Source organism: Cupriavidus gilardii, assembly GCF_013314895.1.
GTDB classification, from domain to species: Bacteria; Pseudomonadota; Gammaproteobacteria; order Burkholderiales; family Burkholderiaceae; genus Cupriavidus; species Cupriavidus gilardii_C.
Genome location: NZ_JABTYE010000024.1, coordinates 1 through 57671, shown reverse-complemented (window position 1 = coordinate 57671; position 57671 = coordinate 1). Strand labels below are relative to the sequence as shown.

At 68.7% G+C, this 57671-nt stretch carries 48 protein-coding genes (1 of these 48 running past the window's edge); 25 read left to right on the top strand and 23 right to left on the bottom strand.

Annotated features, from left to right (window positions below):
* Both xseA and HTY53_RS20480 read left to right on the top strand, forming a co-directional pair.
* A protein-coding gene (gene xseA / locus HTY53_RS20485; protein WP_174108398.1) for an exodeoxyribonuclease VII large subunit crosses the window boundary here: on the top strand, positions 1-94 show its final stretch. 1292 nt of this gene lie to the left of the window's left edge; only the last 94 of its 1386 coding nucleotides appear in the window; its start codon lies off the left edge, out of view; the stop codon is at positions 92-94.
* Between the two features lie 217 nt (positions 95-311).
* Positions 312-893, top strand: coding sequence for a superoxide dismutase (locus HTY53_RS20480; protein ID WP_174108397.1), 582 nt, complete (start codon positions 312-314; stop codon positions 891-893).
* 131 nt (positions 894-1024) lie between these two features.
* Here the strand turns inward: HTY53_RS20480 and HTY53_RS20475 are convergent, their stop codons facing one another.
* Both HTY53_RS20475 and HTY53_RS20470 read right to left on the bottom strand, forming a co-directional pair.
* Entirely contained in the window at positions 1025-2065 is a 1041-nt protein-coding gene (locus HTY53_RS20475; protein WP_174108396.1) for a tripartite tricarboxylate transporter substrate binding protein, read from the bottom strand.
* A gap of 137 nt (positions 2066-2202) precedes the next feature.
* Positions 2203-3117 (bottom strand): LysR family transcriptional regulator, encoded by a 915-nt coding sequence (locus HTY53_RS20470; RefSeq protein ID WP_174108395.1) that lies wholly within the window; start codon positions 3115-3117, stop codon positions 2203-2205.
* A gap of 292 nt (positions 3118-3409) precedes the next feature.
* Between HTY53_RS20470 and HTY53_RS20465 the strand changes: the two genes are divergently transcribed.
* On the top strand, positions 3410-5434 hold the full coding sequence (locus HTY53_RS20465) for an aconitase family protein (RefSeq protein ID WP_174108394.1): 2025 nt from the start codon (positions 3410-3412) through the stop codon (positions 5432-5434).
* Between the two features lie 27 nt (positions 5435-5461).
* Here HTY53_RS20465 and HTY53_RS20460 read toward each other — a convergent pair whose 3' ends face one another.
* On the bottom strand, positions 5462-9085 hold the full coding sequence (locus HTY53_RS20460) for an indolepyruvate ferredoxin oxidoreductase family protein (RefSeq protein ID WP_174108393.1): 3624 nt from the start codon (positions 9083-9085) through the stop codon (positions 5462-5464).
* Positions 9086-9312: 227 nt separating this feature from the next.
* On the opposite strand from HTY53_RS20460, the gene HTY53_RS20455 reads away from it, so the two are divergent.
* Positions 9313-10221 (top strand): LysR family transcriptional regulator, encoded by a 909-nt coding sequence (locus HTY53_RS20455; protein WP_174108419.1) that lies wholly within the window; start codon positions 9313-9315, stop codon positions 10219-10221.
* Positions 10222-10346: 125 nt separating this feature from the next.
* Positions 10347-11264, top strand: coding sequence for a polyphosphate kinase 2 (gene ppk2 / locus HTY53_RS20450; RefSeq protein ID WP_174108392.1), 918 nt, complete (start codon positions 10347-10349; stop codon positions 11262-11264).
* Here ppk2 and HTY53_RS20445 read toward each other — a convergent pair.
* The gene (locus tag HTY53_RS20445; RefSeq protein ID WP_174108391.1) at positions 11258-12370 is read right to left on the bottom strand and encodes a substrate-binding domain-containing protein; all 1113 of its coding nucleotides are present in this window, start codon (positions 12368-12370) and stop codon (positions 11258-11260) included. The genes ppk2 and HTY53_RS20445 overlap by 7 nt on opposite strands.
* Before the next feature lie 120 nt (positions 12371-12490).
* Here HTY53_RS20445 and HTY53_RS20440 point away from each other — a divergent pair, with 120 nt between their 5' ends.
* From HTY53_RS20440 to HTY53_RS20420, 5 genes are all read left to right on the top strand, one after another.
* On the top strand, positions 12491-13081 hold the full coding sequence (locus HTY53_RS20440) for a formate dehydrogenase subunit gamma (RefSeq protein ID WP_174108390.1): 591 nt from the start codon (positions 12491-12493) through the stop codon (positions 13079-13081).
* A complete protein-coding gene (locus HTY53_RS20435; RefSeq protein WP_438820978.1) occupies positions 13078-14673 on the top strand; it encodes a formate dehydrogenase beta subunit in 1596 nt (531 codons plus the stop codon). Before HTY53_RS20440 ends, HTY53_RS20435 begins: the two co-directional genes overlap by 4 nt.
* Before the next feature lie 46 nt (positions 14674-14719).
* Positions 14720-17602 carry a formate dehydrogenase subunit alpha gene (gene fdhF, locus HTY53_RS20430; RefSeq protein ID WP_174108389.1) on the top strand — a complete coding sequence of 961 codons (2883 nt, stop codon included), beginning with the start codon at positions 14720-14722 and terminating at the stop codon, positions 17600-17602.
* A 103-nt stretch (positions 17603-17705) separates the two neighbouring features.
* The gene (gene fdhD, locus HTY53_RS20425) at positions 17706-18512 is read left to right on the top strand and encodes a formate dehydrogenase accessory sulfurtransferase FdhD (protein ID WP_174108417.1); all 807 of its coding nucleotides are present in this window, start codon (positions 17706-17708) and stop codon (positions 18510-18512) included.
* Positions 18513-18514: 2 nt separating this feature from the next.
* Positions 18515-18736, top strand: coding sequence for a formate dehydrogenase subunit delta (locus HTY53_RS20420; protein ID WP_174108388.1), 222 nt, complete (start codon positions 18515-18517; stop codon positions 18734-18736).
* Between the two features lie 56 nt (positions 18737-18792).
* Here HTY53_RS20420 and HTY53_RS20415 read toward each other — a convergent pair whose 3' ends face one another.
* The 4 genes from HTY53_RS20415 to HTY53_RS20400 form a co-directional block, all read right to left on the bottom strand.
* Positions 18793-19107 carry a HigA family addiction module antitoxin gene (locus HTY53_RS20415; protein WP_174108387.1) on the bottom strand — a complete coding sequence of 105 codons (315 nt, stop codon included), beginning with the start codon at positions 19105-19107 and terminating at the stop codon, positions 18793-18795.
* 72 nt (positions 19108-19179) lie between these two features.
* Positions 19180-19647, bottom strand: a complete 468-nt coding sequence (locus tag HTY53_RS20410) for an MgtC/SapB family protein (protein WP_174108386.1) — start codon at positions 19645-19647, stop codon at positions 19180-19182.
* 162 nt (positions 19648-19809) lie between these two features.
* The gene (locus tag HTY53_RS20405) at positions 19810-20505 is read right to left on the bottom strand and encodes a transglycosylase domain-containing protein (RefSeq protein ID WP_174108385.1); all 696 of its coding nucleotides are present in this window, start codon (positions 20503-20505) and stop codon (positions 19810-19812) included.
* A gap of 205 nt (positions 20506-20710) precedes the next feature.
* Positions 20711-21847, bottom strand: coding sequence for an HPP family protein (locus HTY53_RS20400; protein WP_174108384.1), 1137 nt, complete (start codon positions 21845-21847; stop codon positions 20711-20713).
* A gap of 153 nt (positions 21848-22000) precedes the next feature.
* Here HTY53_RS20400 and HTY53_RS20395 point away from each other — a divergent pair, with 153 nt between their 5' ends.
* Positions 22001-22819, top strand: coding sequence for a TOBE domain-containing protein (locus HTY53_RS20395; RefSeq protein WP_174108383.1), 819 nt, complete (start codon positions 22001-22003; stop codon positions 22817-22819).
* Positions 22820-23021: 202 nt separating this feature from the next.
* Here HTY53_RS20395 and HTY53_RS20390 read toward each other — a convergent pair whose 3' ends face one another.
* From HTY53_RS20390 to HTY53_RS20370, 5 genes are all read right to left on the bottom strand, one after another.
* Positions 23022-23696, bottom strand: coding sequence for a sulfate/molybdate ABC transporter ATP-binding protein (locus tag HTY53_RS20390; RefSeq protein WP_174108382.1), 675 nt, complete (start codon positions 23694-23696; stop codon positions 23022-23024).
* Positions 23697-23721: 25 nt separating this feature from the next.
* Positions 23722-24393, bottom strand: a complete 672-nt coding sequence (gene modB, locus HTY53_RS20385; protein WP_174108381.1) for a molybdate ABC transporter permease subunit — start codon at positions 24391-24393, stop codon at positions 23722-23724.
* Between the two features lie 32 nt (positions 24394-24425).
* Positions 24426-25148: a molybdate ABC transporter substrate-binding protein gene (gene modA / locus HTY53_RS20380; RefSeq protein WP_238512659.1), complete on the bottom strand. Its 723-nt coding sequence runs from the start codon at positions 25146-25148 to the stop codon at positions 24426-24428.
* A gap of 269 nt (positions 25149-25417) precedes the next feature.
* Complete coding sequence (locus HTY53_RS20375; RefSeq protein ID WP_174108379.1) at positions 25418-25918, bottom strand: helix-turn-helix transcriptional regulator; 501 nt, start codon at positions 25916-25918, stop codon at positions 25418-25420.
* A 111-nt stretch (positions 25919-26029) separates the two neighbouring features.
* Positions 26030-26971, bottom strand: coding sequence for a 2-hydroxyacid dehydrogenase (locus HTY53_RS20370; RefSeq protein WP_174108378.1), 942 nt, complete (start codon positions 26969-26971; stop codon positions 26030-26032).
* 154 nt (positions 26972-27125) lie between these two features.
* Between HTY53_RS20370 and HTY53_RS20365 the strand changes: the two genes are divergently transcribed.
* Positions 27126-27638: a nucleoside 2-deoxyribosyltransferase gene (locus tag HTY53_RS20365; RefSeq protein WP_174108377.1), complete on the top strand. Its 513-nt coding sequence runs from the start codon at positions 27126-27128 to the stop codon at positions 27636-27638.
* A 42-nt stretch (positions 27639-27680) separates the two neighbouring features.
* Here HTY53_RS20365 and HTY53_RS20360 read toward each other — a convergent pair whose 3' ends face one another.
* The 5 genes from HTY53_RS20360 to HTY53_RS20340 form a co-directional block, all read right to left on the bottom strand.
* Positions 27681-28388 (bottom strand): PqiC family protein, encoded by a 708-nt coding sequence (locus tag HTY53_RS20360; RefSeq protein WP_438820977.1) that lies wholly within the window; start codon positions 28386-28388, stop codon positions 27681-27683.
* Positions 28385-30034 (bottom strand): intermembrane transport protein PqiB, encoded by a 1650-nt coding sequence (locus HTY53_RS20355; protein WP_174108376.1) that lies wholly within the window; start codon positions 30032-30034, stop codon positions 28385-28387. Before HTY53_RS20355 ends, HTY53_RS20360 begins: the two co-directional genes overlap by 4 nt.
* A gap of 66 nt (positions 30035-30100) precedes the next feature.
* Positions 30101-30880 carry a paraquat-inducible protein A gene (locus HTY53_RS20350; RefSeq protein WP_174108375.1) on the bottom strand — a complete coding sequence of 260 codons (780 nt, stop codon included), beginning with the start codon at positions 30878-30880 and terminating at the stop codon, positions 30101-30103.
* The gene (locus HTY53_RS20345) at positions 30877-31566 is read right to left on the bottom strand and encodes a paraquat-inducible protein A (RefSeq protein WP_371558467.1); all 690 of its coding nucleotides are present in this window, start codon (positions 31564-31566) and stop codon (positions 30877-30879) included. The genes HTY53_RS20350 and HTY53_RS20345 overlap by 4 nt, the downstream gene beginning before the upstream one ends.
* A 296-nt stretch (positions 31567-31862) precedes the next feature.
* Entirely contained in the window at positions 31863-32285 is a 423-nt protein-coding gene (locus HTY53_RS20340; RefSeq protein WP_174108374.1) for an Lrp/AsnC family transcriptional regulator, read from the bottom strand.
* Between the two features lie 184 nt (positions 32286-32469).
* Between HTY53_RS20340 and HTY53_RS20335 the strand changes: the two genes are divergently transcribed.
* On the top strand, positions 32470-33414 hold the full coding sequence (locus HTY53_RS20335; RefSeq protein ID WP_174108373.1) for a dimethylarginine dimethylaminohydrolase family protein: 945 nt from the start codon (positions 32470-32472) through the stop codon (positions 33412-33414).
* Positions 33415-33457: 43 nt separating this feature from the next.
* Entirely contained in the window at positions 33458-34534 is a 1077-nt protein-coding gene (locus HTY53_RS20330) for an ornithine cyclodeaminase (RefSeq protein ID WP_174108372.1), read from the top strand.
* Here the strand turns inward: HTY53_RS20330 and HTY53_RS20325 are convergent.
* The 4 genes from HTY53_RS20325 to HTY53_RS20310 all read right to left on the bottom strand — a co-directional run bounded on the left by HTY53_RS20325 (position 34531) and on the right by HTY53_RS20310 (position 39855).
* Positions 34531-34902: a hypothetical protein gene (locus tag HTY53_RS20325; protein ID WP_174108371.1), complete on the bottom strand. Its 372-nt coding sequence runs from the start codon at positions 34900-34902 to the stop codon at positions 34531-34533. The genes HTY53_RS20330 and HTY53_RS20325 overlap by 4 nt on opposite strands.
* A gap of 161 nt (positions 34903-35063) precedes the next feature.
* A complete protein-coding gene (locus HTY53_RS20320) occupies positions 35064-36392 on the bottom strand; it encodes a sigma-54-dependent transcriptional regulator (RefSeq protein WP_174108370.1) in 1329 nt (442 codons plus the stop codon).
* A complete protein-coding gene (locus HTY53_RS20315; RefSeq protein WP_254600045.1) occupies positions 36373-38340 on the bottom strand; it encodes a sensor histidine kinase in 1968 nt (655 codons plus the stop codon). Before HTY53_RS20315 ends, HTY53_RS20320 begins: the two co-directional genes overlap by 20 nt.
* 204 nt (positions 38341-38544) lie before the next feature.
* Positions 38545-39855 (bottom strand): dicarboxylate/amino acid:cation symporter, encoded by a 1311-nt coding sequence (locus tag HTY53_RS20310; protein WP_174108369.1) that lies wholly within the window; start codon positions 39853-39855, stop codon positions 38545-38547.
* 731 nt (positions 39856-40586) lie between these two features.
* Here HTY53_RS20310 and HTY53_RS20305 point away from each other — a divergent pair.
* Complete coding sequence (locus tag HTY53_RS20305) at positions 40587-42317, top strand: hypothetical protein (protein WP_174108368.1); 1731 nt, start codon at positions 40587-40589, stop codon at positions 42315-42317.
* 1 nt (position 42318) lies between these two features.
* On the opposite strand, the gene HTY53_RS20300 is transcribed toward HTY53_RS20305, so the two are convergent.
* Positions 42319-45753, bottom strand: a complete 3435-nt coding sequence (locus tag HTY53_RS20300; RefSeq protein ID WP_174108367.1) for a diguanylate cyclase — start codon at positions 45751-45753, stop codon at positions 42319-42321.
* A gap of 420 nt (positions 45754-46173) precedes the next feature.
* Here HTY53_RS20300 and HTY53_RS20295 point away from each other — a divergent pair, with 420 nt between their 5' ends.
* From HTY53_RS20295 to groL, 10 genes are all read left to right on the top strand, one after another.
* On the top strand, positions 46174-46584 hold the full coding sequence (locus tag HTY53_RS20295) for a hypothetical protein (RefSeq protein ID WP_174108366.1): 411 nt from the start codon (positions 46174-46176) through the stop codon (positions 46582-46584).
* Between the two features lie 325 nt (positions 46585-46909).
* Positions 46910-47368: a (2Fe-2S)-binding protein gene (locus tag HTY53_RS20290; protein WP_174108365.1), complete on the top strand. Its 459-nt coding sequence runs from the start codon at positions 46910-46912 to the stop codon at positions 47366-47368.
* A gap of 19 nt (positions 47369-47387) precedes the next feature.
* A complete protein-coding gene (locus HTY53_RS20285; protein ID WP_438820976.1) occupies positions 47388-49682 on the top strand; it encodes a molybdopterin cofactor-binding domain-containing protein in 2295 nt (764 codons plus the stop codon).
* Positions 49683-49813: 131 nt separating this feature from the next.
* Positions 49814-50104 carry an ArsR family transcriptional regulator gene (locus HTY53_RS20280; RefSeq protein ID WP_174108364.1) on the top strand — a complete coding sequence of 97 codons (291 nt, stop codon included), beginning with the start codon at positions 49814-49816 and terminating at the stop codon, positions 50102-50104.
* Positions 50105-50347: 243 nt separating this feature from the next.
* Complete coding sequence (locus HTY53_RS20275) at positions 50348-51958, top strand: alpha-amylase family glycosyl hydrolase (RefSeq protein WP_174108363.1); 1611 nt, start codon at positions 50348-50350, stop codon at positions 51956-51958.
* Positions 51959-52099: 141 nt separating this feature from the next.
* Entirely contained in the window at positions 52100-53725 is a 1626-nt protein-coding gene (locus HTY53_RS20270; RefSeq protein ID WP_174108362.1) for an alpha-amylase family protein, read from the top strand.
* A 22-nt stretch (positions 53726-53747) separates the two neighbouring features.
* On the top strand, positions 53748-54134 hold the full coding sequence (locus HTY53_RS20265; protein ID WP_174108361.1) for a sensory rhodopsin transducer: 387 nt from the start codon (positions 53748-53750) through the stop codon (positions 54132-54134).
* A gap of 43 nt (positions 54135-54177) precedes the next feature.
* Positions 54178-55155, top strand: a complete 978-nt coding sequence (locus tag HTY53_RS20260) for a TIGR03885 family FMN-dependent LLM class oxidoreductase (protein WP_174108360.1) — start codon at positions 54178-54180, stop codon at positions 55153-55155.
* Between the two features lie 302 nt (positions 55156-55457).
* Positions 55458-55748, top strand: a complete 291-nt coding sequence (gene groES, locus HTY53_RS20255) for a co-chaperone GroES (RefSeq protein WP_149316897.1) — start codon at positions 55458-55460, stop codon at positions 55746-55748.
* Positions 55749-55856: 108 nt separating this feature from the next.
* Positions 55857-57500 carry a chaperonin GroEL gene (gene groL, locus HTY53_RS20250; protein ID WP_174108359.1) on the top strand — a complete coding sequence of 548 codons (1644 nt, stop codon included), beginning with the start codon at positions 55857-55859 and terminating at the stop codon, positions 57498-57500.
* The last annotated feature ends 171 nt before the right edge of the window (positions 57501-57671 follow it).

Here is a 57671-nt window from a genome sequence, read left to right as displayed (position 1 = left end):
GCTTCGTGCCGGCGGCCGGGTCGAGGTCCATCTGGCCGAGGGCGTGGCCGATATCGGCATCGCCAGCGTGCAGGCCAAACTGCTCGATCTATAGGGACGTCACGGGCACCGGCATGGACCCCTCGATGGGCCGCGCATCGTCACGGCATCGCCCGCAAAACCCGGCCGTAAATCCGGCCGCACGGCCCGCGCGGCGAAGCCCACGGCCGCATACTGCCGCGCCGTGAAGGGGCATTGCCGCTCGTTTGCGCCACTATGGCAAGTCACCTACAATCGGTGTCTCCCGTCCCACAACCCACAGAGACAGAACAATGGAACATACTCTCCCCCCGCTGCCGTACCCTCATGATGCGCTGGCCCCGCATATGTCCAAGGAGACCTTGGAGTTCCATCACGACAAGCATCATCAGACGTACGTCACCAATCTGAACAATCTGATCAAGGGTACGGAATTCGAGAACGCGACCCTCGAAGAGATCGTCAAGAAGTCCTCCGGCGGCATCTTCAACAACGCCGCCCAGGTGTGGAACCACACCTTCTTCTGGAACTGCCTGAAGCCGCAAGGCGGCGGTCAACCGACCGGCGCGCTGGCCGATGCCATCAACGCCAAGTGGGGCTCGTTCGACAAGTTCAAGGAAGAGTTCACCAAGACCGCCGTGACCACCTTCGGTTCGGGCTGGGCCTGGCTGGTCAAGAAGGCCGACGGTTCGCTGGACCTGGTGTCGACCTCGAACGCCGCCACCCCGCTGACCACCGACGCCAAGCCGCTGCTGACCTGCGACGTGTGGGAGCACGCCTACTACATCGACTACCGCAACGCCCGCCCGAAGTTCGTCGAGGCGTTCTGGAACGTCGTGAACTGGGACTTCGTCAGCAAGAACTTCGCTGGCTGATCATTCCCGGCGCAAGCAGCAAAGCCCTCCATGCGAGGGCTTTGTTTTTTTGGGGTTGTCCTCCGGCAGTCGCGGAGGCCGTGTACCTGCCGAAGTGCGCGTAGCCGCCGGTGCGCCGACGCGTGCACCGCTCAATTCAGCGTTGCTCCGGCCTGCTTGACGATGCGCGCATGCTTTTCCAGCTCGCTCTGGAAGAACGGTGCCGCCTGCTCCGGCGTGCTGCCGACGATCACCAGGCCCTGTGCGGCAAGATTCTGCTGCACCGGTTTTTCATCGAGCGCGGCCTTGATCCTTGCCTGCAGGTCGGCCGCCTTGTCCTTCGCCAGGCCGGCCGGGCCGACGATCGCCAGCCAGGCGTCGAAGCTGTAGCGCGGCAGGCCGGCTTCGGCCAGCGACGGCACGTCGGGCAGCATCGGAATGCGCTTCGGCGTGGAGACCGCGATGGCCTTGAGCTTGCCGGCCTTCAGTTGCGGCAGCACGGCCGGCACCGTCAGGAAGCCCATCTGCACCTGGCCGCTGAGCAGATCGGTGGTGTAGTTGCCGGCGCCCTTGTACGGCACGTGACGGACCTCGACCTTGGCCTCGCTGGCGAACAGCTCGGCGGCCAGGTGCAGCACGGTGCCGTTGCCGGACGAGCCGTAGTTCAGTTGGTCGGGCTTGCTCTTGAGCAGCGCAACCAGTTCCTGCACGTTGTTGGCCGGCACCGAGGGATTGACGACCAGCACCAGCGGCAGCGTGCCGATCACCGTGATCGGCGTGATGTCGCGCAGCGAGTCGAACGGCATCGAGCGGTAGATCGCGGGATTGATCACGTGGTTCGACGACACCAGGCCCAGCGTCAGCCCGTCCTTGGGCGCACGCACGATCTGCTGCGTGCCGGGGATGCCGCCGGCCCCGGCGATGTTTTCGATGACGATCGGATGGCCAAGATGGCGGCCCATCGATTCGCCGAGGGCCCGCGCCACGGCGTCGGCCTGCGAGCCTGGCTGGGTCGGCACGATCAGCCGCAGCGGCTTGCCGTCGGGGGATTGCGCGTGGGCCACCGGCGCGGCCGTCAATGCAGCGGCAACCGTCAGCGCGAGGGTCGGGCGAGCGGCGTGGCGAATGGCGTGGCGAGCGGCGTGTCGAATGGCGTGGCGCAGGCGGCCGACGGTGCGAAGGAAGGGGGGCATGCTGTCTCCGTTGTCGCGAGGCGGGAACCTGTGGACGGTTCCTCTGCGCGCCAGTCTAGAGCGGCGAGCCTGCCGGCAAGAAATGCTGTTGCGACGGACGGGGTATCGCGTTCCGCGATAGCCGCCAGGTCATCCGCTCACACGGCGTCGGAGCACGCCGTTGGTCCTTCGTCCCGCAATGCCGCGATCAGCGCATCCACCGCGCGCAGCCGCGGCGATTTGCGCGGCGCATAGACGCGCAGTTCGCGCTGCCGCCATGGCTCGTCCAGCGGCACCCGCACGAAGCGCCGCGTGCCCGCATAGGCAGTCGTCGCACTGTGGGGTATCACGGCCAGGCCCAATCCCGCCTCGACCATCCGGCAAGCGGCCTCGAAGCTCGATACCGCTACGCTCTGCCGCATCGGCAGGCCCGCTTCGGCCGCGCGATCGCGCAGCTCGGTATCGAGCGCTCCGCCTTGCTGCACCACGACCAGCGGATATTGGAGGACATCGGCGTAGCGCAGCGCCGCCCGCGCCGACAGCGCATGGCTGGCCGGCAGCAGCACCATCAACGGGTCCTGCGCGAAGTGCCACGACTCCAGCCCGCGCGCGCCGTCGATCGCCACGCCGACACCGACGTCCGCATGATCGTCGAGGCAGGCGCGCAGCGTCTCGCTGGTGGAGCGTTCGTGCAGCGCGATATCGACGTGCGGATGGCCGGCCCGAAACGCATGCAGCCGTTCGGGCAGAAAGCCGACGATCGAAGAGGGGCTCGCCGACAGCCGCACGGTGCCGGCCACCTGATCGCCGAGGTCCTGGACCTCGCGGGCAAAGGCGGCGATGTCCTCGTTCAGCTTGCGGCCCAGTTCCAGTGCGCGCACGCCCGCTTCGGTCAGCGTCACGCCGGACGGCGAGCGCACCAGCAGCGCCACGCCCAGGCTGCGCTCAAGATCGGCGATCCGGCGGCTCAGCGCCGATTGCGCAATGTGTTCGGCCTCGGCGGCGCGCTTGATGGAGCCTTCCCGCGCGGCGGCGAGAAAGAGCTGGATGCTGACGGGATCGATGCGGTGCATGGGCGGTGCAGGAGCGGTGCATGGGCGGTGCATTGGGAATCGGACTTCAGCCCGGACGGTCATCGGGCGGACCCACGGCGCTCGTCCTGGCGGCGCAAGTGTCCCGCAAAACGGTGGCACGGAACAAGGGTGCCTTGCCCGCCGCCATCGTCCTCCGTGGATCGCCCGCGGGCGGGACTGCAGGTTTACCCGGATATGTCTGCCGAAGATAGCCCCGATGCCGCATCGGCGCTTGGCTGCTGCGCGGCGGCGCGCGTAGATTCGGTGATTTTCGGGACTGGAGAAGACCGCGATGGACCGTCTGCAGATCGATGGCCGCATTCTGTTTCTTGCCGATTGCCCGCAGACGATCGAACGGCAGCTGGGCGGCGAGGCGCTGACGCTGGAGCAGGCCGGCGCGCTGCGCGACGATGTCTCGACCGACGAGATCACGCCGGTACCGATCCTGACCCATTTCGACGACAAGCTCGGGCGCTATCCCTATACCGGCCTGCGGGCGGGCGGTGCCCAGCCGATCGCCGTGGATGCGATCCGGCAGGGCGGCTTTGCCGTGACCGTCGCCGGCAACCGCTACGGCAAGGGCTCGTCGCGCGAGCACAGCCCCGCGGCCGAGAAGCTCGCCGGCATCCGCTTGGTGATCGCCCGCAGTTTCGAGCGGATCTATCGGCAGAATGCCGACAACATCGGACTGCTGACCTCGACCGACTTCGGCCTGATTCCGCGCTTGCTGGCCGGCGAGGCGATTGCGCTCGACGAATTGCTGGCCGGCCGCGATGCGCTGGCCGCGCAGATCCTGCGCGAGGGCGGGCTGCTGCGCTTCGGTCAACGGCATCTGCGAGGTCTCGACAAGGATCCTGCGCCGCAGCGGCGAGCCGCGCGGCAACCCCTGGATCGTCCGCGTACGCTGTTCGAGAAGATCGTGGCCCGCCATGCGATCGCCACCGCCGTCACCCCGGCCGATCCTGCACCGGGCGACGGCATCTTCGTGCGCGCCGACTGGCGCTTCATCCACGAGTACTACACCGGCATGGCGGCCCATATGCTGCACGCCGCGCTGGGCCGCCCGCTCGCGCTGCACGAGCCGGAGCGCGTCGTCGTGTTCGAGGACCACACCTCGTATGTCGAGCAAAGCCCGGCCCATCTGCGCGGCGGCCTGGTGCAGAACGTCGTGCAGATGCGCGACGCCCAGCGGCGTTTCGTCGCGGATTACGCGCTGCGGGTCCACCGGACGCTGACCGAGGACGAGGCCCTGCGCGACGACGGCAGCAATATTGCCGGCATCTCGCACGCGATGATGGCCGAGCATTACGCGCTGCCGGGCCAGCTGGTGGTCGGCACCGACTCGCACACGCCGCACAGCGGCGCGCTTGGCTGCGTGGCGTTCGGCGTGGGAACCACCGACATGGCCAATGCCTTCGTCACCGGGGCGGTGCGCATGACCTTGCCCGCGTCATTGCGTATCGTGCTGGACGGCGCGCTGCCGGAGGGGGTGACCGCCAAGGACGTGGTGCTGCATCTGCTCGCGTTGCCCGCGATTCGCGGCGGCGCGGGCGTCGGCAAGGTGTTCGAGTTCACCGGTCCGGTGGTGTCGTCTCTGTCGACCGACGAACGCGCGACCCTGACCAATATGTGCGCCGAGCTGGGAGGCTTTACCGGCATCGTTGCACCGGACGAGGAAACGGTGCGCTTCCTGAAGGCCAGGCGCGGCGTCGATTTCACGATCGAGCCGTGGATGCGCAGCGACGACGGCGCTGACTATGCGGCGACGATCCACGTCGATTGCAGCGGCCTTGCGCCGATGGTGGCGCGGCCAGGCGATCCCGGCAACGGCCTGGCGCTGTCCGATCTGAACGAGCCGGTACGGATCGACATCGCCTACGGCGGCTCGTGTACGGCCGGCAAACGCGAGGATTTCGACCACTATCACGCGGTGCTGCGCTGGGCCGCTGATCGCGGATTGCGCGTGCCGGCCGGCGTCACGCTGTATCTCCAATTCGGGACGACGGCGGTGCGCGACTACTGCATTGCCCAGGGCTATCTCGATGCGTTCGACGCGGTCGGCGCGACGATCCTGCAGCCTTCCTGCGGCGCCTGCGCGAACTGCGGGCCGGGCTCGTCGACGGCGGCCGAGCAGGTCACGGTCAGCTCGATCAATCGCAATTTCCCCGGCCGCTCGGGGCCGGGACAGGTGTGGCTGGCAAGCCCGCCGACGGTCGCCGCCAGCGCGATTGCGGGGCGGCTGCTGTCGTTCGACGATCTGCGGGCGCAATGGGAACGCGGCGATTCACCGCGTGCCGCGGCGCCGGCTATGCCGTAAGGCGGTAGCCGGCCCGCGTGCGCGGCATCAAGCCGCGGCGCGCTCGCTGTCCGCGGCCACGCCGCCGCGATAACGCGCCATCAGCTCGGCGCGCCGCTGCGCCGCCTTGCGCATGCTCGCTTCCTTCACCGGCCCGAAGCCGCGGATATCGTCCGGAAGCGCCGCCAGTGCCAGCGCCGTGTCGATCCGCCGTGCATCCAGACCGCGCGCGAACTCGTCGACCATCGCCAGATACTCGTCCACCAGCCGCCGTTCCTCGCGGCGCTCCGCGGTGCGGCCGAAGGGGTCGAACGGCGTGCCGCGCAGCCCCTTGAGCCTGGCCAGCAGCCTGAACAGCGTCATCGTCCGCGGACCGAAGCGGCGCTTGACCGGACGGCCATTGCGCGACTCGCCGGACAGCAGCGGCGGTGCCAGCCAGAAGTTCAGCTGATAGTCGCGGCCGGGCTCGCCGTCGAACTGCGCGCGCAGCTTGTCGAGGAAGGCCGGATCGGCGTACAGCCGCGCGACCTCGTATTCGTCCTTGTAGGACATCAGCTTGGCCAGATTGCGCGCAACGGCCTCGGTCAGCGGCAGCTTGCGGTCGGCGCCGAGCGCCAGCTCCGCCTGACGTACCTTGTCGACCGCGGCCAGATAGCGCGCGGCGTAGCCGTCGTTCTGGTAGGCGCGCAGCAGCGCGGCGCGGTCCTGGATCAAGCGGTCCAGCGTCTGGGGCAGCGGGACCACGTGCGTCGATGCGGCGCTTGCGCGGCCAGGGACCTCACCGGCGCCGTCCAGACTCGCCCGTACGGTCGTCTCGCCACCATGGGCCAGCGCGCGACCCCAGGCAAACGCCAGCAGGTTCTTCTGCACGGCGACGCCATTGAGCGTGATCGCGCGCGTCAGGCTGGCCAGCGACAGCGGCACCCAGCCGCGCTGCCACGCGAAGCCCAGCAGCAGCGGATTGGCGAAGATCGCATCGCCCAGCAGCCTGACGGCCCACGCATTGGCGTCGATAAAGGCGCAGGCCTCGCCGATGCTGTCGCGCAGATCCTGCTCCGCCGACGCGCCGGGGAAGCGCCATTTCGGGTTGGCGATCAGATCCGCGGTCGGCGTGCGGGCGCTGTTGATGGCCGCGGCGGTGATATCGCGCCGGACCTTCGACAGCACCTCCGCCGACGCCGACACGATCGCATCGCAGCCGATCACCAGCCGCGCTTCGCCGGTGGCGACGCGCGTGGCGTGCAGCCCCTGCGGCGTGGCGGCGATCTGCACGTGGCTGAGCACCGCGCCGCCCTTCTGCGCGAGCCCCGCCATGTCGAGCACGGTGACGCCCTTGCCTTCGAGATGCGCGGCCATGCCGAGGATGCCGCCGATCGTCACCACGCCGGTGCCGCCGACGCCGGTCACGACGATGCCGTGGGCCCGCTCCAGCGGCGGCAGCGTCGGCGAGGGCAGGGCGTCGAGGTCGATCGCGCCTGCCTTCGTTCCTGTCTGCGTTCCCGCGGCCGATGGCTTGCGCACCTGCGCGCCCTCGGCCGTCACGAAGCTCGGACAGAAGCCGTTCAGGCAGGAGAAGTCCTTGTTGCACGACGACTGGTTGATCGCGCGCTTGGTGCCGAGCGGAGTCTCCAGCGGTTCCACCGACAGGCAGTTCGACTGCACCGAGCAGTCGCCGCAGCCCTCGCAGACCGCGTCGTTGATGAAGGCGCGCCGCGCCGGATCGGGATAGTCGCCGCGCTTGCGCCGGCGGCGCTTCTCGGTCGCGCAGGTCTGGTCGTAGATCAGTACGGTGACGCCGGGCGTCTCGCGCAGGCGCCGCTGCACGTCGTCGAGCTGGTCGCGGTGATGCACGGCGACGCCGGTCGGCAGCCCGCCGCCGCCGGCGTATTTTTCAGGTTCGTCGGTCACGACGACGATCTCGCGTGCACCCTCGGCCAGCACCTGATGCGCGATGCGCGGCACGGTCAGCACGCCGTCGACCGGCTGACCGCCGGTCATCGCCACCGCATCGTTGAACAGCACCTTGTAGGTGATATTGGCCTTGGCCGCGATCGCCGCGCGGATCGCCAGCAGTCCCGAATGGAAGTAGGTGCCATCGCCCAGATTGACGAACACGTGCTTCTCGTCGGTGAAATGCATCTGGCCGGTCCACGCCACGCCTTCGCCGCCCATCTGGCTGAAGGTGTCGGTATTGCGGTCCATCCACATCGCCATGTAGTGGCAGCCGATGCCGGCCAGCGCGCGGGAGCCCTCGGGCACGCGCGTCGACGTGTTGTGCGGGCAGCCCGAGCAGAACCAGGGCTTGCGTTCGACCGACAGCCGCGGCCTGGACGCCTCGCGCTCCTTCGCTTCGATCAGCGCCACGCGCGCGGCGATGCGCGCGCGCACGTCGCCGGGCAGGTCGGCCTTGTCCAGGCGCCGCGCGATCGCCTTGGCGATGATCGCCGGCGACAGCTCGTAGTGCGCGGGCAGCAGCCAGCTGCCGCGCGGCACCGACCATTCGCCGCCTTCGTTGTCGCGCTCGTCGAACTTGCCGAACACGCGCGGGCGGACATCGTCGCGCCAGTTGTACAGTTCTTCCTTCAGCGCGTATTCGAGGATCTGGCGCTTTTCCTCGACCACCAGGATCTCGTCGAGACCGGTGGCGAACTCGCGCGCGTCCTGCGCGTCGAGCGGCCACACGCAGCCGATTTTCATCACGCGGATGCCGATGCGCGCGCAGGTGTCGTCATCCAGCCCAAGGTCGGTCAGCGCCTGCCGGACATCGAGATAGGCCTTGCCCGCGGTCATGATGCCGAAGCGCGCCCGCGGCGAATCGACGACCACGCGGTTCAGCTTGTTGGCGCGCACATAGGCCAGCGCCGCGTACCACTTGTGGTCCAGCAGCCGTGCTTCCTGCGCCAGCGGCGGGTCGGGCCAGCGGATATTGAGTCCGCCTTCCGGCATCGCGAAGTCCTGCGGCAGCACGACCTGTACGCGGTCCGGATCGATCTCGACCGACGCGCTCGATTCGACCACGTCGGTGACGCACTTCATCGCCACCCACAGGCCCGAATAGCGGCTCATCGCCCAGCCGTGCAGCCCATAGTCGAGGTATTCCTGCACGGTGGACGGGTAGAGCACCGGAATGCCCGCGGCGATCAGCACGTGCTCGGACTGGTGCGCGACCGACGAGGACTTGGCGGCATGATCGTCGCCGGCCAGCAGCAGCACGCCGCCATGGGGCGCGGAGCCGGCGGAGTTGGCGTGCTTGAGCACATCGATCGAGCGGTCGACGCCCGGGCCTTTGCCGTACCACATCGAGAACACGCCGTCGCGCTTCGCGCCGGGGAACAGATTGACCTGCTGCGTGCCCCACACCGCCGTGGCCGCCAGATCCTCGTTCAGCCCGGGCTGGAACACCACGTCGCTGCCGGCCAGATGCGTCTTTGCCTGCCACAGCGCCTGGTCGAGCCCGCCGAGCGGCGAGCCGCGATAGCCGGAGACATAGCCGGCGGTATTGAGCCCCGCGGCACGGTCGCGCGCCTTCTGCAGCATCGGCAGGCGCACCAGCGCCTGGGTGCCGCTCAGATAGACGCGGCCTTTCTCTACGGTGTACTTGTCGTCGAGGCTGACGTTGGCCAGCGCGTCGGCCAGGGCCTGTTGCTGCGCGGGGGAAAGCGGGCTGTTCATGGGGGGTGTCTCCGGCTTGTTGCGATCGCTGGCGATCCGCGGACCTATCGTTATCGTTTGCCGGACGAGTGTAGGAAAGCGCTTCGCTATCGTAAAATCACAAAATCGGAGCGCTGATATTTGGAAATCGCATGGCTGCACGTCCCCCTTCCCGCGTAGGTTCCCCGTCCCTTTCAGCCGGTATCGCGGGCTCGCCGACCGGCGATGCCAAGACGCGCCCGGCGCCGCTGGCGCGCGACATCACGCTGCGGCAGCTGCGCTATTTCCAGGCCGCCGCCGAAACCGGCCAGTTCTCGATGGCCGCCACGCGCGAGCACGTGTCGCAGTCGGCCATCACCAATGCGGTGCTGGCGCTGGAGCAGCGGCTGGCCGTGCGGCTGTTCGACCGGCTGCCGCACGGCGTCGCGCTGACCGCCGAGGGGCACAGGCTGCTGCAGCGGGTCGCGGGCATTCTCGATTCGGTCGAGGACATGCTGCGCGAGCCGTCGCTGCAGGGCCCTGGCCAGCAAGGCACGGTGGCCTTCGCGGCCTCGTACACGGTGCTCGGCTATCTGCTGCCGGCCTTGCTGGCGCGCTTTCGTGCGCACTACCCCGACATCGTCTTCGACCTGCGCGACCTCGACCGCGTCCAGATCGAGGAGGCGGTGCTGTCAGGCGAGATCGAGCTGGGCGTGGTGCTGCTGTCGAACGTCGCGCGCCCGCAGCGCTTCGCGCACCGTACCCTGATCCGCTCGCGCCGGCAGCTGTGGGCGCCGCCGGGCCATCCGCTGATGCAGGGCGGCGCGCCCACGCTCAAGGACGTGGCGGGCTATCCGTACATCCTGCTGACCGTCGACGAAGGCGAGACCTCGACGCTGCGCTACTGGAAGAGCAAGCGGCTGTCCCCCGATATCGCGTTTCGCACCACCTCGATGGAAGCGCTGCGCGGACTGGTCGCGCACGGCTTCGGCGTCACGGTGCTGTCCGACATGGTGTTCCGTCCGTGGTCGCTCGAGGGCAAGGAAATCGAGGTGCGGCCGCTGGCCGACGTGGTGCCCGACATGGAAGTCGGGCTGATCTGGCGGCGCGACGTGCCGCTGAGCGAGCCGGCGCAGCTGCTGCGGGACTTTCTGGTCTACGCTTGTGGAGCGCCGTGATGTCGCCTCGGCCCGCGCGTTCACGGCTTTGACATACCGGTGCGCTACGCTGGCGAGCCGCCCGGCCACGGGCGAGGGCCGGCCGGCGTGTTGGCGTAGCGTGATGAAGCGTGAAGGAGCGTGAGATGACCCCGAGCGAAGAAGAACTGGTGCGCCGCATCCATCGCGAGGTGGCGGACCACTACGATGAGGAATTCGAGCTCGCGCTCGAGGACGGCGACGCGCAGGCGTTGCTGAACTCCGAGTCGCTGCCCGGCGGCGCCGTCGACCGCGAATCGCGCCGGCACTATTTCAGCGAGCTGTTCCGCCTGCAGGGCGAACTCGTCAAGCTGCAGAGCTGGGTGGTCGCCACCGGCCAGAAGATCGTGATCGTGTTCGAAGGGCGCGATGCCGCCGGCAAGGGCGGCGTGATCAAGCGCATCACGCAGCGGCTCAATCCGCGCGTCTGCCGCGTCGCGGCACTGCCCGCGCCGAACGACCGCGAACGGACCCAGTGGTATTTCCAGCGCTATGTGTCGCACCTGCCGGCGGCCGGCGAGATCGTGCTGTTCGATCGCAGCTGGTACAACCGCGCCGGCGTCGAGCGTGTGATGGGCTTCTGCACCGACGACCAGTACGAGGAGTTCTTCCGCTCGGTGCCCGAATTCGAGAAGATGCTGGTGCGCTCGGGCATCCGGCTGATCAAGTACTGGTTCTCGATCTCGGACGAGGAGCAGGAACTGCGCTTCCTGTCGCGCATCCACGATCCGCTGAAGCAGTGGAAGCTCAGCCCGATGGATCTCGAATCGCGCCGCCGCTGGGAGGCCTATACCAAGGCCAAGGAAATCATGCTGGCACGCACGCATATCCCCGAGGCGCGCTGGTGGGTCGTGCACGCGGACGACAAGAAGGTCGCGCGGCTCAATTGCATTCACCACCTGCTGACGCTGATTCCCTATCGCGAGATCGAGCAGCCCGAGATCGTGTTGCCGGAGCGCCAGCGCAGCGACGACTACGCGCGCCAGCCGGTGCCCGACGAGATGTGGGTGCCGCAGGTTTATTGAGCGCCGGTTTGGAGCGATAGCGCGCGCTGCAGCTCGGGAAAGGCCTGCGGCAGCGTCAGCACCGTGCCCGTCAGCGTGGCATCGTAGCCGGGGAGCGCATCGACCCGCTCCCGAAACCCGCCGCTGGTCAGTGCCGCCACCGCATCGGCCAGCATCGGGCTCTGCAGCCGTTCGCGTTCCATCGCGAAGAAGTAGCGTTCCTTGAGCACCGGCACGAAGTCCAGGCCGAAGCGCCGCGCCGCGGTTTCGACGCCGAAGCCGACATCGGCCATGCCGCTGCCGATATACGCGGCCACCGCCGCATGGGTGAATTCGCCGTTGCTGTAGCCGTCGATGCGCCCCGGGTCGATGCCGCGCGCCCGCAGGATCAGATCGAGCAGCAGGCGCGTTCCCGAACCGACCTGGCGGTTGACGAAGCGCACGTCCGGCCGCAGCAGGTCGTCCAGCCGCGTGATCTGCTTCGGATTGCCGCGGGCGACGAACAGGCCCTGCGTGCGCACCGCCAGATGGATCAGGCAATGCCGCTCCGGATGCAGCCAGCCGGCAAAGCGCGCGAACGTCTCCGCCTCGAACTCGCCGATCGGCACATGGAAGCCCGCGATATCGCAGTTGCCGGCGGCGAGCGCGGCCACCGCTTCCAGACTGCCGCAGTACTTCAGGTCATGGCGGACCTTGTGCTCGTCGAGAAAGTCGCGCAAGGCGGCGACAGCGAAGCCGTGGCTGGCATGCAGGCGCAGCGCGCTGACCGACGCGTCGAGCACCTTTTTCAATTCGATCTCCAGCTCCGAAGCCAGGCTCTCCAGCGTCGGCGACAACCGCGCGGCGATGCGCTTGTTGGCCCAGACCAGTTGTTGCGACAGCGGCGTCAGCACGCTGCCGCGGCCGCGGCGCTTGTCGATCAGCGGGCCGCCGAACAGCGACTGCGCGTCTTCGAGCAGGCCCCAGGCATAGCGGTACGACAGCCCGATCGCCTCGCACGATTGGCGGATGCTGCCGGTGCGTTCGATATGGGCGAGCAGGGTGACCAGCCGCGAGACATCGAGCGGCGCGGCCCCGTTGCTGTCGTCGCGCACCTGCAGGTGCGGATGGATGGCGATCCTTAGCATAGGCGAAAAATAGCATATTGCCGCTCGCGTGCACGCTGCCTATAGTCCCGGCATAGCGAAAAAACCCGGGAATTGGGCGTCGATTGGCGCGCGAGGCGGCCGAGATGGAGTCCCAACAATATGCAAAAAATAGCCTATTTGGAAGGCGAGGCATCGAAAAGCGCGGCTTCGAAGGCGTCGGAGGCCGATGCCGCCGACCGCATCGCGGCCATTCTGCGCGCTCGCCAGCACCAGCCCGGCGCCTTGCTGCCGATCCTGCACGACATCCAGGACGCGCTCGGCTTCGTCCCCCCGGATGCGGTGCCCGCCATCGCTCGCGCACTGAACCTGTCGCGCGCCGAGGTCCATGGGGTCATCAGCTTCTATCACCATTTCCGCGACCAGCCGTCGGGTCGGCACGTGCTCCAACTGTGCCGCGCCGAGGCCTGCCAGGCGGTCGGCGCGGATGCGCTGGCCGAACATGCGCAGCGCGAGCTCGGCTGCGGCTGGCACCAGACCAGCGCGGACGGCGCCATCACGCTGGAGCCGGTCTATTGCCTGGGCCAGTGCGCGGTGGGGCCGGCGCTGATGGTCGGCAACGATCTGCATGGCGGCGTGACACCGGCGCGGCTCGATGCCTTGTTGACCGCGCTGCGGCAGTGCGATGCCGGGTACGGCGATGCGCGGCAAGACCGGGCCGCGTCCATGTCCGACGACGAGGTGAGCCGATGAACACGACATCGATGTCGACCACCGTCGCGCCCGTGACGGTGTTCGTTCCGCGCGATTCCACCGCGCTGGCCATGGGCGCCGAAGCGGTGGCGCGGGCGATTGCTGGGCAGGCCGCGGCGCGCGGCGAGGCGGTGCGCATCGTGCGCAACGGCTCGCGCGGCATGTTCTGGCTCGAACCGCTGGTCGAGGTGCAGACGCCGGCCGGGCGAATCGCCTACGGGCCGGTCAGCGCTGCGGACGTGCCCGCGCTGTTCGATACCGGCTTCCTGCGCGGCGGCAACCATCCGGTGTGTCACGGCATGACCGAATCGATTCCCTTTCTTCGCCAGCAGGAGCGCCTGACCTTCGCTCGCATGGGCATCACCGATCCGCTGTCGCTCGACGACTATCTTGCGCACGGCGGCTATCGCGGCCTGACGCGCGCGCTGTCGATGGGCGGCGCCGACATCGTCCGCGAGGTCACAGACTCGGGCCTGCGCGGCCGCGGCGGCGCGGCCTTTCCGACCGGCATCAAGTGGAACACGGTGCTGAAGGCGGACAGCCCCGTCAAATACGTGGTCTGCAATGCCGACGAAGGCGACTCGGGCACGTTCTCCGATCGCATGGTGATGGAGGGCGATCCCTTGATGCTGATCGAGGGCATGACGATCGCCGGGTTGGCGGTCGGCGCCGAGCAGGGCTACGTCTACGTGCGCTCGGAATATCCGCATGCGATCGCGGTGCTGGAACGCGCCATCGCCGTAGCCACGCTGGCGGGTTGGCTCGGCGACGATATCCGCGGCAGCGGCCGCCGTTTCACGCTGGAGGTACGCAAGGGCGCGGGGGCCTATGTCTGCGGCGAGGAAACCGCGCTGCTCGAAAGCCTCGAAGGACGTCGCGGCGTGGTGCGCGCCAAACCGCCGCTGCCCGCGATCGAGGGCCTGTTCGGCCGGCCCACGATCATCAACAACGTGATCTCGCTGGCCACCGTGCCGGTGATTCTGGCCGAGGGCGCGCAGCACTATCGCGACTTCGGCATGGGCCGCTCGCGCGGCACGCTGCCGTTCCAGCTGGCCGGCAATATCGCGCGCGGCGGACTGGTCGAGAAGGCGTTCGGCGTCACGCTGCGCGAATTGCTGTTCGACTACGGCGGCGGCGCGCGCAGCGGCCGGCCGTTGCGCGCGGTGCAGGTCGGCGGCCCGCTCGGCGCCTATCTGAACGAATCGCGCTGGGACGTGCCGCTCGACTACGAAGCCTATGCCGCGTTCGGCGGCGTGGTGGGCCACGGCGGCATCGTCGCCTTCGACGACACCGTCGACATGGCCCGGCAAGCCCGCTATGCGATGGAATTCTGTGCGGTCGAGTCCTGCGGCAAATGCACGCCGTGCCGGATCGGCTCGACCCGCGGCGTCGAGGTCATCGACAAGCTGATGGCACAGCCGGACCCTGCGCAGCGCACGCAGCAGGTGCGGCTGGTGCGCGATCTGTGCGACACCATGCTGCACGGCTCGCTTTGCGCGATGGGCGGCATGACGCCGTATCCGGTGCTGTCGGCCCTCGACAGCTTCCCCGAGGACTTCGGCCTGCCGCCGCTGCCGGCGCGCGCCGCATGAAGACGACAAGCACCTCGCCCAATCACCGACCCCGCGGAGTCTGACCTTGCATCCCCACCACGATATCGATTACGGCACGCCGCGGCGCGAGGCCGAGCAAACCGTCACGCTGGAGATCGACGGCGTCGCCGTCACCGTGCCCGCGGGCACCTCGGTGATGCGCGCCGCGGTCGAGGCCGGCGTCCATGTGCCCAAGCTGTGCGCGACCGACAGCCTCGAACCGTTCGGCTCGTGCCGGCTGTGCCTGGTCGAGATCGAAGGGCGGCGCGGCTATCCGGCGTCGTGCACCACGCCGGCCGAACCTGGCATGAAGGTGCGCACGCAGACCGGCAAGCTCGCCGAGATCCGTCGCGGCGTGATGGAACTCTATATCTCCGACCATCCGCTCGATTGCCTGACCTGTCCGACCAACGGCAACTGCGAGCTGCAGGACATGGCCGGCGCGGTCGGGCTGCGCGAAGTTCGCTATGGCAACGACGGGGCCAGCCATCTGGATGCGGTCAAGGACCAGTCGAATCCGTACTTCCAGTACGACCCTTCCAAATGCATCGTCTGCAACCGCTGCGTGCGCGCCTGCGAGGAAACGCAGGGTACCTTCGCGCTGACGATCAGTGGCCGCGGCTTCGATTCCCGCGTGACCGCGGGGCAGGGCGAGTCCTTCATGGATTCGGACTGCGTGTCGTGCGGCGCCTGCGTGCAGGCCTGCCCGACCGCGACGCTGACCGAGACCTCGCTGATCCGCATGGGCCAGCCCGAGCACAGCGTGGTGACCACCTGCGCCTACTGCGGCGTCGGTTGCGCCTTCAAGGCCGAGATGAAGGGCAACGAGGTCGTGCGCATGGTGCCGTACAAGAACGGCCAGGCCAACGAGGGCCATGCCTGCGTCAAGGGCCGCTTTGCCTGGGGCTATGCCACGCACCAGGATCGCATCCTCAAGCCGATGATCCGCGCCAGCATCCAGGATCCGTGGCGCGAGGTGTCGTGGGAAGAGGCGATCGACTACGCGGCCACGCAGTTCCGCCGGATCCAGGCGGAGCACGGGCGCGACGCAGTCGGCGGCATCGTGTCGTCGCGCTGTACCAACGAGGAAGGCTATCTGGTGCAGAAGCTGGTGCGCGCGGCCTTCGGCAACAACAACGTCGATACCTGCGCGCGCGTCTGCCATTCGCCGACCGGCTATGGGCTCAAGCAGACGTTGGGCGAGTCCGCCGGCACGCAGACCTTCCGTTCGGTCGAGCGCGCTGACGTAATCCTGGTGATCGGCGCCAATCCGACCGACGGCCATCCGGTGTTCGGTTCGCGGCTGAAGAAGCGGCTGCGCGCCGGCGCGCGCCTGATCGTCATCGATCCGCGCCGCATCGATCTGGTCCAATCGCCGCACGTGCGCGCCGACTATCACCTGCAGCTGCGGCCCGGCAGCAATGTCGCGGTGCTGACTGCGATGGCGCACGTGATCGTCACCGAACGGCTGCTGAACGAGGCCTTCATCGCCGAGCGCTGCGAGGGCAAGGCCTTCGCGCAATGGCGCGAGTTTGTTGCGCGTCCGGAGAACTCGCCCGAGGCGATGGCCGAGGCCACCGGCGTGCCGGCCGAACAATTGCGGGGGGCCGCGCGGCTGTACGCGACCGGCGGCAATGCCGCGATCTACTACGGTCTGGGCGTCACCGAGCACGCGCAGGGTTCGACCGCGGTGATGGCGATCGCCAATCTGGCGATGGCGACCGGCAATATCGGCCGCGAGGGTGTCGGCGTCAATCCGCTGCGCGGGCAGAACAATGTGCAGGGGTCCTGCGATATCGGCTCGTTCCCCCACGAGCTGCCGGGCTACCGCCATGTCTCCGATTCGACCACACGCGGCCTGTTCGAGCAGGCGTGGAACGTGGAGATCAGCCCCGAGCCGGGCCTGCGCATTCCCAATATGTTCGAGGCCGCGCTCGGCGGCAGCTTCAAGGGCCTGTATTGCCAGGGCGAGGACATCGTCCAGTCCGATCCGAACACGCAGCATGTGGCCGAGGCGCTGTCGTCGATGGAATGCATCGTGGTGCAGGACATCTTCCTGAACGAGACCGCCAAGTACGCGCACGTGTTCCTGCCGGGTTCCTCGTTCCTCGAGAAGGACGGCACCTTCACCAATGCGGAGCGCCGCATCTCGCGCGTGCGCAAGGTGATGCCGCCCAAGGCCGGCTATGCCGACTGGGAGGTGACGATGCTGCTGTCGAACGCGCTCGGCTATCCGATGGACTATCGCCATCCGTCCGAGATCATGGACGAGATCGCGCGGCTGACGCCGACCTTCGCCGGCGTCAGCTACGCGAAGCTAGACGAGCTCGGCAGCATCCAGTGGCCCTGCAATGCGCAGGCGCCGGCCGGCACGCCGATCATGCATGTCGATACCTTCGTGCGCGGCAAGGGCAAGTTCATCATCACGCAGTTCGTGCCGACCGAGGAGAAGGTCAACCGCCGCTTCCCGCTGATCCTGACCACCGGCCGCATCCTGTCGCAGTACAACGTCGGCGCGCAGACGCGGCGCACCGACAATGTGCGCTGGCACGACGAGGACCGGCTCGAGATCCATCCGCACGACGCGCAGGAGCGCGGCATCGCCGACGGCGACTGGGTCGGCATCGTCAGCCGCGCGGGCGAGACGGTGCTGCGCGCGCTGGTCAGCGAGCGCATGCAGCCGGGCGTGGTCTACACGACGTTCCACTTCCCCGAGTCGGGCGCCAACGTGATCACCACCGACAACTCGGACTGGGCCACCAACTGCCCCGAGTACAAGGTCACCGCGGTGCAGGTGCTGCCGGTGGCGCAGCCTTCCGAATGGCAGCAGCGCTATCGGGACTTCCATGACGAGCAATTGCGGCTGCTGCGGGCGGCCAGTGCGGTCGCGGAAGGCGAGAAGGCGGAGGCGGGCCATGCTGGTCTGTGAGCGCGGCGTGGGCGCGCGCGACGAGGCTGGTCTGTACGAGGCCGGCGTGTGCGACGCCGGTCGGTACGAGGCTGGTCGGTATCAGCGCGACGGCGATCTGCCGATGCCCTACGCCACCGTCGAGGTCGCGCGTCGGGAAGGCGAGGGCGACGACATGACGCTCGCTTTCGACGATGTCGCCGAGGAAGTCCCCGTTGCGCTCGAGTACAACGGCATCTCTCACGCGGTGATGCTGGCCACGCCGGCCGATCTCGAGGACTTCGCGCTGGGCTTCAGCCTGACGGAGGGCATTGTCGCGAACGCGCGCGACGTGTTCGAGATCGACACGCAGGTCGGCGAGCAAGGGATCGCCGTGCAGCTGCGCATCGCCGGCGACGCGTTCGCGCGGATGAAGACACGGCGCCGCGCCATGACGGGCCGCACCGGCTGCGGACTGTGCGGCGTCGAGTCGCTGTCGCAGGTGGCGCGGATGCCGGCGCCGGTTGCGAGCGCCGCGCGCTTCGACGGCGCGAGCCTGCATGCGGGCTTTGCCGAGCTGCAGCGTCGCCAGGCGCTGCTGCGCCATACCGGCGCCACCCATGCCGCCGCCTGGCTGCGCGCCGACGGCAGCGTAGCGTTGGTGCGCGAGGACGTCGGCCGCCACAACGCGCTCGACAAGCTGATCGGCGCGCTGGCGCGCAGCGGCGAGCCAGCCGCCGACGGCGCGGCGCTGGTCACCAGCCGCGCCAGCTACGAGATGGTGGTCAAGGCCGCCAGCGCCGGCATCGGCGTGCTGGCCGCCGTCTCCGGACCCACCGCGATGGCGGTCCGGCTGGCCGAACAGGCCGGCGTCACGCTGGCCGGATTCGTGCGCCCGGGCCGCCATGTCGTCTACACCCATTCCGCGCGGCTGCTGCCGTCACGCTGCTGATCATGAACCTCGACAACCTGGTCAAGATGGCCAACCAGATCGGTACCTTCTTCGCCGCGATGCCCGATCGCGACGAGGCGCTGGCCGACATCGCCAGCCACCTGCGCCGCTTCTGGGCGCCGCCGATGCGGCGCGCCTTGCTCAAGGGCGTGGACAACGGGCAGGCGGACGCGGTCGCGCCGATTGTTCGCGCTGCGCTGGAGCGGCATCGCGGGGATTTGTAGGGAGCTGGCCCGCGCGGTGAACCGAGAATACGGTTAGCCTATCCAGCGCGAGGCTGCTACGCCGCCTTGACCTTGCGCGGCGCGACTTCGGAGCGAATGGCGTCGCCCAGCTGTTGTTCGGCGGTCTTGAGATCGTAGGCCTGCTGAAGGTTCAACCAGGTTTCTGCTTCGCGCCCAAAATAACGCGCCAAACGCAGCGCGATCTCGCTGGTCACGCCGGCATTGCCGCGCACGACAGCCTCGATTTGCGCGGTGCCGACATGCAATTCCTTCGCCAGTTCGGCGATCGATAGATCGAGCGGCACGAGATACTCCTCGCGCAGGATCTCGCCCGGATGAACTGGACGCATGCCGTTGTGGAAACGGGCCATAGCGCGCTCCTCGCCTACGTCGTGAATGGATGGGCCGCATGGTAGTGCGCCCGGACGGCTCGGAGGCAGGCGCTACTTCACCCGCTGCAAAATCTCCAAAATCACCAGCGTGAAAACCGTGGCGAGCAGCGCGGTGGCCTCGCGGCCCATGCCGGCGGCGACGCCGATGGCGGACACCATCCAGATGCTGGCCGCGGTGGTCAGGCCCTTGATGCTTTCTTCGCTGTTGAGCTTGATGATGGCACCGGCGCCGAGGAAGCCGATGCCCGAGGCGATGCCCTGCAGCACGCGGCTCATGTCGGCCAGCGGCACGCCGGCCTGCAGCGGCACCAGCACGAACATCGCCGACCCGAGCGCGACCAGCATATGGGTGCGCAGGCCGGCCGCCTTGCCGGCGGCTTCGCGTTCGTAGCCGATCATCGCGCCGAGCAGCATCGCCATGCCGAGCCGGACCACGACCCGGGTCGCTTCCTCGATATCGGGAATGTCGGCGAACTCCGTCCGCAGCGCGCTCAGCATGTCTGACCAGATGCCATCCATCGTTGCCTCCCCGAGAGTCCGCCGTTGCGGCGTGGTGAACGGGTTCGGCGCAGGCGGAACCCGGCTGCCAGCAGGCTAGCATGGCGCACCGGGCGGCGCCGTCGGGTGGGCGCTGACACCGTCTCGCGCCGCAACAAGGAAGGGCGAAGTCCTGGGGAAGTCTTAGCGCAGCCGCAGCGGCTCGAGCAGCGCGGCATCGTACTGGTGCCGGTCGATGCGGCCCAGTTCCAGCATGCGCAGCAGGATATAGGCTTGCCGCTGGCGTGCGCGGCGGGGATTGACGACGGGGTTGTTGGCCGACGGCGCCTTGGGCAGGCCGGCCAGCATTGCGGACTCGGCCAGCGTCAGCTCGCTCAACGGCTTGCCGAAATAGGTGCGCGCCGCCTGCGCGAAGCCATAGGCCCCTTCGCCGAGATAGACCTTGTTCATGTACAGCTCGAGGATCTCGTCCTTGCTGAAGGCCCCCTCGATGCGGTAGGCCAGCAGCGCCTCGTAGAGCTTGCGGGTATAGGTCTTTTCGCGCGACAGGAAGAAGTTGCGGGCGACCTGCATCGTGATGGTCGACGCGCCCTGCGACAGGTCGTCGGACAGATTGGCCAGGCCCGCGCGGATCACGCCGACGTAGTCGATGCCGTCATGCAGATAGAAGCGTTCGTCTTCGATGGCGACCACCGCCTGCGTCAGCGCGGGCGGCATCTTGTCCAGCGGCACGTAGCCGGCCGTGTGGCGGAACGCGGCGATGGCGTCGAGCGGAGGGAGTTGCCGGCTGGCGACCACCACTGCCAGCGTGCCAAGCAGCACGCAGGTAGCCAGCACGAGGACGAACAAGCCGAGAAGATGCGACCAGAGACGATTCATGGGCCGCTATTTTGCCAGTGTTGGGTGATGACATCTGCGGTGGGGGAGCGCTGGCCCTCTCCCCCAGCCCCTCTCCCGCAAGCGGGAGAGGGGAGCGCGTCGTCGCGGATTGGAGGGACGACGCGTGGAGCTTGCCCGTGGTGTTCTCCCTCTCCCGCTTGCGGGAGAGGGCCGGGGAGAGGGCAGTCTGCCGCCGACGCTCCCGTCACCGCTTCAGCAACGCCGCCAGCAGATCCGACTGCGTGACCAGCCCCAGCAGCCGCCGCTGCTCGTCGACCACCGGCATCAGGTGCCAGCCGCCGTCCGACATCGCGCCGGCCAGCTCGACGATGGGCTGGTCGGGGCGGGCGGTCGGCAGCTCGGTCAGCATCGCGTCGCGCACCAGGCCGTCCGGCCGGCGCTGGCCCTTGGCGGGGTCGCCGACGAACAGGTCCGGCAGCGCGACCAGGCCGACCAGCCGGCGCTGGCGCGGCGACACCACCGGCAGCGCCTGCAGCCGGTGCCGGGTCAGCAGCGTCCATGCCTCGCTGATGCGCTGGTCGGCGTGGACCGCCACCACGTCGCGCGACATGATGTCGCCGCAGCGCACGTCGCCGAAGCGGCGTCCGAACGCGCGCAACTCGGCGGCGACCAGGATCTCTTCAAGGTCGTCGCGATCGACGTCGAGAAATTCGCCGCGCGCCGCCAGCACTTCGTCCAGGTCCGCACGCGTGAAGCCGACGCGCTGGCCCGGCGGCGGATCGCTGGTGCCATGCCCAGGCACCGGGGGCGGCGGCCGATGCGGATAGCGGCGGCCGGTCAGATTGTTGAACGACAGCGCGATCAGCAGCATCAGCATCGAATTGAGCGCGACCGGGAACAGCACGAAGGCATAGCCGAGCTTGGCGACCGCGGGACCGCCGAACACCGCGGTGATGGCGACCGCGCCGGCCGGCGGATGCACGCAATGCAGATGGAACATCAGGCCGATCGCCACGGCCACCGCGACGGCGGCCGCCAGTCCCGGGTCCGGGATCCAGCGGGCGCAGGTCACGCCCACCAGCGCCGCCAGCAGATTGCCGCCGATCACCGACCACGGCTGCGCCAGCGGGCTCGAAGGCACGGCAAACAGCAGCACCGCGGAGGCGCCCATCGGCGCGATGAACCAAGGGTTGTGGCCGCCCAGCATATGCCGGCTGATCCACTCCGTGCAGGCCAGCGCGAATACCGCGCCGAGACAGCTCTTGAGCCGTTCGCGGCTGCTAGCCGCCACCGGCATCGGAACGAAGGCGGCCAGCCAGCCGCGCCAGCGCAAGCGGACTTCGCCGGCCAGGGCAAGGAGGGGAGAGGTTCGGGAGGACATGAAGACGCCGGCGCGTGCCGCGACGCAGCAAAAAAAGCGTCGCGCAAAAAAGCCGTCAATGTATCACGTGATGACATACCTTGCCCGCGGCGGGCGCGGTAACATAGCGCCGTTCCGACACCCTCGCGCCGCCCTGCGGCGGCGCCATGCCTCATGCTCGAACTTCAGGGCGCGATCTGGTTTCGCGCCGGCAGCCAGGACCTCGGCGGCAAGGACCGCATCGCGCTGCTCGCGGCGATCGCCGAACACGGCTCGATCACCGCGGCCGCGAAGGCGGTCGGGCTCAGCTACAAGGCCGCGTGGGACGCCGTCGACGCGATGAACAACAGCGCCGGCGAGCCGCTGGTGGTACGCGCCGCCGGCGGCAAGGGCGGTGGCGGCACCATGCTGACGCCGCGCGGCGAGGGACTGGTGCGCACCTACCGCGCGCTCGAGGCCGAGCACCGCGCTTTCGTCGCGCAGCTGTCGCGCGTCAGCGAACAGCTCGACGCCAGCGCGGCCGACGCGCTGCAACACGATATCCACCTGATTCGACGACTGATGATCAAGACCAGTGCTCGCAACCGGCTGTTCGGCACGGTGACCCAGGTCCGTACCGGCGCGGTGAACGACGAGGTCACGCTGGCGCTGGTCGGCGGGCAGCAGGTGGTGGCCACGGTCACGCACGAGAGCGTCGAGACGCTGGGCCTGGCCCCGGGCACCGAGGCGTTCGCGCTGATCAAGGCTTCATCCGTGATGATCGGCGTGCCGTCGCCCGGACTGCGGCTGTCGGCGCGCAATCAGCTGCTGGGTACGGTGACGCGCATCGTGCCGGGCGCGGTCAATGCGGAGGTCGTGCTGGCGCTCGACGGCGGTGCCACCATCGCGGCGATCGTCACGCATGGCGGGCTCGACGAGCTGAGCCTGACCGAGGGCGCGCCGGCGCTGGCGATCTTCAAGGCGTCGAGCGTGATTCTGGGGACGATGGACTGAGGCGCGCAGCTGTCCCGGGCGGTGGTTTTCTCCCCTCTCCCGCTTGCGGGAGAGGGGCGGGGGAGAGGGCAAGGGGCGCTGGCCTTGCTACTGTGGCTTGAAACCACCCCCTCTCCCCAACCCTCTCCCCCCTGAGGGGGAGAGGGAGAACACCACGGGACGTGGTCAAACGCGCGGCAAGCCGACTTGACCGCGCCTGCTATTACCCCTCCGCCCCATGGATCCGCCCGTCCCGAATCTCCATCACATGGTCGGCCAGCGCCGCGACATCGTCGGGATCGTGCGAGATGACCAGCATCGGCACCTCCAGGCTGGTCTGCAGCGCGCGCAGCTCGGCGCGCATCCGGGCCCGTAGCGCCGGGTCCAACGCGGAGAACGGTTCGTCGAGCAGCACGATATCGGGCCGGGTCGCCAGTGCGCGGGCCAGCGCCACGCGCTGCTTCTGTCCCCCGGAAATTTCTGCCGGATAGTGGGCGCGAACCTCGCGCAAGCCGAAGGCGTCGATCCAGCGTTCGGCATCGTCATGGCTTTCGCCCCGACGCGGATTGCGCCAGCCGCGCGCGAGCCCGAAGGCGACGTTCTGCGCAACGGTCAGATGGGGAAACAGCGCGTAGTCCTGGAACAGATAAGCCACGCGCCGCTGCTGTGGCCGCACGTCGACGCCCGCGGCGTCGTCGAACAGCGTGCGTTCGCCCAGCACGATGCGCCCACGGTCGGGCCGCAGCAGGCCCGCGATCGCGCGCAGCGTCAGCGTCTTGCCGGCGCCCGACGGCCCGAACAGCGCGATGCGGCGGCTGGCCGAAGAGAAGCCGATATCGAGCGTGAAATGCCGATCCGCGGTATCCAGTCGTTTGCTGACTTCGACCTGCAGCGTCATGGCCCTGTGCATGGCGACCGTCCCTTCAGCGCACCGGCTGGCGCGTGCTGGGTACCAGCCGCCCGGCGATGACAAGCAGCACCACGCAGGTGATCGAGGTCACCAGCACCAGCAGATTGGCGGTGTTGTCGTCGCCGGCCTGCACCGCTTCATAGATCGCGACCGACAGCGTCTGCGTGCGTCCCGGCAGATTGCCGGCCACCATCAGCGTCGCGCCGAACTCGCCCAGCGCACGCGCGAAAGCCAGCAGCACGCCGGCGGCGATGCCGCGCACCGCCAGCGGCAGCGTCACGCGAAAGACGATGCCGGCCTCGCTGACCCCGAGCACGCGCGCGGCATGCTCCAGCTGCGGGTCGACGCCCTCGATCGCCGCACGGGCGGACTTGAGCACCAGCGGGAAGGCGACGATGGTGGCGGCCAGCACCGCGCCCTGCCAGGTGAAGACCAGCTCGATGCCGAGCGACGACAGCCATTCGCCGAACACACCGCGACGGCCGATCAGCACCAGCAGGTAATAGCCCAGCACGGTCGGCGGCAGCACCAGCGGCAGCGTCAGCACGGCATCGACCAGATCGCGCAGCGGCGAGCGCCAGCGCGACAGCGCCACCGCGGCGGCCACACCGAGCACCGCGTTGATCGCGGTGGCCCAGCCGGCGACCTTCAGCGACAGTGCCAGCGGGACCCAGACCGATTCCATCGGCGACATCAGCGGACAGGCGAGCGCGGCATTCAGCGCGGCCGGAAGCCGTGGCGCGCGAGCAGCGCCTGGCCCTGCGCGGACAGCACGAAATCGACGAAGCGCCCCGCTTCGGCGCTATGGCGCGAGCGGGCGGTGACGGCGATCGGATAGGTGATCGCCGTGCGCGTCGGCACCTGCGCGACGACACGCACCCTGGACGGCATCACCGCCGCATCCGTGGCGAACACGAAGCCGGCATCGACCTCGCCGCGCGCGACATAGTCCAGGGCCTGGCGCACGTTCTGCGCCGGCACGCCCTTGGCGGACACGGCCTGCCAAAGGCGCGCATCTTCCAGCGCGTCGCGCGTATAGCGCCCCACCGGCACCGAGGCCGGGTTGCCGAAGGCCACGCGGCGCACGTCGTCGCGCAGCAGGTCGCGCGGCGAGGCGAGCTTCAGCGCGCTGTCGACCGGTTCGACCATTACCAGCGCATTGGCGGCGAAATCGCGGCGCGAGGCCGGCACGATCATGTGCTCGGCCTGGGCCTTGTCCATCGCCTGCTGGTCGGCCGAGGCGAACACGTCGGCCGGCGCGCCTTGCACGATCTGCTGCATCAGCACGTCGGAGGCGCCGAAATTGAGCACCAGCTTCGTTCCCGGATTCGCCTGTTCGTAGGCGGTCGCGACCGCGCGGAAGGCATTGGTCAGGCTGGCCGCCGCCGAGATCACGAGTTCAGCGGCCGCCGCGGGCCGCGCGGGCAGCATCGCCAGCATGGCGACCGCCGCCGCGGCGCAGGCGCCGGACAGATGTGAGCGCCGGCGAAAGGACGCGATGGCAAGGGCGAGGGAACGACGAGCAGGCATGGCGGGTTCCGGATTCGGTGACGGGAGGACAGGGCCATCGAAGCCGTGTCGCCGCAAGGATCGGGTGCCGCAGGGGGACACTCGAGTCACATCGAGCGCAATATACGGCGGTATATAGCGGCCCGTCAATTGACGCCGATGCACGGCAGTCGATACTCCAATCGGAGCAATCGTGCCGGTCAGGGCAACTCTGGCACCAGCAGGTCTTCGAGGAAGTAGGCCGCCAGTTCGTGCCGGCCGCGCAGGCCCGCCTTGGCGTAGATGTTGGTCGCGTGCTGGCGTACGGTCTTGGGCTTGCTGTCGCGCACGCCCGCGATCTCTTCCAGCGACAGCCCCTTGATCAGCAGATAGGCGACCTCGCGCTCGCTGGCGGTCAGGTTCCAGCGATCGAACTGGCTGCTGATCGCATGCCGCATCTGCAGCCCGGCCTGGTGCGCGGCCGCGTCGCGCTGCGCCAGCGTCCGCTCGGCCTCGCCCAGCGACGCGCGCAGCTGGCGAATCTCCTGGTCTGTGCGCAGCCGCTCGCGCGCCAGCACGAAGACGCCGGCCAGCGTGATCAGGGTGCCGATGCCGTCGATGACCACGTGCTGCAGCCCTTCGGCCTCGTTGTAGTCGAACACCAGATCGAAACAGGCGTACAGCGCGATAAAGACGAACAGGTAAAGAAAATGCCGTGGCATGGCTGGCACGAGGGCGAAGCGTGGAATGGAAAATCGAAGACCGCGGCCGACGCTCCAGTGGAACGCCGTGCCGCGGTATCGGAGCAGGGCGGGGCAAGCCCGCCCGGGGCATTACAGGATCGGCGTCAGGACCTTGCCGGTCTCGAGGAAGGCGCGCAGGTTGTCGAGCATCAGCGCCTGCATCGCGCCGCGCGTCTCCACCGTGCCGCTGGCCATATGCGGGGCCAGCACGACGTTGTCCAGCCCGATCAGCGCCGGCGGCACGCGCGGTTCGTCGCGGAACACGTCCAGCCCCGCGGCGCCGAGGCGGCCATCGCGCAGCGCCTGGACCATCGCGTCCTCGTCGATCACGCTGCCGCGCGCGACATTGACCAGCACGCCCTTCGGCCCGAGCGCCTCGATGACCTGGCGCGACACCAGCCCTTCGGTCTCCGGGCCGCCGACGCAGGTCACCACCAGGAAGTCGGCCCAGGCGGCCAGCGCCAGCAGGTCCGGCTCGTGGCGCCACGGCGCGCCCTCGCGCGGACGCCGGTTGTTGTAGGCGATCTCCATGTCGAAGCCTTGCGCGCGGCGCGCGACCTTTTCGCCGATGCGGCCCAGGCCGAGGATGCCCAGGCGCTTGCCGGACACGCGGCTGGTCAGCGGGAACGGGCCCTGGTGCCAGCGGCCGTCGCGCACGAAGCGGTCGCCGTGCGAGATGCCGCGGGCGGCATCGATCATCAGGCCGAAGGCGAGGTCGGCCACGCAATCGTTGAGCACGTCGGGCGTATTGCTGACCTGGATGCCGCGGGCGCGCGCCGCATCCAGCGCGATGCTGTCGTAGCCGACGCCGAAGCTGACGATTGCGGCCAGTTGCGGCAGCGCGTCGATCACCGCGGCGCTGCAGCCGTGCCGGGCCGAAGTCACGACCACGCGTGCCTGCGCGCCATGCTCGCGCAGCCAGGCGGGCCAATCGTCCTGCTCCCACAGCGCGGCCGCGCCGTGTTGTTGCTGCAGCGTGGCGTTCAGGTGCGGCGCGAGCGGGCCGATCTGGATCAGGTCGATGGCGGGCATGATGTCAGCTTCTTGTTAAGGGCAAGGCGGGAAAAAGACAGCAGAGTGTATCCTGCCGGACGGCTCTTGTCCGTGCCGGTGGCCTCGCCGGCGGGCCCTCAGCCGCCCCGCATGGCGCCCCTGCCGTTCACCGACATCCCGGAATTCGAACCCCATGCCCACTGTCTACCTTGCCGGCCCCGATGTCTTCCGTCCCGATGCGATGGCCCATGGCCAGGCCCTGAAGAACCTGTGCGCGCAGCATGGCTTCACCGGCCTGTTTCCGCTGGACCATCAGCTCCCGGCCGGTCTGGCAGGGGAGGCAGCCGCGCGCTGGATCTATCAGGCCAATGTCGCGCTGATCCGCCGCGCCGATCTGGTGATGGCCAATCTGGACGACTTTCGCGGGCCCGGAGAGCCGGATTCCGGCACGGCGTTCGAGGTGGGCTTTGCGGTCGCGCTGGGCAAGCCCGTCTGGGCCTATACCGGCGATCCGGGCACCATCGTCGAGCGCGCCACGGCAGGTCATGACGCCGAGGGCAGGCCGCTCGACGCGCGCGGCTTTCATGTCGAGGACTTCGGCCTGGGCAAGAACCTGATGCTGGCCTGCTCGGTGCAACTGGTGCACGGCGGGCCGCAGGAGTGCCTCGCGGCGATGGCGGCGGCGCGCGCCGGCGCCACAGGCTGAAGGTACGAGCGGATCGGCGCGCCCAGGCGCCGGCGGCCGGGCCTAAGGCTTGCGACTGACGGTAGTCGGCTCCTGGCGCAGCGATGCCACGGCTGCCGCGATCTGCCCGGCGGTGTCGTCCACCACCTGCCGCATTGCCGCCACTACGCCGCCGATGTCATGGCCGCCGCTCGCGACCGGCAACTCGGCCTGCGTGCGTCCTGCCAGCGTGCGGCCATCCGGCAGCCGCCGCACGGTCCAGTTGACCGTCGCACCGACCCGCGCGCCGGGCTGCGCATCGAGCCGCACCACGTCGGTGGTGATCCGGTACAGCGGCTGCACGTCGCTCAATCCCTGTTGATAGACGTCCACCGCGCCGAGCACGATCTGCAGGCGCTGCGACAGCGCATCGCGCCATTCGTCGGGCAGCGGCGCTGACCACCGTGCCATGTCCAGCGGCGTCACGCTGCCGTCGGCGCCGGCGACGACGATCTGCTGGCGGTTCAGCCTTTCCGGCACGCGCGCCGGTGCGACCTCGATCCACAGCGGCTGCGTGGCCGACGGCGAACCGGCGGCCGAGGCCGTGCCGGTTCTTGCGACGACGGTCGCGGGAAGTGCGGCACCGGCGGCGCCGGCCTCTCCACCCGGGGCCAGCGAGTAATAGCGCGGCTCCGACGACGAAGCGCAGGCGCCCAGCAGCAGGGTGCCGGCGCAGGCCGTGGCGAACATCGCGGCGCGCAGCCGGCGGGTCAGGATATGCGGGCCCTTCATCGTTGTGTCTCCGTCTTGCCGCGCAGCAGCGCTTCGGGATGGCGTTCGAGATAGTCGGTCAGCGTGCGCAGCGAGACCGCGGTGCGCGTCAGTTCCTGCAGCATCCGGCGCGTGTCCTGCTGCAGCGGCGCGTCGGAAGCGAGCGTGCCGTTGGCCGACTGGATGGTGCGGCGGGCGTCCTGCAGGGCCGCCAGCACCTCGGGCGCGACGTCGCCCTGCAGCTGCGCGACCAGCTTGTCGGCGCTGGCCAGTGTGGTATTCAGCTGGGCCACCGTCTTGCGCAGATCCTGGCCGATCTGGTCGAACGGCACCTTTTCGATCTTGCCGACGATGCTGCCCAGCTTGGCCTGCAGTTCGTCGAGCGCGCCAGGCATGGTCGGCAGCTCGGCGATCGCGGTGTCGGCCGGCGCCTTGACCGGCTTGGCGCCGGGGAAGAAGTCGAGCGCCACGTACAGCTGGCCGGTCAGCAGATTGCCGGTACGCAGTTGCGCGCGCAGGCCGCGCTGGATCATGCTCAGCATCAGCTGGCGGGCGCGTTCGCGGTCGGCCAGGTCGCGTTCGCGGAAGCCCATCCGCGACGGATAGAGCTCGACCACGACCGGCAGGCGGAACGACTTGGTCTCGCGCACGTAGTCGATGCCGATCGAACGCACCTGGCCGACCACCACGCCGCGGAAGTCCACCGGCGCGCCGGGCGCCAGACCCCGCACCGATTGCTCGAAGTTCAGCACCGCCAGCGTCGGCGCCAGCTCGTCCGGCTCCTTCATTGCGTCGGCCTGGTCGCCGGCCAGCAGGAACTGGGTGTTCTCCTTGGCGGCCTCGGTCACGTGCGAGTTGGGCGGTGCCTGGAACGCGACCCCGCCCAGCAGCATCGTCACCAGCGACTGCGTATTGAGCTTGAAGCCGCCCGCATCGAGCTTCAGATCGACGCCGCTGGCATGCCAGAAGCGCGTGTCGGCGGTGACCAGCTCGTCGTAGGGCTTGTTGATGAAGACCCGCAGCGTGATGTCGCGCCCGGCCGGTTCCAGCTGATAGGCCACCACCTGGCCGACCTGAACGCGCCGGTAGTAGACCGGCGAGCCGATGTCGAGCGAGCCCAGATCGGCCGCCCGCAGCACGAACTGCTTGCCTGACGAGTCGGTGGTCACCACCGGCGGCGTTTCCAGGCCGACGAATTCGCGCTGCGTTTCCTCGGACCTGCCAGCGTCCACGCCGACATAGGAGCCTGACAGCAGCGTCTCCAGCCCAGACACGCCGCTGACGGCCAGGCGCGGTCGCACCACCCAGAAGCGCGTGTCCTTGACCGCGAAGTTTTCCGCGTCCTTGCTCAGGTCGATGGTCGCCACCACATGCGAGCGGTCCGGCGCCAGCCGCACCTGTTTGACCAGGCCGATATCGACGTCCTTGTAGCGCACCGGCGTCTTGCCCGGGGCCAGGCCCTCGGCCGTGCGGAAGGTCACCTGGATCTCGGGGCCGCGCTGCGACAGCGTATGGAACAGCAGCGACAGCCCGACCACGGCGGCGACGATGGGAATCAGCCAGACCACCGACGGCAGCCAGCGCGCGCGGCGCCGGCGCGCCGGCTCCCGGGGCTGCGGCGGGTGCGGGGGCGGAGGGGCGGAAGAGAGGTTGTCCGGATCAGGCATCGATAAAGGTCCAGCGTGCGTCTTGTCGGTATTCGGTAGGGGTATTCGGTATCGGTATTCGCGGGCTCAGTGGTTCGCCTGAGCCGCTGCAGGGGCCTCACCGCCAGGCGCCTTCAGGGGCGCGTGGTCGTGCGCATCCCACAGCAGCCGCGGGTCGAACGACAGCGAGGCCAGCATCGTCAGCACCACCACCATGCCGAACGCCGCCGCGCCGGTGCCCGGGTCCACCTGCGCCAGCGCCCCGGCGCGCACCAGCGAGGCCAGCAGCGCCACCACGAAGATATCGAGCATCGACCAGCGGCCGATCAGCTCGACCAGTCCGTACAGCCTGGTCTGCTGCCGCAGCCGCCAGGTCGAGCGCAGATGCACCGACAGCAGCAGAAAGGTCAGGATCATCATTTTCAGCAGCGGCACCACAATGCTGGCGATCAGCACCACGATGGCAAGCATGCGCGAGCCCGACACCCACAGATAGATGATCCCGGACAGGATCGTGTCCTCCTGCGTGCCGAGGATCGAGCGGGTGATCATGATCGGCAGCACGTTGGCCGGAATGTACAGAATGTAGGCCGCCAGCAGGAAGGCCCAGGTGCGCGTCAGGCTGGCCGGCTTGCGATGGTGCAGCGTCGCGCCGCAGCGGCGGCACGGCTGGCCTTCCTGGTCCAGCGGACTGAGCGCGTCGCAGGCGTGGCAGGACAGCAGCCCCATCGATGTGGCGGTGGGCACCTCGGGCAGCGGCGTGCGCTCGTCGTCGTCGGCGAGCTCCTGCACCACGCCGGCGACTACCTCGCGCGAGCGGCGCAGCGCGCGCTGGCGCGCGGAGGGTTTGGGATCGCCGGCGTTCATCGCTGCGCCTCCCCCTGGCGCCGCTCGGCGTGGCGCCACAGGTCGCGCGGGTCGTAGGTCAGCATCGTCGCCAGCACGATCACCAGCGCGCCGAACGACCACAGCGCGATGCCGGGCAGCACCTGCGCCATCGTCGACAGCTTCACCAGCGTGACCAGCACGCCCATCATGAACACCTCGAGCATGCCCCACGGGCGGGTCTGGCGGATACCGCGCATGATCCGTTCGAAGCCCGGGGGGACGCTGCCGCGCGCCAGCGGCACCAGCAGATAGGCCATCATCAGCATCTCGGCCAGCGGGAACACGATGGTGGTGGCGAACACCAGCAGCGCCACCAGCGTCATGTTGTCGGCATGCAGCGCCTGGACGGCGCCCCACAGCGTGGTGCGTGTGCGCACGCCCTGCAGGTCCATCTCGACGATGGGGTAGGCGTTGGACACGATGAACAGGATCAGCGCGGTCAGCACCAGCGGCAGCAGCCGCCGATAGGCGCGCCGGCTCTCGTGGTACAGCTCGCCGCCGCAGCGCAGGCACTGCGCCCGCTCGCCGGCGGCGAGCACCAGGCGGCGGTAGACCGCGTCGCAATATTCGCAGGCTACCAGCCGGTCCAGCTCGGCGGGGTCGGTAACGGCAGGCGCCGGCGGGACCCGCTCCATCGACTTCTCAACCGGATTGCCGGACGTCATTCGGACAGATCTCCAACTACCCCGCCTTGCGGGCGGGAAACACGTCAATATATCGGAATTTGGTGGTGGGGCTTTTGGGTCACAGTTCAAAAGATCGTATGCGGCGCTGGTTTGCCGACCGCCGCTGCCCTCTCCCCGACCCCCTCCCGCAAGCGGGAGAGGGAGAACACCGTGCAGCATTGCCAACGTCGGTTCGGCTTGCTCCCCGCTGCGGATTGCGCCCCTCTCCCGCTTGCGGGAGAGGGGTTGAGGGAGAGGGCAATCACCGATCGCCATCCCGACACCTTCCCAAGGCCTCACAGCTTGTACGTCGACAGCAGGATGCTGGTCTCCGTCGCCGCAATCCCCTCGATCAGCCGGATCCGGTCCAGCGTCCGGTCGAACGCCTCCAGCGTGTCGGCCCGCAGTTCCGCGATGATGTCCCAGCGCCCGTTGGTGGTATGCAGCGTCTGCACGTTCGGCTCGCCGCGCAGCGCCTGCAGGACCTTGCCGATGCGGTTGCCTTCGACCGAAATCATCGTCAGCGCACGGATGCGGTGCGGCTCCGCCTCGGGTTTGAGCCGTACGGTATAGCCGACGATCACGCCGGCCTCCTGCAGCTTGTCGATCCGGTTCTGCACGGTCGCGCGCGAGAGCCGCAGCGCCTTGGCCAGCGCGGTGGTCGGCGTGCGCGCATTGTCGCGCAGCAGCGCCAGCAGTTGGCGGTCGATATCGTCCATGGCGGCTCGCAGGGCAGGGACAGGGATTGCGTCAGATGGCAGGCGGCTTTGCAAAACGCCAGCCCATGCCGGCATTCTGTCATGGCGACCGCGCTTTTTGCGCAGTTTGTGCGCTATCCGATAGCACCGGTGTGCACCACAATCCATTCCGACAGCAACCCTGACTCTCGGAAGGAGCGCCGGCGTGATTACCGAACCCACCCTCCTGCTTGTCGAGCCGACCCACTACGACGTGTCGTACAGCATCAATCCGTGGATGGACCCGCTGCGCTGGGCCGCCGATCCGCACGGCATGCATCGCGGCGCGCTGCGCTCGTTCACCGAGCTGCGCGAAGCCCTGGAAGGGGCCGGCTTCGCGGTCGAGATCGCCGCCGGCGAACCGGGCCTGCCGGACATGGTGTTTCCCGCCAATGCCGCGGTGGTGCTCGACGGCCGCGCGCTGCTCGCGCGCTTTCGCTATCCGCAGCGGCAGGGCGAGGAGGCTTCGTTCGCCCGCGTTTTCGCCGGGTTGCGCGAGCGCGGCCTGATCGACGAGGTGGCGACGCTCGCTGATGGCTGCTACCAGGAAGGCGCGGGCGACTGCATCTGGGACGCGGTGCGCGGACACTTCTGGGCCGGGTTCGGGCCGCGTTCCGCGCGCTGCGCGGCCGATGCGGTCGGCGCGTATTTCGGGCGCGAGGTGGTCGCACTGGAGCTGGCCACGGCGCAGAGCTATCACCTCGACGTCTGCTTCTGCCCGCTGGCCGGCGGCGAGATCCTGTACTACCCGCCGGCCTTCACCGAGGCGTCGCTGCGCGAGTTGCACGCGCGCCTGCCGGCCAGTCAGCGCATCGAGGCCAGCGCCGACGACCTGCGGCATTTCAGCGTCAATGCGGTCAATCTGCACGATCGCATCGTGATGGCGCGCACCACGCCGCGCCTGCGCGACGCGCTCGGCAAGCGCGGCTATCGCGTGCACGAGGTCGATCTCGCGCCGTTCATGCTGTCGGGCGGCGGCGCCTATTGCATGACGCTGCGCCTCGATCGCAGCAGCGGCGCGCGGCAAGGCGCCGGCGAAGTGGCCGGCGAAGTGGCTAGCGAAGTGCCCAGCGAAGCGGCGCGCGGCCCCGCCACGGTCGCCGCAGCCTGACGGCGCAAACGATGCCCAACGACAAAACGACAAGGAGACCACGATGAAGGAGACCGCGATGACTCGCTTCCTCGATGCGACCGCGGTGGCGGCCCTGGTGCGCAGCATCGGCGTGTCGACCGCGCTGCGGCAACTGGCCGAGCATGTGCGGCAGGATTTCCTGCGCTGGCATCGATTCGAGAAATGCGCGCGGCTGGCCAGCCATTCGCCGGTGGGCGTGATCGAGCTGATGCCCGTCACCGACGGCGAGCAGTACGCGTTCAAATACGTCAACGGTCATCCTCGCAATGCCGCGCACGCGATGCCGACCGTGATGGCGTTCGGCGCGCTGGCCGAGGTATCGACCGGCTTTCCGCTGTTGCTGGCGGACATGACGCTGGCCACCGCCTTGCGCACCGCGGCGACCTCGGCGGTGGCCGCCAGGGCGATGGCGCCGCGCGGTACCACCACGATGGCGCTGATCGGCAACGGCGCGCAGGCCGAATTCCAGGTGCTGGCCTTTCATGCGATGCTCGGCGTCCGCGCGATTCGCGCCTACGACTTGGACCCGGCCGCGACCGCCAGGCTGCAGCGCAACCTGGCCGGCCTGACCGATACCGGCGAGCTGTGCATCCTGCCGATGGCGTCGATCGACGAGGCGCTGGCCGGCGCGCACATCGTGTCGACGGTGACCGCCGACAAGACCCGCGCCACCATCCTGCGCGACGGGCAGATCGCGCCCGGCGTGCATATCAACGCGGTCGGCGGCGACTGCCCCGGCAAGACCGAGCTCGACCCGGCGCTGCTGCGGCGCGCCCGCGTGGCGGTCGAGTACGAGCCGCAGTCGCGGCAGGAAGGCGAGGTCCAGCAGATGCCGGCGGACTTCCCCGTCATCGAGCTGTGGCGGATTTTGAATGGCGAGGTAGCGGGCCGTACTGCGGTCGAGGACATCACGCTGTTCGACTCGGTCGGCTTTGCGCTGGAAGACTACTCGACGCTGCGCTGGCTCTACGCCGCGGCCTGCGCGCGCCATGCGGGCCGCCATGTCGAGCTGGTGGCGACGCCCGACGAACCGCGCGATCTGTATGGCTGGCTGATGCGGCAGGACGAGGTGGAAGGCGGTCGAAGGGTGGCGGCCTAAACCCAGACCGCCGGATGGCGCATCAATCGTTGCACTCGCACAAAGGCCTCGACTTCCTCGTCGGTCGGGGCCTTGAGGAACACCATGATGCCCCAGCGCTGCAGGGTCTCGGCCATGCCGCGCGCCGCCTCGTCGGGCGCCACGACGGCGAACAGCACGTGGCGCGCGGTGCAGAACGCCTGCAGCTTCTCCAGTGGCTCGAGATCGCTTTCGCGCAGGCGCTCGACCTGGCACAGCACCAGGGTCGGGTGCGAATCGCCGGCGCCCATATAGGTGATCAGCGTCGCCTTGCCGCGCGTCAGCACGGTCCTTTCGAACGGCGCCCGGTGACTCGCCATGCCGGCGCAGGATCTGGGATCGGGCTTCATCGCGGGGCTTCCTGGCAGGGAACGGGCCGGGCCAGCCGCCGTGCGGCCGCTCCGGGCATCGCACCGCGAATCGTGGCCGCGGCGCTTTGCGCTGAGTATCCCGTTGCGCTGGGCACCGCTCTGTTCGCTAGCCGACAGAGCGTGCGGACCGCACATGGCCGCTATAGCCCGTACTTCCTGACCTTGTCGAACAGCGTCGTCTTGGCGACGCCGAGCGCTTCGCTGGCCCGGCTCAGATTGCCGTCATGCCGCCGCAGCGCATCGGCAATCAGCGCGCGCTCGAACTGCTCCACCGCCTGCGCCAGCGGCAACAGCGCCGGTTCTTCGGTGCCCTGTTCCGGATTGCAGCCCAGCCCCAGCACATGCCGTTCGGCGAGGTTGCGCAGCTCGCGCACGTTGCCGGGCCACGGATAGGCGACCAGCCGCGCCAGTTCGGCCGGGGATGCCGGCCGCGCATCGCGCTCGAAGCGCAGCGCTGCCTGCGCGACGAAGTGGTCGAACAGCAGCGGCACGTCCTCGCGCCGCTCGCGCAGCGGCGGCAGTTCGAGCGTGATCACGTTGAGCCGGTAGTAGAGGTCGGCGCGGAACTGGCCGGCGTCGGACAGCGCCTTCAGGTCGGCCTTGGTCGCCGCCACCACGCGCGCGTCGACCGGCACCGGGGTGTTGGAGCCGAGCCGTTCGACCACGCGCTCCTGCAGCACGCGCAGCAGCTTGATCTGCATCGACATCGGCATGCTCTCGATCTCGTCGAGGAACAGCGTGCCGCCCTCGGCGTGTTCGATCTTGCCGATGCGGCGCTTGGCCGCGCCGGTGAAGGAGCCGGCCTCGTGCCCGAAGATCTCGCTCTCGAACAGCTGCTCGGGCAGTCCGCCGCAGTTGATCGGCACGAAGTTGCGCGCGTGCCGCGTGCTGGCGTCGTGCAGGCAGCGCGCCACCAGTTCCTTGCCGGTCCCGGTCTCGCCGTGGATCAGCACGTTGGCGCTGGTGTCGGCGAGATCCGCGATCAGACGGCGCAGCCGTTCCATCGCCGGCGACACGCCGATCAGCCGGGCCTCGAGCCGTTCGCGGCCGGCCAGCCGGTCGCGCAGCTCTTCGACTTCGAGCGCGAGCCGGCGCTGTTCCAGCGCGCGGCGCGCGACCTCGACCAGCCGCTCGGGGGCGAACGGTTTCTCCAGGAAGTCGTAGGCGCCTTGCTTCATCGCCTGCACCGCCAGGCCGACGTCGCCATGGCCGGTGATCATCACCACGGGCAGCGCGGCATCGCGGGCCTTGAGTTCGGCAAGCAGCGCCATGCCGTCGATGCCGGGCAGCCGGATGTCGCTGACCACGATGCCGGGGAAGTGCGGCGTCAGCGCCTGCAGCCCGGCTTCGGCCGTGCCGACCGCCCGCGTGGCGATGCCTTCGAGGCGCAGCGCCTGCTCGCAGCCGAGCCGGACGTCGGGGTCGTCCTCGACGATCAGCACCGACAGATCATTGAGTTTGGGCGCCATCCTGCGTCTCCTTGCCGGCCATCGGCAGCACCATCGTGAAGCAGGCGCCGCCGTCGGGGTGATTGCTGGCGACCAGCGTGCCGCCGTATTCGTCGAGGATGCCGGCCGACAGCGTCAGGCCCAGGCCGAGACCTTGTCCCGCCGGCTTGGTGGTGAAGAACGGCTCGAACAGCCGCGCGAACGCTTCCTCGGACAGGCCGGGGCCGTTGTCGCGGATGGTGCAGCGGACCATGCCTTCGGCGACCGCCGCGCGCAGTTCGAGGCGAGGCGGCGCGCTGCGCGTGCCGGGGTCCGAGGCCATCGCGTCGAGCGCATTGCCGATCAGATTGACCAGGACCTGTTCGAGCCGGTTGGGATCGCAGGCGACCGTCAGCGTGCGGTCGACATCGCGCACGATCTCGGGCCGCACGGCTTGCACGCGCGTCTCCAGCAGGAACAGCGCGTTGTCGATCGCATCGGCCAGCAGCGCGCTGCCCTTGCCGTTGCGGCCGGGCTTGCGGGCGAAGGACTTCAGCGCACCGGTGATGCGCCCCATCTTTTCGACCAGGCCGATGATGGTGCCGAGGTTGGCCTGGGCCGTGGCCAGGTCGCCGCGCGCGAGGAATTTCTGCGTATTGCCCGACAGCGTGCGCAGCGCCGCCAGCGGCTGGTTCAGCTCGTGCGCGATGCCGGTCGACATCTGTCCGACCGCGGCGAGCTTGCCTGCCTGCAGCAAGCCGTCCTGGGCCTGACGCAGTTCGCGCTCGGTGCGGATCCGTTCGGCAATTTCGGACTGCAGCAGGTGGTTGGCGCTGGTCAGGTCGGCCGTGCGTTCGGCGACCTTGCGCTCGAGTTCGCTGTTGGCGGCCTCCAGCGCGGCGCGCGCCGCGAGCCGCTCGCTGACGATGCGGCGGCGCACGTTCCAGGCGGCGCCCAGCAGCAGCACGAAGGCGGTCAGCACGCCGCACAGCGCGGCGGTGTTCAGCGCCGCCATGCGCGCTTGCGACGTATCGGTCAGCAGCGTCAACTGCCAGTCGGTGCCTGGCAGCATGGCGTTCTGCTCGAGCATCGACGGACCGCGGCGCATGCGCACCAGCGCGTCGCCGTTGTTCATCGCCCGCACGCGCGTGAATTCGAGCGGGACCAGCGGCGCGCGGTTGTACTGCAGGCTGCGGTTCAGCCGCTCGCGCTGCGCCGCGCTCAGCGGCCGGCGGGCGCGCAGCTTCCACGAGGGCTCCGAGGCGAGGATCACCACGCCGTTCTCGTCGGACAGCAGCATCTGCATGTCGGCGCTCTGCCAGCGCTGCTCCAGCGGTTCGAGCCCGACCTTGACCACCGCGACGCCGCTGGGGCGCTGGCCGTTGCCATTGCCCAGCGGGGCCGACAGGTAGTAGCCCGATTCGTCGCGCGTGGTGCCCACGCCGTAGAAGCGGCCGAGCTGGCCGTCGATTGCCGCCTGGAAATAGGGCCGGAAGCTCAGGTCTTCGCCCTGATAGCTGTCGGGGCGCTGCCAGTTGCTGGTGGCGCGTACGCGTCCCTGGCGGTCGAGCACGAACACGGCGAGCGTGCCGGCGCGCGCATTGACGGCGGCCAGATGCGCGTTGGCCGCGGCGACGCGGGCGGGATCGTCGGGGCGCGCCAGCAGCGCGCTGATTTCGTCGTCCAGCGACAGCAGGCTTGGCACGAAGTCGTAGCGGGCCAGTTCGCTCGACAGCGCCTGGCCGTAAAGCCGCAGCTGCACCTGGCCGCGCTCGGCCTGGCGCGCCAGCGCGGCGTCGAAGGTATAGCGGTAGCCCAGCCAGCCGGCCAGGCCCACCAGCCCGGCCAGCGCCAGCAGCGCGAGCAGCTGCGCGGCGGCGGCCAGGCCGCGCTGTCGGCGGGGCGGACGATGGTGCGGGGAGCGGGCCGGGCGGGAAGGTGGGGAAGACACGGCGGAGGACTGACGGTTCGGCATTGCGGTTATCTGCATGCGCTCTCTTTTATCACACCCGGTGAGCCAGCTCGGGTGCTCGGCATCGGTTCCGCTCTCCCACTTGTGGGAGAGGAAAGAAAACCCAGGACTGACGTCCGGGTGGAACAGGGTGAGACCCCCGAATGCCATCGCCAAAGAAAAGGGCCCGGCCGCCGGATTGGCGGTCGGGCCCCTGGCACGCCCCTTGAAGCAGGCAGGAGGCTACTTGCTCGCCAGGACCTGGACGGGTGCCAGGTCGGCAGCGCCGTCTTCAGCGGTGTCGTCCGCTTCTTCCGGCACCGGCGCGCCGATCGCGCCTTCGCTTTTGGCGACGACGGTCGTGGCAATGGCGTTACCGAGCACGTTGGTGACGGTACGGCCCATATCGAGAACATGGTCGATGCCCAGCACCAGCAGGATGCCGGCCTCCGGCAGGCCGAACATCGGCAGCACGGCGGCGACCACCACCAGCGAGGCGCGCGGCACGCCGGCGATGCCCTTGCTGGTGACCAGCAGCACCAGCAGCATCGTGATCTGCTGGGTCAGCGTCAGCTCGATGCCATAGACCTGCGCGACGAACAGCGCCGCGAAGGAGGTGTACATGATCGAGCCGTCGAGGTTGAACGAGTAGCCGAGCGGCAGCACGAAGTTGGTGATGCGCTCCTTGACGCCGAAGCGGGTCAGCTGGTCGATCACCTTCGGGTAGGCGGACTCGCTGCTGGCGGTGGCGAAGCCGATCATCAGCGGCGCGCGCAGCGTCTTGAGCAGGCGAAACACGTCGCGGCCGAGGAACAGATAGCCGCCGAAGATCAGCGCCGCCCACAGCAGCGCCAGCGACAGGTACAGGCTGCCGAGCAGCTTGGCGTAGACCGTCAGCACGCCCAGGCCTTCGGCGGTGATCACCGCGGCGATGGCGCCGAACACGCCGATCGGGGCGAACGCCATCACGTAATTGGTGACCTTCAGCATCACCTTGGCCAGGCCCTCGATCGCGGCCAGCAGCGGCTTGCCCGGACCGTCCTTGACGGCGCCCAGCGCGAAGCCGAAGAACAGCGAGAACACCACGATCTGCAGGATCTCGTTGTGCGCCATCGCCTCGGCGATGCTCTTCGGGAACATGTGGGTGACGAAGTCGCGCAGGTTCAGCGCGCCGGTCTTCAGATTCGAGGCGGCATCGGCCGGCGGCAGCGGCAGGTTCATGCCATGGCCGGGCGTCAGCAGATTGGCCATCACCAGGCCGAGCAGCAGCGAGGTGACTGACGCGATCACGAACCAGCCCATCGCCTTCAGGCCGATCCGGCCCACCGCCTTGCCGTCGCCCATGCTGGCGATGCCGCTGACCAGCGTGGCGAACACCAGCGGGCCGATGATCATCTTGATCATCCGCAGGAACACGTCGGTCAGGATCGACAGATGGCCGGCGATCGATTTGGCCGCGGCGGCATCCGGGGCGAGGTGGTGCGCGGCGGTGCCGGCCAGCAGGCCCAGCAGCATGGCGAACAGAATCAGGGTGGGCAGTCGGTTCAGTTTCATCGTGATTCAAACCTGAGGCGTCCGGCGCGGGCCGGACAGCTTGGTAAACGCAAGGACACGCAAGGACACGCAAGGACAAGGCTGGCAAGACGCGCAAGGCGGCGCACCGCCCCGCGCGGGCCGACGGACGCCGAAGGGCCCGTGCGGCGACGCGGGCCGGCTTCAGTGCAGGCGGGAACGCTGTCGGGAGCGCTGCAGGGGGCAAATGCGCGGCGCGGGGGCAGCCATGTCGTTTCCTCCATCGTTGTGGCGCGGCCGGGGGGCGGCGACGCTATAGATGGGGCCTAGTTCGCACGAGGCGTGCCAGCTTGTGCAGAGCCAAAGCGGCCTGCAAGCCCTTGAAGCGAAAGGAAAAAATCCGACGTGTCGGCGGCGGCGTTCGGATTTCCGAGTGGGCGTGGTGTCGGCGTGTTCGGATTCCCGAACGCCGGATAGCGCGACGCTGTCGGCGTTGCCCCCGGTCGCCATGCCGCGCTCGCGGTCTCTGTGCGTTCACGCACGATGCCTTCCCACCTTTGCGGATCAAGATCAAGGCGAGGTCCTTCCGATTCGCTTGCCCGGAAACTAAAGAAGCACGCATTCCGCGTGACTTTTGCAGTTGCACACGTCGTACATTCCCGCCATCCCGAGTTCGATAGTGCGCCGCACCATACGGTGCGTCGGTCTTGTGTCCGCAGTGTATTTGCGATGTGTCGCCATCTCGCCTGGCGGCCGTTGCGAGGAAGACCATCATGCCCCTGACCGGTTTTGCTTTTGCTTCCCTTCGTATGCCGCAGTCGGCGCCATGGCGGCAGACGCCGCCCCCGGATCCGGCGGCCGGCAAGGTTGGCGCCGGACCCGTTGTGCTGGGCGGCGCCGCGTGCCGCATCGCCGCCGGCAAGGCGACGGCGTCGAGCGGCTGGATTCGCTGCATCGAGTCGCTGCTCTATGGGGCCTGGACCGGAGCGGCCGCGCTTCTGACCGCGGCGCGGTCCGCCCAGTTGCCGTCCATTGCACACGCTGCGTCCCCCGCCGGATGGCTTGCCGCCGCCGGCTCCCGGCTGGCCGAGGCGATGCCCGTGCTGGCGACGGTGGAAATCGCCGTGACCTTCGCGAAATGGGTCCGCGTGGTGCGCAAGCGCGGCGATCTGCAGCAGCGGATCGCGGCGACCGCCGGCAGTCACGGACATTGCGAGGCGGCGCTGCGCCAGCGCCTCGCCTCTCGCATCGAGGCGGCGCTGCCTGCCGAGCGCGCGCAGCGGCGCGAGCAGCGGCAAGCCATGCGAAACAACGGCAGCCTCGATGCCTTTCTCGCGCACCGCCACGCGCGCGCCGAGTATCGCGACAGCGAGGGCAAGCGCCGGCAGGCGGGGATTGCCCTGGCGCGCGATACGGTGGTGCAGGGCGCGGTGGTGGGCGCCGGCGCGGCGCAGATCCTCTGCCGCTTCCTGCCGACGGTGGCCATGGCACTGCCAGGGGTCGGTATCGCCGGTTGCGTGACGTCGGTGGCGATGTCCCTGAGCCAGATCGTCACCGGCATCGTGCAGCGGCACGACGCACGCAAGGAAAGTGCGCTATGGCAACGCCGCAGCGAAGCGCTGCGCCGCTCGCCGCTGGCCACCGCGCTTGCCGGGCTGGAGAAGCACGGCGCGGCGGGCACCGTCTGCGCGGCAGCAGCGTTGTCGACGCGCCAGCAGGGGATCGTCGGCGGCGCCGACGACGCGAAGACGCGGCAACTGACGGCCTTCTATCGCAACGTGCTGCAGCACTGCGACGACAAGGTGAGCGCCGCCCGGCAATCGGCCAAGGAGGACGCCCGCAACGCCGAGCTGCGCATCGCCTACGGCTCCGGCACGCTTGGGGTCAACGGCGCCATGCTCGGCTTGACGGTCGCCGCGCTGACCACGGTGACGGCCGCGACGGCCGGGATGGGCCTGATGGTGGCCGGCGGCGTATTGGGCGCGTGCTGGCTGGGGTTCGCGATCTACAAGATGGTGAAGTGGTGGCGGGGCCGACGGGAGGCGCGAGCGGCCGCGCAGACCGCCCGGCAGGCGCTCGAGACCCTGACTGCGCAAGGTGCCGGGCCCGGCAAGACCGTCGCCGAGGCGTGCGCGGGTGTCGATGCCGGCAAGGCCGACACGAACAGTCATCTGATTGCGACCCGCGTGATCGAACATCTGCAGGCGCGCGGCTCCGCACAGGCGTTGGCCGAGCGGACCATGGCACGCGCGCTGATGCGCGCGCTGGGCGCCGATGCCGAGGTGATCGCGGGGATCGAGGCTGCGCAAACACCCAAGCAATGCCGGCTGGCCTTGAAGGTGGTGCTGCGCTACCTCGATGGCCGCTGCATCGATCCTGACCGCCAGCAACTGGGCTCGTGCGCGAGCGAGGCCGACGGCGCGTCGAACGGCACGGTGCCGGCAAAGCAGGACGCCCGCACGCCGCTGCTGGCCGGCATGGCCGACGGCGCCGGCGCCGGCTGACTTACCGACCCGGGCGCTGCGCCGCCTCGCCTTGCACGGCGGCACAGCGCGCCAGGTAATCCTCCAGCGGCATCGGGCGGCCGATCGCATAGCCCTGCGCATAGTCGACGCCGATTTCGCGCAGCACGTCGAGCGTGGCTTCGTCCTCCACCGATTCGGCCACGGTGCGGATGCCGAGCCGGTGGCCGATGTCGTTGATCGAACTGACGATTTCGCGATCGACGGCACTGGCGGCCAGATGCCGGATGAAGCTGCCGTCGATCTTCAGATAGTCGACCGGGAACTGCTTCAGATAGGCGAACGACGACAGGCCGGCGCCGAAGTCGTCCAGCGCCATGGTGCAGCCGGCCTTGCGCATGTCGGCGACCAGCCGGTTGGCCGCGGCCATGTTGTTGATCAGCGCTGTTTCGGTGATCTCCAGGCGGATGCGGCTGGCCGGCAGCACCGAGTTCGACAGCTGGGCATGCAGGAAGGGCAGCAGGAAGGGCTCGCCCAGCGAATTGGCGGACAGGTTGATCGACACCGACAACCCGGGCACCGCCAGCAGCCGTGCGCCGAAATCGCGCAGCACATGCTGGATGACCCAGCGGTCGACATGGCCCATCAGGTCGTAGCGTTCGGCCGCCGGAATGAAGGCGCCGGGCATCACCAGGCTGCCTTGCTCGTCGACCATGCGCACCAGGATCTCGATATGGGTCGCGGGCGGAGAAGACGGCAAGGTAGCAGGCGTGGACGACGGCGACGAAGGCTCCGGGGCCAGCGCGCGGATCTCCTGCGCGAACAGCCGGAAGCGGTTGGCCTCGAGCGCCGAATGGATGCCCGCCGCGACCTGCAGCTCGCGATGATGGCGGCGCGCATCGCTCTCGTCGCGGCGATAGACCGAGACGCGATTGCGGCCCGCCGCCTTGGCGGCGTAGCACGCCACGTCGGCGCGGCTCATCAGCTCGCCCAGCGGCGGCGCCTCGCTGTCGATCGCGGTGATGCCCACGCTGGCGCCCACATCGTAGACGCGGCCTTCCCAGGGGAAGCGCCGGGCGCGGATCGCGTCGATGACCTTCAGGCAGACGCGCTCGCCCTGGTCCACCGAACAATTGCGCAGCAGCAGCGCGAATTCGTCGCCGCCCAGGCGCGCAAGCAGATCGCCCGCCCGCACCTGGCTGCGAATCACGTGGCCGAGCTCGCGCAACAGCACGTCGCCGGCGGCGTGCCCGGCGGTATCGTTGACGATCTTGAAGCGGTCCAGGTCGATGAAGCACAGCGCATGGTGCTGATCGAACTCGCGCGCCGACTCGCAGGCTTCGCGCAGCCGCTGCTCGAACCAGATGCGGTTGGGCAGTCCGGTCAGCGCATCGTGCATCGCCGAATGCGCCAGCTTGCGCTGCAGCGCGCGCGCTGCGGTGATGTCCTGGAACACCAGCACCGCGCCGATCACGTCGCCGCGCGGCGTCAGCACCGGCGCGGCCGAGTCCTGCACGTCGTGGCGCTCGCCATGGCGGCCGAGCAGCACCGCGCCGTCTTCGAGGTAGACCGGCCGCAGCGTCTGCAGGCATTTGGCGACCGGGCAGGGAATCGGCTGGCCGGTGGTCTCGTCGACCACGTGAAAGACCGTGGCCAGAGGCCGCCCATCGGCCTCGGCCATGGTCCAGCCGGTCAGCTGTTCGGCGATCGGATTGATGAAGGTGATGCGCAGCGAGGCGTCGGTGCAGATCACCGCGTCGCCGATCGATCGCAGCGTGATATGCAGACGCTCCTTCTCTTCGAACAGGGCCTCGGTCAGCCGATGGTGCTCGGTGATGTCCCAGTTGGTGCCGACCATCGACAGCGCCGTGCCGTCGTCGGCGCGCGACACCGTCGCCATCGCGCGGATATGCCGCACCTCGCCATCGGGCCGCAGAATCCGGTACTCGGTATCGAAGGGCCGCGTGCCCTTGACCGCCTGGCGCATCTCGTGACGGGCGCGCGCGACGTCGTCGGGATGCACCATCGCGATCCAGCCGTCGAGGTCCGGCGCGCCGTCGTCGGCCGCGGTGCCGTGCAGCGCGTGCATGCGGTGGTCCCACGACAGCGTGCCGGCGGCGATGTCCCATTCCCAGATGCCGACGCGGCCGGCCTCGATCGCCAGCTCGGTGCGCCGCGACAGCGCCTGCAGTTGCTGCTGGGCGATCTTGTGTTCGTGGATGTCCTCGATTTGCGCGATGAAATGCAGCGGCGCCCCGTCGGCTTCGTCGCGCACCAGCGAAACCGCCAGCAGCGTCCAGATATCGCGGCCGTCCTTGCGCCGATAGCGCTTCTCCATCCGGTAGCTGTCGATCTCGCCGGCAACCAGCCGTTCGAGCTGCCGCAGATCGGCGCCCAGGTCGTCGGCATGCGTGATTTGCTGGAACGGAATGCGGCTCAGCTCGGCGGCGCTGTAGCCGAGCAGCTCGCACAGCGCGCGGTTGACCTGCTGCCAGCGGCCATCGAGGCTGACCAGCGCCATGCCGATCGCCGAATGCTGCATCGCCTGCCGGAAGCGCCGTTCGCTGCCGCGCAGCTCGCTGCGGTCGCGCCGATTCTGTTCGCTGAGGTAGGCGATGCATACCGGGAACACCAGGATCAGGCTGGTCGACAGCTTCATCGCGTGCGTCAGGAAGGCCGGCGCATCGATCAGGCCGGCCTGTGCCGCGGCCAGCCCCAGCATCACCGTGACCAGCATCGACAGCAGCGTCAGCAGCGAGGTGGCGAAGGGATTGGTGAACAGCGCGGCGACCACCAGCGGCAGCGACAGCGCGCCGAAGGGGTCGTGCGTCTGCAGCACCGACACGCCTCCCACCGCGGTGGTCAACAGCAGCAGCCCGACCACGCGCGGCAGACGCGTGCGGCGGAAGGTATCGCGCAACCGCTCGCGCGAGTAGGTGACCGACAGCGGCACCAGCATCAGCATGCCGATCGCGTCGGCGCTCCACCAGGTCGACCAGATGTGGCCCAGCGGCCCGCCATACGCGCTCGAAATCGCCACGGCGCCGACGGTGGCGCCGATCATCGGCGCGAGCGTGCAGGTCGCGCCCATCATCAGCGCGAAGCGCGCCAGCGGCACCGCGCTGGCCCGGCCGACGCCGCCGCTGATGGCCGGCGCCAGCCACGTCGCGAACACGATCTCCGCGACATTGGAAGCGGCCAGCACCAGCGCCAGCCACCAGGGATCGCCGAACATCGCATTGGCGGCAACGCCCGCTACCAGCATGCCGGCCAGCATCCAGACGCGCTCGCGCGGCGGCTGATGCAGCGTCACGCCGGCGCCGAACGCGGTGGCCAGCCAGACGATGGCGGCGTTGCCGGGATAGCGCGTCAGCGCGATGCCTGCGATCGCCAGCAGGAAGAACAGCGCCGCGGCAAGCAAGACGCGCTGCCAGCGGGGCAGGACGGGCAGGGACGGAGCTTCCGGATCGGACGTCATGGGTACGTGTGGTGGCGCATGGCGTGGTGCCGGCGGTGCGGGAACGCGGAGCGGGGCAAGGTCGGGGGCAAAGTGTGCGGCAAACAGTGCCCCCTGCCATGCGGCGCCGTGCCGGGCAGGGCAGCGAGGGGCCATGCCGGACGCGGGTCCGGCAGCATCGGGCGACTATAGCGTCAGGCCGATGTCGGTCAGGCGCCGATCAGGCGCGAAGTCGGGCCGTATTTGGGGATGGCGTTGGGCGGCGTTTTGAGGTAGGGGCGGGAGGCAGGGGGCAAAGGCAGCGAGCAAAGGCCGGAGGGCGGTATGGCGGCGATTACCTCGCAGGTCATCGCATTTCGCGCGGGCGTTGACGATGATGGAGCCATCGCAACCGCTTTCCCTGATTCCTTCCCCTTTCCTTTACCCCTACGGAGACCGACCATGCAAACCGTCCAACCGACCCGCCTGCTGCGCCATGTCCTGCTCGCCGACGCCATTGTCAGCGGCCTGATGGGCCTGCTGATGGTGTTCGACGCCGCCGTGCTGTCGAACTGGTTCGCCATTCCGGCGCCCTGGCTGCGTTACGCCGGACTGGTGCTGCTGCCCTACGCCGCCATCGTCGGCTTCCTGTCGACCCGCTCGCCGATGCCGCGCGCGGTGGTGATGGCCGTGATCGTCTGCAACGCGCTGTGGGCCGTCGACTGCATGCTGCTGCTGGGCACCGGCTGGCTGTCGCCGACCTGGCTGGGCAGCGCCTTCGTGCTGCTGCAGGCCTGGGGCGTGCTGCTGTTTGCCTGCCTGCAGTGGGTGGGCCTGCGCCGCTCGCCGACGCAGCGCAACGCGATGGCCTGAACACCGCCCGTCGGCCCCACGCAGACCGCCCGCCCATGCGGGCGGTTTTTTCGTCTGTCGTTCGTCGCAACGTCGCTTTCGGTCCCGATCTCACCCAATCTCGCCCACTCGCCCAATCTCGCCCAATCTCACCCAATCTCGCCCAATCTGACACCAGCCTGTCATCAACCTTGCACGCCGCTGACAGCGTCGATCCCGGCCATAACAAGCGCGCGACTTTGCACTATGCTTGCGTCGTTTTCGCGCGTCACGACATTCCGCCCTCTGTCGCCGCGCGCGCGGTTGGTGGTCCGATCCGGGGGCGGCACGACAAGGAACGATCCCCATGACGACGCTGGAAATCAACGGCAAGCCGATGCAGGTCGATGCCGATCCGAGCACGCCGCTGCTGTGGGCGCTGCGCGATCAGCTGCAGATGACCGGCACCAAGTTCGGCTGCGGCATTGCGGCTTGCGGCGCCTGCACGGTCCACTTGAACGGGCAGCCGATCCGCGCCTGCGTGACGCCGATCTCCGCGCTGCAGGGCGCGCGTATCACCACGATCGAGGGCGCCGGCACCGACAAGGTCGGCCGCGCGGTGCTCGATGCCTGGGTCAGGAACGATGTGTCGCAGTGCGGCTATTGCCAGAACGGACAGGTGATGAGCGCGATCGGGCTGCTGCGCAACAAGCGCAAGCCGACAGATGCCGATATCGACCAGGCGATGGCCGGCAATCTGTGCCGCTGCGGCACCTATCAGCGTATCCGCGCCGCCATCAAGGACGCCGCCCGCACGCTGGGCTGATCGAGTCCGGGGAGACACCATGCAAATGCAACGACTTGGGGCGCGGCTTGCCGCGCTATCCGGCGGCGCCGCCGATCGGGGCCATGACGGCCATGACGGCCATGATGACCATGACGGCCATGACGCGCCGCGCGCCGGGATCGACCGGCGCACGTTTCTGAAGCTGACCGGCATGGCCGGCGGCGGACTGGCGCTGGGCATCGCACCGCTGAGCGCGGCGGCGGCCGAAGAAGCCGCGGCGCCTGTGGCAAAGGGTCCGGCCGCCGCGCCGCAGGCCTTTATCGTGATCGCGCCGGACAACACCGTGACCATCGCGGTCAACCGGCTCGAGTTCGGCCAGGGGGTGCACACCGCCTTGCCGATGGCGCTGGCCGAGGAGCTCGATGTCGACTGGCGCAATGTGCGCGCAGTGCTGGCGCCGGCCGGCGATCCGTACAAGGATCCGGCGATGGGAATTCAGATGACCGGCGGCTCGACCGCGGTCAAGCATTCGTACCAGCAGTATCGGGAGCTGGGTGCCCGGGCCCGCGCGATGCTGGTGGCCGCCGCGGCGCAGCGGTGGCAGGTCGATCCGTCGGCGTGCACCACCGCGCAAGGTGTGGTCACCGCCGGCAATCGCCGCGCGACCTATGGCGAGCTGGCGCCGGCCGCGATGGAGATGCCGGTGCCGCAGCAGGTCACGCTGAAGGATCCGTCGCGCTTCACGCTGATCGGCAAGCCGACGCCGCGGCTGGACACGCGCGGCAAGCTCGACGGTTCGGTCGGCTTCGGCATCGATACGCAACTCGACAACCTGATGGTCGCCGTGGTCGCGCGGCCGCCGCGCTTCGGCGGCAAGGTGCGCCGCTTCAATGCCGACGCGGCGCGTGCGGTCAAGGGCGTGGTCGAGGTGCTGGAGGTGCCGACCGATGGCGGCGGCACCGGCGTCGCCGTGGTCGCCAATGGCTACTGGCCGGCCAGGCAGGGGCGCGATGCGCTGCAGGTCGAATGGGACGACAGCGGCTCGACGGTTTCGAGTGCGGCGCTGTACGAGGAATACGCGAAGCTGGCGCGCCAACCCGGCAAGACGCCGCGCGCCGATGCCTTCGACCTCGGCGGGGCCGCGCGCACTGTCGAGGCGGAGTACCGCTTCCCGTATCTGGCGCACGCGCCGATGGAACCGCTGAACTGCACGATGCAGGCCGAGGTGGCCGACGGCAAGCCGGCCCGCGTCAAGGTCTGGGCCGGCACGCAGTTCCAGACCGTCGACCACGGGGCGCTGGCCAGGACTTTCGGCCTGCCGCCCGAGCAGATCTCGATCGTGACGATGATGGCCGGCGGCGGCTTCGGCCGTCGTGCGGTGCCGAGCGCGGACTATCTGGTCGAGGCCGCACAGGTGATGCGCGCCTGGGTCGCCAAGGGCCATCGCGAGCCGGTCAAGGTCATCTGGAGCCGCGAGGACGATATCCGCGGCGGCTACTACCGGCCGCTGCATCTGCACCACGCCCGCATCGGCGTCGATGCGCGGGGCAAGGTGCTGGGCTGGGAGCACGCCATCGTCGGCCAGTCGCTGGTGATGGGCTCGCCGTTCGAGGCCTTCCTGGTCAAGGACGGCGTCGACCACACCATGACCGAAGGCATCGTCGACCACGACTATGGCTTCCCGCTGCGGCTGTCGGTGCATCACCCGAAGGTGCAGGTGCCGGTGCTGTGGTGGCGCTCGGTGGGCCATACGCACACCGCGTTCGTCAAGGAGACGCTGATCGACGAGCTGGCGACGGTGGCCAGGCAGGACCCGGTCGCGTACCGGCTCGCGCAGCTCGATCCGGTCAAGGGCGCGCGCCAGCGCGCGGCGCTGCAGCTGGCGGTAGAGAAGTCCGGCTACGGCAAGCGCAAGCTGCCGGCGGGCCGCGCCTGGGGTGTCGCGGTACACCAGTCGTTCGATTCTGCGGTGGCCTATGTGGTCGAGGTCTCGCTGCAGAACGGGCAGCCGCACGTGCACCGCGTGACCGCCGGCGTGCATGCCAATCGCGTGGTCAATCCGCTGTCGGCGCGCGCGCAGATCGAGGGAGGCTGCGTGTTTGGCCTGGCGATGATCCGGCCGGGGTTTGCCATCGAGATCGAGAACGGCGCGGTCAAGAACAGCAACTTCGGCGACTTCCCGCCGGTGCGCATCAACGACGCGCCGCCGGTCGAGGTGCACTTCGTGCCGTCCGAGGATCCGCCGACCGGGCTTGGCGAGCCTGGCGTACCGGTGATTGCGCCGGCGGTCGCCAACGCGGTGTTCAAGCTGACCGGCAAGCGGCAGCGGCAGCTGCCGTTCGTGATGGCGTAGGCGACGGCAGCAGCGTCGGTCGCCAGACCGCCACGTCGTCCCTGCGCATGCGGGGACGACGAATTTGTCCTGCGTGTGTCATCCCCCGAACGCGGCTTGCCAATGTGTGATGTGGCGCCTAATGTACGGACATGGACCCGAAGCAGGAAGCCACGTTGAGCTATGCCTTGCTGACCGATCCGGCGCGCGCCGACATCTGCCGCGCGCTGCTGGAGGCCGGCGACGTCTGCGTGCCGGCGGCCGACCTGGCCGCCGCCGCGGGTCTGACGCTGCGCCGGGCGGGGCGGATCTTCCAGGAGCTGCTGCAGGCCGACATCGTGGCCCTGACGGTCCAGGACAGGCAGGTCTGCTACAGCCTGAAGGCACGCCGCGAAATTCGGCAGGCACTGGGCTATATCGAGGATTCGGGCCTGTTGTCCTAGCCGCGGCCTGCTGTCCTGGCCCTTCGCACCGGCGGCCTCCCTTCTGCGGCATTCCTGCCGCTCGCCAACCCGTCACGCCGGACCCCATCGGAAAAAATTACCGCGGGCGCGCAGGATTTGCCCATCCTGGTCCGCTGTCCCCGTGCCTGTATCGGTTCGGTTGGGGACGACACCGAAGACGCTGCCAAACAGGCATGGAAGCTGCATCGACGCCGGGACGACATCCGCGACCGCAGCGAACCCATGAATGTGAACGTCCGTACCACCGCCCCCGCCGAGGCCCGACCTGGCCCGCCGCCCGACCCCTCGCAGACCGTCGAAGCGACGCGCGACACCTCGCTCTGGTGGAAGAGCGCCGTGGTCTACCAGATCTACCCGCGCTCCTTCGCCGATGCGAATGGCGACGGCGTCGGCGATCTGGCCGGCATCATCGAGCGGCTCGACCATGTGCGCGCGCTGGGCGCCGACACGATCTGGATCTCGCCGATCTATCGCTCGCCGATGGCCGATGCGGGCTACGACATCAGCGACTATTGCGATGTCGATCCGGTGTTCGGCTCGCTGGCCGATGCCGACCGGCTGATCGGCGAGGCGCATGCGCGCGGCCTGCGCGTGCTGCTCGATTTCGTGCCGAACCACACGTCGGACCAGCATCCGTGGTTCATCGAATCGCGTTCGTCGCGCGACAACCCGAAGCGCGACTGGTACATCTGGCGCGACCAGCCAAACGATTGGCGCGCGGCGCTCGGCGCCGGCAGCGCCTGGACCTGGGACGAGGCCACCGGCCAGTACTACCTGCATCTGTTCCTGCCGCAGCAGCCGGACCTGAACTGGCGCAATCCCGAGGTCGTGCAGGCCATGCACGGCGTGCTGCGCTTCTGGCTCGATCGCGGCGTCGACGGCTTTCGCATCGACGTCGCGCATTGCACCGGCAAGGACCCGACCTTCGCCGATCATCCGCGCTGCCTGGCCGGCGAACCGCTGGCCGACTTCAACGACGACCCGTACAGCCACGAGGTGCTGCGCGGCATCCGCAAGCTGGTCGACAGCTATCCGGGCGACCGTGTGCTGGTCGGCGAGGTCAATATCCGCTCGACCGCCACCGTGGTGCAGTACTACGGCGCCGGCGACGAACTCCATATGTCGTTCAATTTCCCGCCGCTCGATGCGCCGTGGGACCCGGTGGTGTTCCGCACCTGCATCCGCGAGGTCGATGCGCTGCTGCAGCCGGCGCAGGCATGGCCGACCTGGGTGCTGTCCAATCACGACAACGAGCGGCATCGCACGCGCTACGGCGGCTCCATGCGTCGGGCGCGCGCCGCCGCGGTGATGCTGCTGACGCTGCGCGGCACGCCGTTCATCTTTCAGGGCGAGGAACTGGGACTGGAGGACGTGGCCGTCGCGCCGGGCCAACGGGTCGACCCGGGCGGACGCGACGGCCCGCGCGGACCGATCCCGTGGGACTTTGCGCCCCCGCATGGCTGGCGCGGGGCGCGCACCTGGCTGCCGTTCCCGCCCGAGGCGGCCACGTTATCGGTGCAATCGCAATGGTCGCAGCCCTCGTCGATGCTGCATCTGTACCGCAACCTGATCGCCGCGCGCCGCGCCAGTTTGGCGCTGCGCCTGGGCAACAGGGAAGAACTGCCGTCGCCTCCCGAGGTGCTCGCCTATCGCCGCCGGCATGGCGCAGACGAGCGCGTGGTCTGCATCAACTTCGCCGAGCGGCCGCTGCCGCTCGATGTCGAGGGCGACTGGCGCGTCGCGATCGACAGCCTGCCGGATGGTTCGGACCGCCGGTTCGACGGCATGCTGCAGCCGGAGCAGGGCGTCTTGCTGGAGCCGTTGCGGCCGTAACCGCGGTCGAAACGAGGTCGAAACCGAGGTCGAAACCGAGGTCGGAACCGAGATGGGCGGTGCGCACGGTCCCGGCGGCTGTCGTTTCAGTTTCCGTTTCCGTTGCCGTTGTCGCTGTTCAATCGTCAGGAAGGAGAGCCCATGCGTTCGCTCTGGTACCGCAATGCGATCGTCTATCAAATCGACGTCGGCATGTTTCGCGACGGCAATAACGACGGATGGGGCGACCTGCAGGGGTTGACGGCGCATCTCGAATACCTGCGCGGGCTCGGCGTGACATGCATCTGGCTCTCGCCGTTCTACCAGTCGCCGTTTCGCGATGGCGGCTATGACATCACCGACCATCTCGCGGTCGATGCGCGCTTCGGCAATCTGGCCGACATGGTCGCGCTGCTTGAGAAAGCCGAGGAACTCGGTATCCGCGTGATGGTGGAACTGGTGGCGCACCACACGTCGGATCAGCATCGCTGGTTCCAGGAGGCGCGGCGCGACCGCAATTCGCCGTATCGGGACTACTACGTCTGGGCCGACGAACCCGAGGAGACCGACGTCAAGCCGATCTTCCCCACCGTCGAGGACAGCGTGTGGACCTGGGACGAGGAAGCGGGGCAGTACTACCGGCACGCCTTCTATTCGCACCAGCCCGATCTCAATATCGCCAATCCCGCCGTGCGCGCCGAGATCGAGGAGATCATGTCGTTCTGGCTGCGGCTGGGGGTATCGGGATTCCGCATCGATGCGGCGGGGCACATGATCGATGGGGCAAAGGAAGCGGACCCGCGCGACGACGGCTTCTGGCTGCTGAACGACCTGCGTGCGTTCGCGACGCTGCGCCGCTCCGACGCGGTGCTGCTCGGCGAGGTCGACGTTCCGGCCGAGGACTACGCGCGCTACTTCGGCAAGGGGCATCGGTTGACGCTGGTGTCGAACTTCTTCCTGAACAACTTCCTGTTCCTGGCGCTGGCGCGCGAACAGGCCGAGCCCATCGAGCGCGCGCTGCGCGAGCAGCCCGATCCGCCGGAGCGCGCGCAATACGCGGTATGGGTGCGCAACCACGACGAGCTCGATCTGGAGCGACTGAGCGAAGCCGAGCGCGAAGAGGTGATGCAGCGCTTTGCTCCCGACGAGGACATGCGCGTCTATAACCGCGGCATCCGCCGCCGGCTGCCGCCGATGCTCGATGGCGACCAGCGCCGCATCGCGCAGGTCCATGCGCTGCTGTTCTCGCTGCCCGGCACGCCGATCCTGCGCTATGGCGAGGAGATCGGCATGGGCGAGGACCTGTCGCTGAAGGAGCGCCATGCGGTACGGACCGCGATGCAGTGGTCCGACGAAATCAATGGCGGCTTCTCGCCCGCCGATCCCGACTCGCTGCCCGTGCCCGTGATCCGCGAGGGCCCGTTCGCCTACGACAAGGTCAATATCTACGACCAATCGCTGCGCGACGATTCGCTGCTGGCCAGGACCGGCAAGATGATCCGCGCGCGCGTCGGCATGCCGGAGATCGGCTATGGCCAATGCACGGTGATGGACGTGGGCTGTCCCTCGGTGCTGGCGCTGCGGCACGAGCTGGACGGGCAGGTGGTCTTCACTTTCGCCAATCTGTCGGGCAAGGACGTCGAGGTGAAGCTGGCCGACGTCGACCTCAGTGAGCTGCGCGACATGCTGGTCGATGGCCCATATCCGCCGCAGGAGCACGCGCATACCCTGAAGCTGCGCGCCTACGGCTATCGCTGGCTGCGGCAGCGGCCGGGCTTTGCGCCCTGAGACCAACGACAAGGAGAACGCGATGGAAGCGATCGGACAACGGCGCTGGGTCATTGCCGAAGGCTATCTGCCGCCGACCGACCCGGCCGCCAGCCGGCAACTGAACAGCCACGAGGCGGCCTGCCTGCTCAATACCGGCGATACCCCGGCCAATGTCACCGTGACGATCTTCTATGCCGACCGCGAGCCCGTCGGCCCGTATCGCGTCACGGTGCCGGCCCGCCGCACGCTGCATCTGCGCTTCAACGATCTGCGCGACCCCGAACCGATCCCCGAGGATACGGATTACGCCAGCGTGTTCGAGTCCGATGTGCCGATCGTCGTCCAGCACACCCGGCTCGATTCGCGCCAGGCCGCGCTGGCGCTGATGACCACGCTCGCCTATCCGGTCCCGGCCGCAGCCGGCTGAGTCCGATGGCTGCGCGCCGATGACAACCCACAAGGAGTCCGCCATGCCCTTGATCGGCTATCACGCCTCGCACGAACAGTTCTCGCCGGGCGACCTGCTGCGCTACGCGCGCGCCGCGCAGCTGGCGGGCTTTACCGCGCTCAGCAGCTCCGACCACTTCCATCCCTGGAGCGAACGGCAAGGGGAGAGCGGCCATTCGTGGTCCTGGCTCGGTGCCGCGATGGCGACCGTCGATCTGCCGGCCGGCGTGGTGGCCTGTCCGTTCGGCCGTTACCACCCGGCCGTGGTCGCGCAGGCGGCGGCGACGCTCGAGGCCATGTTTCCCGGCCGCTTCTGGATCGCGCTGGGCACCGGCGAGGCGCTGAACGAACACATCACAGGGCGGCCCTGGCCGCCCAAGCCGGAGCGCCAGACCATGCTGGCCGAATCGGTGGACGTGATGCGCGCGCTGTGGCGCGGCGAGGAGGTGACGCACCACGGCAGCATCGTGGTCGATCGCGCGCGGCTCTATACCCTGCCGCAGCGTCCGCCGCCGATCTTCGCCGCCGCGCTGACCGAGCAGACCGCGCGCTGGGCGGGGCAGTGGGCCGACGGCCTGATCACGATCTCGGCGCCGCGCGAGACCATGCGCGCGGTGATCGATGCCTTCCGCGAGGGCGGCGGCGAAGCCAAGCCGGTCCATATCCAGGCCAAGATCGCCTACGCCGACCCGACCCAGGGCGACGAGGCGGCGCGCCGCATGGCCTACGAGCAGTGGCGCACCAATGTGTTCGACAGCGAGACCGCGGCAAACCTGGCGACCCCGGCCGAGTTCGATGCCCGCGCCGGCACCGTGTCCCCGGAGGACATCGAGCGCGCGGTCCGGATCTCCTGCGACGCCGCGCAACAGGCCGCCTGGCTGGCCGAGGACCTGGCGATGGGCGCCGACGCGGTCTTCCTGCACAACGTCTGCGGCAACCAGCAGGCCTGGATCGACGCCTGCGCGCAGACGGTGCTGCCGCAGCTCCGGGGCGGGGTCTGAACCCACCGGGCGGCTCCCGGGCCGACATTCGGCTGAAAAATACCGGGCACACAATATAAGAGACAATGCCCGTCCGGCCTTGCCCGGCGCGGGGCCGCGTCGTTTTTCCTTCCTTTATGCGGGTAAACCCGCATTCAGACCTCGTCTTGAAAACCCGAGACCCCGTCCCTATAATTAGCACTCGCCGGGTGCGAGTGCTAACAGCGTGCTGTAGCCTGCATCTGTCGGCCGATTTCAAGGGCCTCCGCACTCCCGCGGTGGCCACTTTGCAAATAAATGCTCACTTGTACTAAGGAGTCCGTATGAATCTGCGTCCTTTGCACGACCGCGTGATCGTCAAGCGTCTGGACAACGAAACCAAGACCGCTTCCGGCATCGTGATTCCCGACAATGCTGCCGAGAAGCCCGATCAGGGTGAAGTGCTGGCCGTCGGCCCGGGCAAGAAGGATGACAAGGGCGCCTCGATCGCCCTCGACGTCAAGGTGGGTGACCGCGTGCTGTTCGGCAAGTACGCCGGCCAGAGCGTGAAGGTGGATGGCCAGGAACTGCTGGTCATGCGCGAAGAAGACATCATGGCGGTCATCAACAAGTGATGTCGCTGTCCGGGCGCCGCGCGTCCGGAACCCCCTGGGCGCCCGGTTCCGCCGCTGCGGCGATCGCGCCCGGGACATTTCCCGTACAGAATTCTGGAGATCTAGAACATGGCAGCTAAAGACGTAGTGTTCGGCGACAGCGCTCGCCACAAGATGGTCGAAGGCGTGAACATCCTGGCCAACGCGGTCAAGGTGACCCTGGGTCCGAAGGGCCGCAACGTGGTGCTCGAGCGCAGCTTCGGCGGCCCGACCGTGACCAAGGACGGTGTGTCGGTCGCCAAGGAAATCGAGCTGAAGGACAAGCTGCAGAACATGGGCGCCCAGATGGTCAAGGAAGTCGCTTCCAAGACCAGCGACAACGCCGGCGACGGTACCACCACCGCGACCGTGCTGGCCCAGTCGATCGTGCGCGAAGGCATGAAGTACGTTGCCGCCGGCATGAACCCGATGGATCTGAAGCGCGGCATCGACAAGGCCGTTGGCGCCGCCGTCGAAGAGCTCAAGAAGCTGAGCAAGCCGACCACCACCAGCAAGGAAATCGCCCAGGTTGGCGCGATCTCGGCCAACAGCGATGAAGTGATCGGCAAGCTGATCGCCGAAGCGATGGACAAGGTCGGCAAGGAAGGCGTGATCACCGTCGAAGACGGCAAGTCGCTGGCCGACGAGCTGGAAGTCGTCGAGGGCATGCAGTTCGACCGCGGCTACCTGTCGCCGTACTTCATCAACAACCCGGACAAGCAAGTCGTCCAGCTCGACAACCCGTTCGTGCTGCTGTTCGACAAGAAGATCTCGAACATCCGCGATCTGCTGCCGGTGCTGGAGCAAGTAGCCAAGTCGAGCCGTCCGCTGCTGATCATCGCCGAAGACGTCGAAGGCGAAGCGCTGGCGACCCTGGTGGTCAACAACATCCGTGGCATCCTGAAGACCGCCGCCGTCAAGGCACCTGGCTTCGGCGACCGCCGCAAGGCCATGCTGGAAGACATCGCCATCCTGACCGGCGGTACCGTGATCGCCGAGGAAGTCGGCCTGACGCTGGAAAAGGCCACGCTGCAAGACCTGGGTCAAGCCAAGCGTGTCGAGATCGGCAAGGAAAACACCATCATCATCGACGGTGCCGGTGACGCCGCCGCGATCGAAGGCCGTGTCAAGCAGATCCGTGCCCAGATCGAGGAAGCGACCTCGGACTACGACCGCGAGAAGCTGCAAGAGCGCGTGGCCAAGCTGGCCGGCGGTGTTGCGGTGATCAAGGTCGGCGCCGCCACCGAAGTCGAAATGAAGGAAAAGAAGGCACGCGTGGAAGACGCGCTGCACGCCACCCGCGCTGCCGTTGAAGAAGGCATCGTCCCCGGCGGCGGCGTGGCCCTGCTGCGCGCCCGCGCTGCGATCTCGAGCCTGACCGGCGAGAACCCCGACCAGAACGCCGGCATCAAGATCGTGCTGCGCGCGATGGAAGAGCCGCTGCGCCAGATCGTACTGAACGCCGGCGAGGAAGCCTCTGTCGTCGTGGCCAAGGTCATCGAAGGCAACGGCAACTTCGGCTACAACGCCGCCAGCGGCGAGTACGGCGATCTGGTCGAGATGGGCGTGCTGGATCCGACCAAGGTGACCCGCACCGCGCTGCAAAACGCCGCTTCGGTCGCGTCGCTGATGCTGACCACCGACTGCGCGATCGCCGAAACGCCGAAGGAAGACTCGGCGCCGGCAATGCCGGGCGGTATGGGCGGCATGGGCGGCATGGACGGCATGATGTAATCACGCCGGCCGTCGGCTTCGGCCGACAGCCCAGACTGCTCGCTTCAGTCGAAAACCCCACGGGTGCAAGCCCGTGGGGTTTTTTTGTTTTGGGTGACCCGTCCTGAATACGGTTGACACTTTTCCTGCCGAGATTGGGAGAGTGCTGTGGAGAGGGAACGGAAGCGAACG

Excerpts from the sequence above, each read along its gene's own strand:
- HTY53_RS20480 (WP_174108397.1), top strand. The coding sequence starts at position 312 with ATGGAACATACTCTCCCCCCGCTGCCGTACCCTCATGATGCGCTGGCC.
- HTY53_RS20475 (WP_174108396.1), bottom strand. The coding sequence starts at position 2,065 with ATGCCCCCCTTCCTTCGCACCGTCGGCCGCCTGCGCCACGCCATTCGA.
- HTY53_RS20470 (WP_174108395.1), bottom strand. The coding sequence starts at position 3,117 with ATGCACCGCATCGATCCCGTCAGCATCCAGCTCTTTCTCGCCGCCGCG.
- HTY53_RS20465 (WP_174108394.1), top strand. The coding sequence starts at position 3,410 with ATGGACCGTCTGCAGATCGATGGCCGCATTCTGTTTCTTGCCGATTGC.
- HTY53_RS20460 (WP_174108393.1), bottom strand. The coding sequence starts at position 9,085 with ATGAACAGCCCGCTTTCCCCCGCGCAGCAACAGGCCCTGGCCGACGCG.
- ppk2 (WP_174108392.1), top strand. The coding sequence starts at position 10,347 with ATGACCCCGAGCGAAGAAGAACTGGTGCGCCGCATCCATCGCGAGGTG.
- HTY53_RS20445 (WP_174108391.1), bottom strand. The coding sequence starts at position 12,370 with ATGCTAAGGATCGCCATCCATCCGCACCTGCAGGTGCGCGACGACAGC.
- HTY53_RS20440 (WP_174108390.1), top strand. The coding sequence starts at position 12,491 with ATGCAAAAAATAGCCTATTTGGAAGGCGAGGCATCGAAAAGCGCGGCT.
- HTY53_RS20435 (WP_438820978.1), top strand. The coding sequence starts at position 13,078 with ATGAACACGACATCGATGTCGACCACCGTCGCGCCCGTGACGGTGTTC.
- fdhD (WP_174108417.1), top strand. The coding sequence starts at position 17,706 with ATGCCCTACGCCACCGTCGAGGTCGCGCGTCGGGAAGGCGAGGGCGAC.
- HTY53_RS20420 (WP_174108388.1), top strand. The coding sequence starts at position 18,515 with ATGAACCTCGACAACCTGGTCAAGATGGCCAACCAGATCGGTACCTTC.
- HTY53_RS20415 (WP_174108387.1), bottom strand. The coding sequence starts at position 19,107 with ATGGCCCGTTTCCACAACGGCATGCGTCCAGTTCATCCGGGCGAGATC.
- HTY53_RS20410 (WP_174108386.1), bottom strand. The coding sequence starts at position 19,647 with ATGGATGGCATCTGGTCAGACATGCTGAGCGCGCTGCGGACGGAGTTC.
- HTY53_RS20405 (WP_174108385.1), bottom strand. The coding sequence starts at position 20,505 with ATGAATCGTCTCTGGTCGCATCTTCTCGGCTTGTTCGTCCTCGTGCTG.
- HTY53_RS20400 (WP_174108384.1), bottom strand. The coding sequence starts at position 21,847 with ATGTCCTCCCGAACCTCTCCCCTCCTTGCCCTGGCCGGCGAAGTCCGC.
- HTY53_RS20395 (WP_174108383.1), top strand. The coding sequence starts at position 22,001 with ATGCTCGAACTTCAGGGCGCGATCTGGTTTCGCGCCGGCAGCCAGGAC.
- HTY53_RS20390 (WP_174108382.1), bottom strand. The coding sequence starts at position 23,696 with ATGACGCTGCAGGTCGAAGTCAGCAAACGACTGGATACCGCGGATCGG.
- modB (WP_174108381.1), bottom strand. The coding sequence starts at position 24,393 with ATGGAATCGGTCTGGGTCCCGCTGGCACTGTCGCTGAAGGTCGCCGGC.
- modA (WP_238512659.1), bottom strand. The coding sequence starts at position 25,148 with ATGCTGGCGATGCTGCCCGCGCGGCCCGCGGCGGCCGCTGAACTCGTG.
- HTY53_RS20375 (WP_174108379.1), bottom strand. The coding sequence starts at position 25,918 with ATGCCACGGCATTTTCTTTACCTGTTCGTCTTTATCGCGCTGTACGCC.
- HTY53_RS20370 (WP_174108378.1), bottom strand. The coding sequence starts at position 26,971 with ATGCCCGCCATCGACCTGATCCAGATCGGCCCGCTCGCGCCGCACCTG.
- HTY53_RS20365 (WP_174108377.1), top strand. The coding sequence starts at position 27,126 with ATGCCCACTGTCTACCTTGCCGGCCCCGATGTCTTCCGTCCCGATGCG.
- HTY53_RS20360 (WP_438820977.1), bottom strand. The coding sequence starts at position 28,388 with ATGAAGGGCCCGCATATCCTGACCCGCCGGCTGCGCGCCGCGATGTTC.
- HTY53_RS20355 (WP_174108376.1), bottom strand. The coding sequence starts at position 30,034 with ATGCCTGATCCGGACAACCTCTCTTCCGCCCCTCCGCCCCCGCACCCG.
- HTY53_RS20350 (WP_174108375.1), bottom strand. The coding sequence starts at position 30,880 with ATGAACGCCGGCGATCCCAAACCCTCCGCGCGCCAGCGCGCGCTGCGC.
- HTY53_RS20345 (WP_371558467.1), bottom strand. The coding sequence starts at position 31,566 with ATGACGTCCGGCAATCCGGTTGAGAAGTCGATGGAGCGGGTCCCGCCG.
- HTY53_RS20340 (WP_174108374.1), bottom strand. The coding sequence starts at position 32,285 with ATGGACGATATCGACCGCCAACTGCTGGCGCTGCTGCGCGACAATGCG.
- HTY53_RS20330 (WP_174108372.1), top strand. The coding sequence starts at position 33,458 with ATGAAGGAGACCGCGATGACTCGCTTCCTCGATGCGACCGCGGTGGCG.
- HTY53_RS20325 (WP_174108371.1), bottom strand. The coding sequence starts at position 34,902 with ATGAAGCCCGATCCCAGATCCTGCGCCGGCATGGCGAGTCACCGGGCG.
- HTY53_RS20320 (WP_174108370.1), bottom strand. The coding sequence starts at position 36,392 with ATGGCGCCCAAACTCAATGATCTGTCGGTGCTGATCGTCGAGGACGAC.
- HTY53_RS20315 (WP_254600045.1), bottom strand. The coding sequence starts at position 38,340 with ATGCAGATAACCGCAATGCCGAACCGTCAGTCCTCCGCCGTGTCTTCC.
- HTY53_RS20310 (WP_174108369.1), bottom strand. The coding sequence starts at position 39,855 with ATGAAACTGAACCGACTGCCCACCCTGATTCTGTTCGCCATGCTGCTG.
- HTY53_RS20305 (WP_174108368.1), top strand. The coding sequence starts at position 40,587 with ATGCCCCTGACCGGTTTTGCTTTTGCTTCCCTTCGTATGCCGCAGTCG.
- HTY53_RS20300 (WP_174108367.1), bottom strand. The coding sequence starts at position 45,753 with ATGACGTCCGATCCGGAAGCTCCGTCCCTGCCCGTCCTGCCCCGCTGG.
- HTY53_RS20295 (WP_174108366.1), top strand. The coding sequence starts at position 46,174 with ATGCAAACCGTCCAACCGACCCGCCTGCTGCGCCATGTCCTGCTCGCC.
- HTY53_RS20290 (WP_174108365.1), top strand. The coding sequence starts at position 46,910 with ATGACGACGCTGGAAATCAACGGCAAGCCGATGCAGGTCGATGCCGAT.
- HTY53_RS20285 (WP_438820976.1), top strand. The coding sequence starts at position 47,388 with ATGCAAATGCAACGACTTGGGGCGCGGCTTGCCGCGCTATCCGGCGGC.
- HTY53_RS20280 (WP_174108364.1), top strand. The coding sequence starts at position 49,814 with ATGGACCCGAAGCAGGAAGCCACGTTGAGCTATGCCTTGCTGACCGAT.
- HTY53_RS20275 (WP_174108363.1), top strand. The coding sequence starts at position 50,348 with ATGAATGTGAACGTCCGTACCACCGCCCCCGCCGAGGCCCGACCTGGC.
- HTY53_RS20270 (WP_174108362.1), top strand. The coding sequence starts at position 52,100 with ATGCGTTCGCTCTGGTACCGCAATGCGATCGTCTATCAAATCGACGTC.
- HTY53_RS20265 (WP_174108361.1), top strand. The coding sequence starts at position 53,748 with ATGGAAGCGATCGGACAACGGCGCTGGGTCATTGCCGAAGGCTATCTG.
- HTY53_RS20260 (WP_174108360.1), top strand. The coding sequence starts at position 54,178 with ATGCCCTTGATCGGCTATCACGCCTCGCACGAACAGTTCTCGCCGGGC.
- groES (WP_149316897.1), top strand. The coding sequence starts at position 55,458 with ATGAATCTGCGTCCTTTGCACGACCGCGTGATCGTCAAGCGTCTGGAC.
- groL (WP_174108359.1), top strand. The coding sequence starts at position 55,857 with ATGGCAGCTAAAGACGTAGTGTTCGGCGACAGCGCTCGCCACAAGATG.